Source organism: Polynucleobacter sp. (assembly GCF_044342855.1).
Taxonomy (GTDB): Bacteria; Pseudomonadota; Gammaproteobacteria; order Burkholderiales; family Burkholderiaceae; genus Polynucleobacter.
In genome coordinates this window covers 1-57,258 of record NZ_JBIIPA010000012.1, presented here as the reverse complement: position 1 = coordinate 57,258, position 57,258 = coordinate 1, and the positions used below count along the sequence as shown (strand labels likewise).

The following is a 57,258-nucleotide window of genomic DNA, read 5'->3' as shown; positions in this document are numbered from 1 at the left end:
GAGTAGTGCGAGGGGCAGCCTCTAATGAGAATGCTGTCACACCTTGTGCAGCCATAGCAGCAATGTTGTCGTTATCAAATGGATCAAGCATGCCAATGAGCACGCTGCCAGATTGAATTTGCTTGAGCTCTGTAGCTTCAGGTGCGCGCACTTTGAGAACGATCTCCGCCCCAAAGGCATCAGCTGCGCTTCCAATGGTTGCGCCAACTGCTTCATACGCAGAATCTGGCTGGCTGGCTTTAACACCCGCATCCTTTTGAACAACGACTGTGTGGCCTTGGCCAATCAGTTTCTTAACGGTTTCTGGTGTGGCGGCAACGCGAGTTTCCCCGGGTCTGATTTCCAGCGGTACGCCTATGCGCATGGCATATCTCCAAATGCAAATTTTTCGAAAAATCTATTTTAGTTAAATAGGTTAAAAACTGCCTATTTATTTACCCTGATCACCTTCTGTTTGGCATTCCTTCAAATCTTGGTAAGTTTGAAGGAAGACTTCTACAATGGGGTTTTCAGCTTATATTGAATTCTCGCATTTTTTGATGATCCCGCTCAATTCTTCCGCAATTCCAGCCTCAAAACCATCCAAAGTCGTCGTTGGCATGTCTGGAGGGGTGGATTCGTCTGTTGCAGCCTGGATGCTCAAGCAGCAAGGCTATGAAGTAATTGGTCTTTTCATGAAAAACTGGGAAGACGATGATAGTGATGAATACTGCTCAGCACGTCAGGATTGGTTGGATGTGGTGTCTGTGGCGGACTTGATTGGTATTGATGTCGAGGCTGTTAATTTTGCTGCTGAGTATCGAGAGCGCGTATTTGCCGAGTTTTTACGTGAATACGCTGCAGGGCGAACCCCTAACCCCGACGTGCTCTGTAATGCAGAAATTAAGTTCAAGGCGTTTTTAGATCACGCCATGAGTTTGGGTGCGGATGCTATCGCAACAGGTCACTATGCCCGGGTTCGACATGAGGGTGGCCGAGTGCAGCTGTTGAAGGCATTGGACGCTAGTAAAGATCAAAGTTACTTCTTGCACCGCTTAACCCAAGGCCAATTGGCGAATGCTCTTTTCCCCCTGGGAGAGATTCCGAAAACGGAAGTACGAAAAATTGCTGAGCAAATTGGTTTACACAATGCACGCAAAAAAGATTCCACCGGCATTTGCTTTATTGGTGAGCGCCCTTTCCGAGAATTCTTGAACCGCTACCTGCCGCGTACTCCAGGCCCCATCAAAACCCCTGAAGGTAAAACGGTTGGAGAGCATATGGGGCTTGCCTTCTTTACCCTGGGGCAGCGTAAAGGCATTGGCCTAGGCGGTAGTCAAGATGGCAATGGCGATGCTTGGTATGTTGCGCGTAAGGATGTCGTTAATAACACTTTATATGTTGCTCAAGGTCACGAGCACCCATGGTTACTAGCTAATCAGCTATCAGCAATTGATGCCAGTTGGGTTGCGGGCGAAGCTCCTACGCCAGGGCAGTATTCAGCAAAAACCCGTTATCGCCAAGCAGACTCTGCATGCTCACTTGCTGCAGGAGCTGAAGGACCTCTCAGTTTTGAATTGGTCTTTCCGGAAGCTCAGTGGGCAGTCACCCCCGGCCAGTCTGCGGTTTTGTACGACGGTGACATTTGCTTAGGCGGCGGAATTATTTCCGCCTAAGGATTTAGGCTGCTGGAGGCGCTGTTTGGGCAAAGGAAGGCCTTTGCATTAACTTTTGATACAAGGCATCCAGGTTGGGGTATTGCGCTTGCCAAGCAACATTGGGGAAGCGGAACAGCATGTAACCCAGCGCACAACCCACGGCAATATCAGCTAAAGTCAGTTGGTTGCCATGGCACCAGGCGTTTTCGCCTAATTCACGGGACATTTGGGCTAAAGCGAAGTCAATTTTGCCCATTTGGCGCGTAAGCCAGTCTGGGCTTTGTTGCTCTGGAGGGCGTAAGGTTACTTCTAAGCGGGCCAAAATACCTGCATCTTCCACACCATCAGCTAGGGCTTCCCAGGTTTTAACCGTAGCGCGTTCGCGACTACCTGTTGGAATCAGCTTGCTGACAGGACTGAGGGTGTCTGCATAATCAGCAATCACCCGAGAGTCATAAATAGCCTCGCCATCCTCCAAAATCAAGCAAGGAATCTTGCCTAAAGGATTGTTATGGGCAATTTTGGTGTCTGCGGCCCAGACATTTTCGAGTTCTAGGTCTACATCAACCTTTTTTTCCAAGAAAACAACGCGTACCTTGCGTACGTAGGGGCTAGTGAGGGATCCGATAAGTTTCATATGGCTCAGTATAGTCATCCCAGCCAAATTGGGTCGCCCTCAAGAACGATTAAAATCAGGGTTTATTGACACATTCAATGTAAAGGCAATATTCGTGAGTCAGCCGATTTCTACCCTCAATGCACTTTCCCCTTTAGATGGCCGTTATGCCGGAAAACTAGATGCCTTGCGCCCTTGGTTATCCGAGGCTGCATTTATGCGTCAGCGGGTGTTTGTGGAGATCCATTGGCTCTTAGCTTTGGCCTCTGCAGGTTTGCCAGATGTTCCAAAAATTAGTGCGGCCGATGAAGCGTTTTTATTGTCCCTGCCAGAAAACTTCTCAGATGCGGATGCTCAACGTATTAAGGACATCGAGGCAGTTACTAACCATGATGTCAAAGCGGTCGAATATTTCTTAAAAGAAAAAGTAGCCGGTCGCCCAGACCTATTGAAGGCCAGTGAATTTATTCACTTCGCCTGTACCTCTGAAGATATCAACAATACCTCGCATGGCTTGATGTTGCGTGGGGCGCGTGACGAAGTGTTGTTACCGCAACTCAGAAAAGTACTTTCTGTATTAACGGATTTGGCGATTGAGAATGCTAAGGTGCCTTTGTTATCACGCACTCATGGTCAGCCGGCCTCCCCAAGTACATTGGGCAAAGAGTTGGCAAACATTGCTAAACGTTTAGAGCGTGCGATTGCAACGATTGCTGCAGTCCCACTCTTAGGAAAAATGAATGGTGCAGTTGGTAACTACAACGCCCATTTATCTGCTTACCCGAATTTTGATTGGGAAAACTTTTCTAAAAATGTAGTTGAGAAGCGCTTGAGCCTTACATTCAATCCCTATACGATTCAGATTGAGCCGCACGATGGTATGGCCGAGTTGTTCGATGCGATTGCTCGTGCCAACACAATCTTGTTAGATATGGACCGTGATTTCTGGGCCTATATTTCGATTGGTTACTTTAAGCAGCGTACGAAAGCTGGTGAGATTGGTTCTTCAACCATGCCGCATAAAGTGAACCCAATCGACTTTGAAAATTCTGAAGGTAACTTGGGCGTAGCCAATGCCTTGTTACGTCACTTAGCTGAGAAGCTGCCGATTTCTCGCTGGCAGCGTGACCTTACTGATTCAACTGTTTTGCGTAACCTCGGCCCAGCTTTTGGCCACAGCGTTTTAGCTTATGACAGCGCCTTGCGTGGTTTGGGTAAGTTAGAGGTGAACCATGCAGCGATCGCTGCTGACTTGGATGAGTGCTGGGAAGTATTGGCAGAGCCAGTACAAACCGTCATGCGCCGTTATGGCATCGAGAACCCGTATGAGCAGCTTAAAGAGTTAACTCGTGGCAAAGGTATCAACCAGGCTGATTTACAAGCCTTTATTCGTGGATTGAAGATCCCCGACGATGCAAAAGCCTTATTGCTTGAGATGACTCCATCTTCTTATTTAGGTAAGGCGGTCGAATTGACCGAGCGTCTAAAAAAGTGAGTTTGACTCCAAACCTTGGGCGCGCACCGCAGGATTCGCAATACGGTGCCCGACCCAAGTTCTGGTTTGCTGTTTATCAATTGCTTTGGCATCTACTCTTGCCATTCGCATTTATTCGTCTAGCTTGGCGTACACGCCACTCATCTGAATATTTAAGTCATTTTTCTGAGCGTCTAGGCTTTGCTTATGGCAAATCTATCACCCAAGGTTCGGTGTGGATTCATGCAGTATCTGTTGGTGAGACTAGAGCTGCTCAGCCCCTAGTAGAGGCTTATCTGAAGCGTGGTGAAACAGTTCTGCTGACCCATATGACACTCAATGGCCGTCGCACTGGCGCTGTTTTATTTGCACAAGCGATTGCTGCAGGTCAGCTACGCCAAGTCTATTTGCCTTATGACCTTTGTTGGTCTGTAGCCAATTTCATTCGTGCATTCAAACCCAAATTCGGTTTGTTTATGGAGACTGAAGCTTGGCCAACCGTAGTGTTCTATTGCGCAGAAATAGGTCTACCCTTATTTCTCGTGAATGCACGCCTATCTGAACGAAGTGCTCGTCGAGTGAATCAATTTGGTAAAGCCGGTAGATCTTTATTTCAGGCTTTTTCAGGCATCTTGGCTCAAACGCAATTCGATGCTGACCGCTATCGCAGTCTCGATGTCAAAAAAGTGGAGATCGTTGGCAACCTCAAGTTTGATGTGCCGCTTGATCCAGGCCTTGTTCAACAAGGCAAATCTTGGAAGCAAGAGTTGCATACTGAACAACGCTTAATGGTCTGCGCTGCCAGCACTCGCGATGGTGAAGAGGCAATCATTCTGAAGGCGTGGAAGGATTTACTCCTGAGTAGCGCTTTTGCTATTGCCCCATTGCTCTGCTTGGTCCCCCGTCACCCTGAGCGTTTCTCAGAAGTGGCCAACCAAATCCATGATGCTGGCTTGAAGTTTCGACGCCGCACAGAATGGATGGAGACGCCTAAGAGTGAGGTGGAGATAGATGTAATTCTTGGTGACTCGATGGGTGAGATGCCCATGTATTACAGCGCCGCTGATTTAGTAGTGATGGGTGGTAGCCTACTTCCCTTTGGCGGTCAGAATCTGATTGAAGCTTGTGCTGCTGGCTGCCCCGTATTGCTCGGTGAACATACTTATAACTTCCAGCAGGCTGCATTAGATGCAATAGAGATGGGTGCTGCAAAGCGTATCAAGGGAGAACTGGTATTGAGCGAGCCAATTGCCCTTATGGAAACTTTAAAAGAATTGCTATTGAATGCTGCCGAGCTGGCAAAGATGTCGAGTGCTGCAATGGCCTACTCGATTGAGCATCAAGGTGCGACTAAGAAAATATTAGCCGCCCTTGAGCATCAGAATTTCACACTAAACTAGTAATCAGTTAAAACTTAAACCTGCGCCCCAAAGTTTGGGTCATCATTGCGGGTTGTATCTTCAGGCTTACGTTCGCCTTTAACTAAATCCTCACGAGTCACTCCAAGCCACATCGCTAGAGCTGCTGCTACGAACACTGAAGAGTAGATGCCGAACAAGATACCGATGGTAAGTGCCAGGGCAAAGTAGAAGAGGGTAGGGCCACCAAAAATCAACATAGCCAAAACCATCATCTCAGTACTACCGTGAGTAATCACGGTACGGCTAATTGTGCTGGTAATTGCATTGTCAATAATCTCGCGGGTATTCATCTTGCGGTATTTGCGGAAGTTCTCGCGAATACGGTCAAAGATCACCACGGACTCGTTTACTGAGTAGCCTAATACCGCCAGCACGGCCGCTAATACGGAGAGTGAGAACTCCCACTGGAAGAAGGCGAAGAAGCCAAGAATGATCACAATGTCATGCAAGTTCGCAATGATGCCGGCGACAGCAAATTTCCACTCAAAGCGGAAGGAAAGGTAAACCACGATACCGATGATTACGAATAGCAGCGCCATTAATCCATCGATTGCCAGCTCACGCCCAACCTGTGGGCCAACGAACTCGACACGTTGTAGTTTGACGCCGGAAGTTGCTGGTTCCAGCGCCTTCATCACTGCTGCACTTTGATCTGCAGAGGAAATCATTTTTCCTTCAGCATCTTTTTGTAGTGGCAGGCGAATCATCACATCACGTGAGCTGCCAAAGTTCTGAATTTGGGTATCGGAGTAACCCAACTTTTCTACATTCGTTCTAATGGAGTCTAAGGGGGCAGTTTGGGGATAGGCAACCTCCATCACCGTACCGCCTGTGAACTCAATCGACAGATGAAGTCCGTTATGCCAAAGGAAGAAAACAGCAGCTAAGAAGGTGATTAGAGAAACTGCATTGAGCGCCAATGCATGGCGCATAAAGGGAATATCTTTTTTGATCCGGAAAAATTCCATGGCTTATTTCTCCTGTGGACGCCAAACTTGGCCGATAGCGAGTTTCTGAACTTTTTTACCTCTGCCGTACCAGAGGTTAACCAGGCCACGTGAGAAAAAGACTGCTGAAAACATTGAAGTCAAAATACCAAGGCAATGCACTACCGCAAAGCCTTTGATTGGACCTGAGCCAAACGCTAGCAATGCCAAACCGGCAATTAAGGTGGTGACGTTTGAATCCAAGATGGTTGCCCAAGCTTTATCAAAGCCAACGGCGATCGCCATTTGCGGAGCGGCGCCATTGCGCAGCTCCTCACGAATACGTTCGTTAATCAAGACGTTGGAGTCAATTGCCATACCCAGTGCCAAGGCCATCGCAGCGATACCTGGCAGAGTTAAGGTGGCTTGCAACATCGACAATACAGAAATCAAGAGTAGCAAGTTCACTGCTAGAGCTACCACTGAGAAGGTTCCAAATAAGAGGTAGTAGGTAACCATGAAGACGGAGATTGCTACAAAACCAATAATGAGGGATTTAAAGCCTTTCTCAATATTTTCTGCGCCAAGGCTTGGTCCAATTGTGCGCTCTTCAATGATTTCCATTGGGGCTGCAAGTGAGCCTGCGCGTAACAAGAGGGCTAAGTCATTTGCACTCTCGGTAGTTGGCTGACCAGTGATCTGAAACTTGGAGCCAAACTCGCCTTGAATGGTAGCAATCGTGAGAACCTCACCTTTGCCTTTTTCAAACAAGATCATGCCCATCGGTTTGCCAATGTTTTCACGGGTAACTTCTTGCATCACGCGGCCACCAGCAGCATCTAAAGAGATATTGACAGCGGGGCGTTGGTTTTGATCGAAGCCAGCGCTCGCATCGGTAATGCGATCACCACTGAAGATGACTGATTTTTTGAATACACCTTGGCGAGTTTCGCCAAAGCGGAAAACATCCATGCCTGGAGGTGGGGTCTCACCAATGGCAATCGTAGAAACAATTGGGTCGGCTAGTCTGGATTCAAGAGTTGCAGTGCGACCGATAATGTCTTTTGCTCGAGCTGTATCTTGCACGCCTGGTAACTGAACAACAATACGTTCCGCACCCTGTTGCTGAATCACTGGCTCTTTAACAGCCAATTCATTTACGCGCTTATTCAGCGTCACAATATTTTGTTTTACTGCATTGTCTTGAATTTCTTTCAAGGCAGTAGGCTTGAATTCACCAGCCAACTTAGGAGACAGGCCAGTTGGCTTAATTTGCCAAATGAGTTCAGGCTGGCTAGTCATTAATACAGCGCGCGCCTTTTCAGCATCTTCAGTACTTCCGAAAGTCAAAGTGATGGAGTCTGGGCCGCGCTCGATACCTTGCTGGCGAATCGATTTGTCGCGCAACTGGCTGCGAATATCGGCTGCTAAAGAAGTCACCTTCTTTTGAACTGCACCCTTCATATCCACTTGCAGTAAGAAGTAAACGCCGCCACGTAAGTCAAGACCAAGTGGCATTGGTAAAGCGTTAAGTGCATTCAACCAGCTCGGAGTATTGGAGAGCAGATTTAATGCAACAGTGAAATTAGGTTCGTTTTGATCGATATTCAACTTCTGTTGCAGCAAGTCGCGGGCACGCAATTGAATGTCAGTATTGTTAAAACGAATTTTGATTGAACCAACATTGCCTGCGGATTCAAAGAAGATGCCGGTATTGCTAATGCTGTCATCAGTCAGGATCTTTTCGACTCGAGACTGTGTCGCCAAATCAACCTTGATGGTTGGCTTGGCGGACGAGACTTGAACCGCTGGAGCCTCTCCGTAGAAATTGGGTAATGAATATAGCCCTCCGATTAATAAAGCAAATAGGATGACTATGTATTTCCAGAAAGGGTAGCGATTCATATTGAGATACTTTTAAACAAACGTATTAAGCGGACTTCAGTGAGCCTTTTGGCAATACTGTTGTGATGGCGCCTTTTTGCATCTGCACTTCAGTGCCAGCAGAAATTTCAACCGTAACAACCTGATCTTTCAATGCAGTTACTTTGCCGATGATGCCGCCAACAGTCACCACTTCATCGCCAACCGCCAAAGAACTCAGCATTGCTTTAGTTTCTTTTTGACGCTTCATTTGTGGGCGAATCATGATGAAGTACAGAACTGCAAACATCAAAATAAGGGGAAGGAAGCTCATCAAGCCGCCAGAATCTACACCCGCGGCTGGAGCCTGGGCAAAAGCGTTACTAATCCACATACAAAACCTCCATTAATTACCAATTGGAAACTGCTTCAGTTTTAGGCTTTTAAAGCTAAGCCGTAAACCCGCAATTCTAAACTGTATGGGGCTTTGAGGGCTGATTTACTGCCCTGGGGCTATTAATCCTGCCCGGGCTCTACGCCGCGTTGACGATTCCGATGAAATTCCTCGCGATAGGCGCTAAAACGGTCTTTAGCCAGGGAGTCTCGGACCTCCTCCATTAACTGGAGATAGTAGGAAAGATTGTGGATAGTATTGAGCTGCGATCCAAGGATTTCATTCGCCTTTTGGAGGTGATTTAAGTAGGATCTAGTGAAGTTTTTGCAGGTGTAGCAGGCACAGGTAGGGTCAACAGGGCGATCATCGTCCTTGTAACCTGAATTACGCAGCTTAAGGTCGCCAAAGCGGGTAAAGAGCCAGCCATTGCGGGCGTTGCGAGTCGGCATCACGCAGTCAAACATATCAATACCCAGGCTGACGCCTAGCATCAGATCTTCAGGTGTCCCAACCCCCATCAAGTAGTGGGGCATGTGCTCTGGCAGCTTGGGGGCTGTGAAATTCAGAATACGCTCAAACTCGGGTTTGGGTTCTCCAACAGAAAGGCCGCCGATGGCAATGCCATCAAAGCCCTGTTGACTGACGGCGTCCAAGGAGAATTCTCGCAAATTTTCAAACATGCCGCCTTGTACAATGCCAAAAAGGCCGTTACCTGTCTCGAGCTCACGAAAGCGTTTTAAGGAGCGATCACCCCAGCGCAGCGACATTTCTAGTGAAGCGCGTGCAGTTTTTTCTGAAGTTGCCTGTCCTTTGACTTCGTAAGGCGTGCACTCATCAAACTGCATAGCAATGTCGCTATTGAGTACCGCTTGAATTTCCATTGATACTTCTGGTGACATAAATAATTTATCGCCATTGATCGGGGATGCAAAGGTCACGCCTTCTTCGGAAATCTTTCTTAGAGCTCCTAGGCTAAAGACTTGAAAGCCGCCTGAGTCAGTAAGAATGGGCTTATCCCAGCCCATAAAACGGTGCAAGCCACCATGCTTCTTAATGACATCCAAACCAGGTCGTAGCCACAGATGAAACGTATTACCCAAAATAATTTGGGCTTTGGCCTCATTTAAATCCCGCGGGGTCATTGCCTTCACAGTGCCATAAGTTCCCACTGGCATAAAGATAGGTGTTTGAACACTGCCGTGAGGAAGGTCAAGTTGGCCAAGGCGTGCAGGGCTCGCAGAGTCACGCGCCAAGATATTGAAGTGAACGGGTTTAGTCATGAGTTTGTCTAGTTAAGAACATCGCATCGCCGTAGCTAAAAAAGCGATATTCATTTTGAATGGCATGTTGATAGGCATTGCGGATATTGTCCACGCCGGCAAAGGCGCTCACCAACATTAATAAGGTTGATTTTGGCAGATGAAAGTTTGTGAGTAAGCAATCTACGGTTTTGAATGTGTAGCCAGGTGTAATAAATAAATTGGTTTCGCCGCTGACTTGTTGACTTTGAGCTTGACTCTCTAGGGCGCGCAGGCTGGTTGTCCCGACAGCAATGACTCTGCCACCTGCTTTGTGAGTAGTTTCAATTGCTTCAATAGTTTCTGCGGGAACCGAAAACCATTCGTAATGCATTTTGTGTTTGCTGAGGTCTTCTTCCCGAACTGGCGTAAAAGTGCCTGCGCCGACATGAAGGGTAACGGTAGCCTGCTGAACTCCGAGTTCATTTAGCTTCTTGAGAATAGCTTCATCAAAGTGCAATCCTGCCGTAGGGGCTGCGACAGCACCAGGGTTCTTGGCAACGACGGTTTGATACCGATTGGCATCTTCTTGATCTGGCTGGTGCTCAATGTACGGCGGTAGTGGCAATTCGCCAAAGCGCTCAAGTAAATCAAATACATTTTCTGGGAAGCGCACTTCATAGAATCGGCCGTCATAGCCAATCATTTCCACGGGGAAGGTTTCACCTGCTTTGTTATGTACATGAACAATGCTGCCAGTCTTGGGAACCTTGGAGGCTCTAATTTGTACCCAAGCTTGCTTATCGCCGCTAATACGTTCGATCAGGAGCTCAACATTGCCCCCAGTCTCTTTTTTGCCATGTAGACGAGCAGGAATGACTTTAGTGTCATTAAAGACAAGTAAATCCCCAGGCTGAATAAGGTTAAGAATATCGGGGAACTGCCGATCGATCAATTGGGCGACATTACCCCCCTCTATATTCAGCTCTAAGAGGCGACTATCCGTTCTATTGGCCAGGGGATGCTGGGCAATTAGTTCGGGCGGGAGGTCGTAATTGAAGTCGGAAAGTTGCATAGCATTACCATCAGGTATTGGATTTTAACGATGACGACTAAGCGACCGCCAACTACACTCGAAAAGATGGGTTTAAACAGCCCTATGGCACTCGCTTTGCACTTGCCCTCTCGTTACGAGGATGAGACTGAGCTGTTTACTATTGAGGAAGTATTGGGTCTTGGAAGATTTCATTCCATCCAGACCCAGGGGGTCGTGATTCGCAATCAGGTCATGTTTCGGCCTAGAAGGCAGCTCTTAGTCACGATTGAGGATGACACTGCTTCGCTGCAACTCCGATTCCTCAATTTCTACCCGAGCCAGCAAAAGCAAATGGCCGTTGGTGCCCATGTGCGGGTGCGAGGAGAGGTCCGGGATGGCTATCAGGGTCCTGAGATGGTGCATCCTACTGTCCGCGCTGTTGTGCCAGAGGCACCATTGTCAGCTAGCTTAACGCCGGTGTATCCAGCCAGCGCCGGTCTCTCACAAACCATTATTCGTAAGGCAGTGTTAAAGGCTCTGCAGGACGCTAGTCTGCAAGAAAGTTTGGTAGAATTTTTGCCGACCAAACTCATGGCGGAAATTTTGCCAACCAATGATTGGCCACCGCTGCAAGATGCAATCACCTATTTGCACCGGCCACCTGCTGATGCTAATACCCAATCTCTTCTAGAGCGCACTCATCCTGCCTGGCGCCGTGTGCAGTTTGAAGAATTGCTCGCACAGCAGATTTCTTTAAGGCGAGCCCATGCTATTCGGAGAGAACGACGTGCTCCCAGCTTTGAGAAGACAGCCAAAAAAACCACCAGAATTGAAGACGGCTTACTGAAAGTCCTGCCGTTCGAACTAACTGGTGCGCAAGCTCGTGTTTGGTCTGAGATTGGGCTTGATCTATCCAATAACTTCCCAATGAATCGCTTATTGCAAGGTGATGTGGGTAGCGGGAAAACAGTGATTGCGGCATTGGCTGCTGCGCGTGCAATGGATCATGGCTATCAAGCTGCCATCATGGCCCCCACAGAAATCCTGGCCGAGCAGCACTATCTCAAAATGCAGGAGTGGTTTGAGCCCCTAGGTGTGAAGATTGCGTGGCTCTCCGGCAGCTTGAAGGCTAAAGAAAAAAGACTGGCACAAGAAATGATTGAGAGTGGTGAAGCTCAACTCATTATTGGTACACATGCCCTTATTCAGGATAAGGTGAGTTTTGCCAAATTAGGTTTAGCAGTGATTGATGAGCAACATCGTTTTGGAGTCAGACAGCGTTTAGAAATTCAGCAGCGGGTTGGTTCGGAATTGTTTTATTGCCACCAATTGATGATGTCAGCCACCCCTATTCCGCGTACCTTGGCGATGACCTACTATGCTGACCTAGACGTTTCTGTCATTGATGAATTGCCACCAGGGCGAAAACCTATTGCCACTAAGGTGGTGAAGGCTGCACGAAGAGATGAGGTAATTAGTGGTCTTCATGATTGGTTTGCCAAGGGATTGCAAGCCTATTGGGTTTGCCCTTTGATTGAAGAGTCTGAAGTATTGCAATTACAAACGGCTGTTGAAAGTTTTGAGCAGCTCACGCAAGCATTGCCTAATTTCAAAGTGGGTTTAGTACATGGCCGCTTAAAGAGTGAAGAGAAGGCTGCGGTGATGGCAGCTTTCAAAGCCAATGAAATCCAGCTATTAGTTGCAACAACTGTGATTGAGGTCGGGGTTGATGTGCCCAATGCAGCGCTGATGGTGATTGAGCATGCAGAACGTTTTGGTTATGCACAGATTCATCAGTTACGTGGACGCGTAGGGCGCGGTTCGGCAGATTCAGTCTGTATCTTGATGTATGCAGAGCCCTTATCTTTGGCGGCCAAAGAGCGCTTACAAACTTTACGAGAAACTTCAGATGGATTTGTAATTGCGGAGCGCGACTTGTCTCTGCGGGGTCCCGGCGAGTTACTGGGGGCGAAGCAATCAGGCGATGCTATGTTGAGGTTTGTCGATCTTCAGCGCGATGCCTGGTTGATTGAGTTGGCGCAAATTGCAGCAGAGCGTTTGCTGGCTGAACATGGTGATTTAGTGGAAAGACATCTGGAGCGTTGGCTTGGCTCCCGTACAGAGTTTCTAAAAGCTTGATAATTACGCCATGAGTATGATTATCAATAAAAAAAGATCAATTATCTGATGCGTGATCGTATTGTTGCTTATGCCCACTTGATCCGTTTGGATAAACCGATCGGTACGCTACTGTTATTGTGGCCGACTTTGTGGGCGCTTTGGCTAGCAAGTGGCGGCTTTCCCGAATGGCATCTCCTAATTATTTTTACCTTGGGAACTTTTTTAATGCGTAGCGCGGGCTGCGCTATCAATGATTATGCGGATCAAGATTTTGATCGCCATGTCTTGAGAACTAAAGATCGCCCCATTACCAGCGGCAAGATTTCTGGAAAAGAGGCGTTGATGGTGGCTGGAACTCTTGCTCTGATAGCCTTCCTACTGATTCAACCTTTGAATGCACTCACCAAGGAACTTTCTTTCTTTGCGTTGGCAGTTGCGATTTTCTATCCCTTCACCAAGCGTTTCTTTGTGATTCCACAAGCAGTCCTTGGCATTGCGTTTGGCTTTGGGATTCCGATGGCCTATGCGGCGGTATTGGACTTTATTCCGCTAGAGGCATGGATTTTGTTTGTCGGCAACATCTTCTGGGCTATTGCCTACGATACGGCTTATGCCATGGTCGATCGTGATGATGATTTACGTTTAGGTCTGAGAACCTCTGCGATTACATTTGGCCGCCTTGATGTGCTCGCAATTGCCCTGAGTTACGGTGTGCTATTTCTGAGCCAGGTGTGGGTTGCCCAGTTGGCAAATCTCAATAATTACTTTTGGCTGGGTTGGTGCTTGGCTCTAGCTTGCGCCGTATATCACCTCAAATTGGTTTCTACTCGCAAGCGCGAAGAATGCTTTAAAGCATTTCGCCACAATAACTGGTTGGGTGGATTCCTATTTCTAGAAATCCTATTGGGCCTAGCTCGCTTTTAGTTCTTGCCTAGTTCATTACCCATGGCTTTGCCACGTTGACTTGCAGCATCAATTGCTTTTTCCAGTGCACCATGCCAATCGAGTTGCTTGAGCATATCTAGTGCGGCAGCAGTAGTACCGCCCTTGGAGGTGACTCGCTCGCGTAATACTCCTGCATGCTCGTCGGAGTTATGGGCAAGCTGTGTGGCGCCTTCCAAGGTAGCGTAGGCTAGTTTGCGAGCAGTAGCCGCATCAAGCCCAAGCTTCTCGCCGCTCGATTGCATGGCTTCTAAGAAAGCAAAAACATAGGCAGGACCACTTCCAGAAACGGCGGTAACGGCATCCATGAGCTTTTCTTCGTTGACCCAGACTGCCTGCCCAACTACTTTGCAAATGGTTTCTGCTAGGGCGCGATCGGATGCATTGACGCCAGCATCTGCAAACAAACCGGTGATACCTTTGCCAATGAGGGCGGGGGTATTTGGCATAGCGCGAACGCAACGCTGGTGGTCAAGCCAGCGACTCATGTCCTTGAGGCGGATACCAGCAGCAATGCTGAGGATCAATGGACCTGGTGCTGTTGCATGCTTGAGTTTGGCGCTCAAGGATTTAGCAACTACATTGAAATCCTGAGGCTTGATGGCCATGACGACGACATTGTTTTTGGAAAAATCAAAAGCGATTTGATCTAAGGCGCCAATGATCTGCACGCCAAAATCTTGATGTAATTGCAAGCCAGTACTGGCATTGGCCTCGACCACAGAGAGTTGGTTGGCTTCAAAACCATTGGCGAGTAATCCGCTAATTAATGCGCGACCCATATTGCCGCCACCAATAAAGGAGATGTGGGCGTTTTGATTTGTTTGTTGTGTGCTCATGCTTTTATCTTATCGCGCTTCCCAAAAATGGCGCTTCCTATACGTACCATGGTGCTGCCTTCTACAATTGCAGCCTCCATATCATCCGACATTCCCATGGAGAGGGTGTCAAAGAAATCATACCCAAGATCATTGCTGTGCTTTGCTTTAATACCAGTAAAGCACTCCCTGACTGACGCAAAGGCTTGGCGCTGTTGTACCGCATCTTCGCTGGGCGCAGGGATAGCCATGAGTCCGCGAAGAACAAGATTGGGCAGTTTGGCGACTGCATCGCATAGTGCCTCTGCTTCATCAAGAGCGAGACCGCTTTTGGATTCTTCTGCACTTACGTTGATTTGAACGCACACTTGCAAGTCACCCAAGTCTGGAAACTCTCCGCGCTGACTAGATAGGCGTTCGGCGATTTTGAGTCTATCGATACTGTGAACCCAGTCAAAGTGTTCTGCTACATCGCGCGTCTTATTGCTTTGCAGCGGGCCAATGAAGTGCCACTCGAGCCAAGGGCGTAATTTAGCGAGTTGCTGGATTTTCTCAACACCTTCTTGAACATAGTTTTCGCCAAAAGCAGTTTGCCCGGCATGCATCGCTTCCTCAACTGCCATAGCGGGAAAGGTTTTACTTACCGCAAGCAGCTGAATATCTTCGGGTTCGCGCTTGGCTGCCAGCGCTGCCAACTCAAGACGCTGCTTTACCAGCATTAGGTTAGCGGTAACTTGACTCATTATTTATTTCGGCCTGCTTGGTGAATGAGTTGATCAACAATCTCAATCCAATGCAACACTGGAGTGTCATCTTGTTGAAGATGGGTAATGCAACCAATATTTCCAGAAACAATCACCTTGGCACTCGATTCTTTACAAGCAGCATTTAGGTGCGTAAGTTTATTTTTGCGCAATTGCTCTGATAGCTCTGGTTGAGTAACTGAATAGGTTCCCGCTGAGCCGCAGCACAGATGGCTATCAGCACAGAGTCGAACGCCAATCCCGATACCAGTCAAAAGACCTTCAACCTTGCCTCGAATTTGTTGACCATGTTGCAGTGTGCAGGGTGGGTGATACACCACGCCAGGCTTAGGTTCTGATCCCACTAGAGCGATGAGTTCTTCTTGAAGTGCTGGCAAGATTTCTGAAATATCTTTAGTGAGATCAGAAATTTTCTTGGCTTTAGCAGCGTATTTCTGATCATTCGCAAATAAATGCCCATAGTCTTTCACCATCACGCCACAACCAGAGGCGGTCATCACAATTGCCTCGACGCCTTGCTCAACTTGAGGCCACCAGGCATCGATATTCTGTTTAGCGTTATCTAGGCCGCCAGCTTGATCGTTGAGGTGGTAGCGCAATGCGCCGCAGCAAGTGGCATTAGGTGCGCTAATCAATTCAATCTTGAGTGCATCTAAAACACGTGCGGTTGCTGAGTTGATGTTTGGCAACATGCCTGGCTGTACGCAACCCTCGAGCAAGAGCATCTTCCGAGAGTGACTTGCTTGTGATCTAGCGTAAGGATCGATATTGCTTGATAGAGCTTTATTTTTTGCTTCCGGAATCTTGCGCTGGATACCGGCTGGCATGAGTGGGCGAACCAAGCGACCAATTGCCATTGCTGAATTAAATAACTTGGGGCTGGTTAAGCCTTCTTTGAGAGCCCAGCGTGTAAGTCGCTGACCAATGGGGCGTTCAGGCGTATTTTCTTCTGCCCACTTGCGTCCGATATCGACTAAGTTGCCGTATTGCACCCCGCTTGGGCAAGTGCTTTCGCAATTGCGGCAAGTCAGGCAGCGATCTAAATGCATGCGTGTTTTTTCAGTCGGGACTTGGCCTTCTGCAATCTGTTTAATTAGGTAGATGCGACCACGTGGCCCATCGAGTTCATCACCCAGAATTTGATAGGTAGGGCAAGTAGCAGTGCAGAAGCCACAGTGCACGCATTTTCCAAGAATTCTGGCGGCCTCTATACCTTCGGGGGTATTGGCGAATTGGGGGGCGAGTTGAGTTTGCATATAAAGAATTAAGGAAGGCGTGAAGTAGCAAATACGCCTGCTGGATCAAAGGCGGCTCTTAGGCGTGCTTGTACTGCCTCTAAAGCAGTTGAGTGTGCTTGCTCACTCAGGAGGGTAAAGCGTTGCTTACTTGGGTCAACACCACTTCCTTGCTTAAAGCGTGTTGCATGCCCACCGTTAGCATTGGTTAAGGCTTTTATAGATGCAAAAGTAGCATCATCACCAGGCGCTGTTAACCAACGCTGCTGTCCATGCCATTCCAAAGCAATATCGCCACTCGTATTTTCAAGAGCAAGCGGTCCGCAGGCAGCAGGAAGCGCCAGGCGATACAAAGTTTCATCACTGCCGAGTTTTGAGAAAACCGGGAGTTGCTGTTCACGCAAAGCAGTCCAAAATTCTGTAGCAACTTGAGGATCCAATTCTGTTGCATTGACTGCTGCGCCCATCAAAGGTATCGCGGCTTTAACTGCGGCAGCTGCACCGGCCAAGCGAATAGTAAGTTCACCATCACCGCCCTTGGGATTTCCAGTCCAGCAACTAGCTGATAGCGGCAGTGGTTGCCCCGCCCATTCATTCAAAAGTTGCAGTGCGCGTACTTGAGTAATGTTGCAGCGAAGAGATGTTGTGGCAGCTGGTCGTGGCAGCACCTTTACGGAGGCCTCTAGCAATAGTGACAATGTACCCATCGATCCAGGCAGCAAGCGTGAAACGTCATATCCAGCTACGTTTTTCATAACCTTGCCACCAAAAGATAAATCTTGGCCTTTGCCATCCAGGATGTGCGCACCAAGAACAAAGTCACGTAAGTTGCCAACGCTAATTCGGCCAGGCCCTGCTAAGCCTGCGGCAATAGCGCCGCCAAAAGTTGCGGTATCACCAAAATGGGGTGGCTCAAAAGCCAACACTTGATTCTTCTCAGCTAGAGCTGCTTCAATTTCCTTTAATGGCGTACCAGCGCAAGCCGTAATCACCAACTCTTCAGGCTGGTACTCCAGGATGCCAGAGTAAGGGCGGGTATCTAATTTGGCATAGGAATTGGCATTGCCATACCAAGACTTCGTACCACCACCTTCAATTGATAAGGGCGTTTTGTTTTTGGCTGCTGCCAAAATTTGCTCACGAAATAAATCAATATTCATATTATTGGACTGAGACATTAGAAGCGCTCCAAGTCGGGATGCGGTAAGTTGCCGCCACTAATGCGCATGCGACCATATTCAGCGCAGCGATTTAAAGTCGGAATAGCTTTATCGGGATTAAGGAGTTTTTCTGGGTCAAAGGCAGCTTTAACACCCCAGAAAGATTCGCGTTCACCTTCACCGAATTGAACGCACATGGAATTGATCTTTTCAACGCCAACACCATGTTCACCAGTAATCGTGCCATTGAGCTCAACACAGGCTTCTAAAATTTCAGTGCCAAACTCTTCGGCACGGTGCCACTCTTCTTGGTCAGCACCATTAAATAAAATGAGTGGGTGCATATTGCCATCGCCCGCATGGAATACGTTCAAACAGGCGAGACCATATTTCTTTTCCATCCCCTGAATGCGTCTTAGTAGAGTGCCAATATTTCGGCGTGGGATTGTCCCATCCATGCAGTAGTAATCCGGTGCCAAGCGTCCTGCTGCGGGGAATGCGTTCTTTCGCCCGCTCCAAAACTTGAGGCGTTCAGCTTCATTTTGAGAAATCTGAATACCACTAGCACCTGCTTGTTCGAGAACTTTAGTCATTCGCTCAATTTCTTCAGCAACTTCTTCGGGCGTGCCATCTGACTCGCACAGGAGAATGGTCTCGGCTTCGAGGTCATATCCTGCATGAACAAATTCTTCTACAGCACGAGTGGTGGCTTTATCCATCATCTCTAAGCCTGCTGGAATAATGCCAGCAGCAATGATGGCAGCAACTGCATCTGCACCTTTTTCAATGTCGTCAAAGCTCGCCATGATGACGCGAGCCAATTTTGGCTTAGCAATGAGCTTCACCGTAACTTCGGTAACAACCACAAGCATGCCTTCGCTACCCATCACGATCGCCAATAAATCAAGTCCTGGGGAGTCTGGAGCAAGACTGCCAAATTCCACAATCTCGCCGTTCATCAAAATGCCGCGAACTTTTAATACGTTGTGAAGCGTGAGTCCATATTTAAGGCAGTGCACACCACCAGAGTTTTCATTCACATTGCCGCCAATAGAGCAGGCAATCTGTGATGATGGATCTGGCGCGTAATAGAGGCCAAGATGGGCAACTGCTTCGGAGATAGCTAAATTCCGTACGCCTGGTTGCACCACCGCAGTTCTGGTGAAAGGATCAACGCTGACGATTTTTTTGAGTTTGGCTAGTGAGAGCACTAAACCCTGGGAAATAGGCATGGCACCACCAGATAGGCCTGTGCCAGATCCGCGCGGGACGATGGGTACTTGCATATCAAAGCAAATCTTCAGAATCTGAGCAACCTGCTCCTCAGTCTCTGGAAGAGCAACTGCCAGTGGCATGCGTCGATAGGCCGCCAATCCGTCACATTCGTAGGGAATCGTGTCCTCAGGCTCCCACAGCAAAGCATGCTCCGGGAGGATGGGGCGCAGGGCCGATACCAATTTAGATTGAAGGGCGGTAATAGCCGCGAGCTCAGGGGGTGGGGTCGCCATATTCATAGGAATCATTTTAGCCATTTACCTATAATTAGTTTTATGGGAAATCGACTTTCAAAAATAGCCACCAGAACTGGTGATGCCGGCATGACCGGGCTTGGCGACGGTAGCCGGGTGGAAAAGGATCATTTGCGGATCTGCGCCATGGGAGACGTAGATGAGCTGAACTCTGAAATCGGTGTTTTGATGACCGAATCGATCCCGGAGAGTTTGGCTGAAGAGTTAAAGGCTTTATTTTTGCAAGTGCAGCATGATTTATTTGATTTGGGTGGCGAGCTTTGTATTCCCAATTACACCCTGCTCAAACCAGGGCATGTGGCTCAGTTAGACATTTGGCTTGAAAAATACAATGCCACTTTGCCTCCTTTAACTGAATTTATTCTTCCGGGTGGAACGCGTGCTGCTGCTCAAGCTCACGTATGCCGAACAGTTTGCCGGCGTGCCGAACGTTCGATCGTGCGTTTAGGTTGGGAAGAGCCTCTGTACGACTCACTCCGTCAATACGTCAATCGCTTGTCCGATCTCTTGTTTGTATTGGCACGCGTATTGAATCGTGCAGCTGGTGGTCAAGACGTTCTCTGGAGGTACGAAAAAAAAGAGACTAAATAAATTAGTCTCTTTTTAATTCAATAAAGCAGCCTCGCTTTATTTTACAATTTATTATTTCTTTGCTTTTCTGCGGTTCTTTACAGCCAAAGCTAAGCGTTGCAATACATTAACTGAGTCTTCCCAGTTAATGCAGGCATCAGTAATACTTTTACCGTACTCCAATTTGCTCGGATCATCTTTTCCAGGTGAGAACTTCTGAGCGCCATTATTCAAGTGACTCTCGATCATCAAACCAAAAATTTGATTTGAGCCAGATTCAATTTGCTCGGCAATATTTTCTGCCACCACAATTTGACGCTCATGTTTTTTGCTGGAGTTTGCATGTGACAAGTCAACCATCAAGCTGGCTGGAAGCTTTGCTGCTTCTAGCTCAGAGCAGGCAGCTTGAACATACTGTGCTTCATAGTTAGGCTCTTTACCACCGCGCAAAATAACGTGACAGTCTTTATTGCCTTTCGTTTCCACAATAGAAACTTGACCATTTTTATGCACTGACAAGAAATGGTGTGGGCGGCTAGCCGCTTGAATTGCATCGGTAGCAATCTTAATGTTGCCGTCAGTACCATTCTTAAATCCGATCGGCGCAGACAGGCCTGAAGCAAGTTCACGGTGAACTTGGCTTTCGGTTGTGCGTGCTCCAATAGCGCCCCAAGAAATCAGGTCAGCAATATATTGCGGAGAAATAACATCCAAGAATTCGCTGCCAGCAGGCATGCCAAGGCGATTAATTTCCATCAATACTTGACGAGCAATTCTCAAGCCTTCTTCAATGCGATAGCTTTCATCTAAGTACGGGTCGTTAATCAAACCCTTCCAACCAACAGTAGTCCGTGGTTTTTCAAAATAGACGCGCATGACAATTTCAAGCTCACCAGCAAAACGATCACGCTCAGCAAGCAGTCGTTGGCAATACTCTAGTGCTGCACGGGGATCATGAATCGAGCAAGGCCCAATGATGACGAGAAGACGATCATCTTTTCCATGAATGATGTCGCGAATCTTTTTACGCGTCTTGCTAATGAGTGCTTCAGTGGGCGTTCCCGAGATTGGGAAGAAGCGAATTAAATGCTCTGGTGGTGGCAGAACAGTAATGTTATGAATGCGTTGGTCATCCGTGTCTGACGTTTTATCGACTGCGGAGTACCAGTTTGCGGGATTAGTATTTTGTTGGCTCATACGGCTATTTTAAGCCGTATTAAGCGGTTCCTCCAACAGTCAGGCTGTCGATACGTAAAGTTGGCTGCCCAACGCCCACGGGGACACTCTGACCTTCCTTGCCACAAACCCCAATACCGCCGTCTAATTTCAGGTCATTTCCGATCATGGAGACCTGTTTTAGGGACTCTGGACCGCTACCAATAATGGTGGCACCTTTAACTGGGTATTGAATTTTGCCGTTTTCTACCCAATAGGCTTCTGAGGCTGAAAACACGAATTTACCGCTTGTAATGTCCACTTGACCGCCTCCAAAGTTCACTGCATAAAGGCCGCGTTTGATGCTGGCCACGATTTCTTGAGGATCATCTTTGCCGGCCAACATGTAAGTATTGGTCATGCGGGGCATTGGTAGGGAGGCAAAGCTTTCGCGTCGTCCATTGCCCGTCAGAGGCATATTCATAAGACGAGCATTCAGACTGTCTTGGATATAACCTTTCAAAATGCCGTCTTCAATCAGTGTGGTGCATTGAGTAGGCGTGCCTTCATCATCGATATTCAGTGAGCCGCGACGACCAGAAAGGGTTCCATCATCTACAACGGTCACGCCCTTAGCGGCAACGCGCTGCCCAATACAGCCAGCAAAAGCAGATGAACCCTTGCGATTAAAGTCACCTTCAAGGCCGTGACCTACCGCTTCATGTAATAACACTCCAGGCCATCCTGGACCCATGACTACGGTCATTGGTCCGGCGGGAGCGGGGCGAGAGTCCAAGTTAATCAGTGCGCCATCCACAGCTTCATTAACATATTGATTAATGAGTTCTGTATTGAAGTAGCGGTAGTCATGACGAGCACCACCACCCGAGGATCCAGATTCGCGACGGCCATTTTGTTCCGCGATCACATGTACTGAGACTCGCACTAGAGGGCGAACGTCGGCAGCCAATAAGCCATCCGCTCGAACCACGAGCACCACATCAAATTCACCAGCTAGGCTGGCCATCACCTGAATGATGCGCGGGTCACGTGCTTTTGCGCGACGTTCAATACCTTCAAGTAAGGCAATCTTTTCTTGTGGTGCCAGTGAATCTAAGGGATTTAAATCTGAGTAGAGTTCGTTGGATACGGGTGTAAATATTTTGCTCGCAACGGCACGTGTACCACCTTGGGGTCCAATCACGCGAGTAGATTTAGCTGCCTTATTGAGAGCTTCTAAGTTAATTTCATCAGAGTATGCAAAGGCGGTTTTATCGCCATAAATCGCACGTACACCAACGCCTTGGTCGATATTGAAGCTACCGGATTTCACAATACCTTCCTCTAGGCTCCAGCTCTCACTCCGGGTATGTTGGAAGTAAAGGTCGGCATCGTCAAGCTGGTGGGTAAACATATTGCCGAAGGTGTGATGCAAATCTTGCTCAGAAAGGCCGGTTGGTTCAAGCAGAATAGATTTAGCTAGCTTAATAAGGTCAGCCTGCTTCTTGGGTTTAGTCCAATCGTTTGGAAATAATGCTTCTGGTGCTCTCATCTTGATTTAGCTGAACTTTCTGTATTAAAGCTTGCGGTGTTTTAGTGCGGGTAGCTTAGAGCGTACCTCTTTTAATTTACCTTTGCTGAGCGTGCCTTGAATAAAACCCCCGCCTTCAGGGAGCTTACTCAATATCTCCCCCCAAGGGTCAATGAGCATGCTCTCACCCCAGGTGCGGCGCTGATTAAGGTGAATGCCACCTTGAGCCGAGGCTAGGACGTAGCATTGGTTTTCAATAGCGCGGGCGCGTAGCAGAATTTCCCAATGGTCTTTGCCGGTAGTGTAAGTAAACGCGGCTGGAATGATGTGGCAATCAACTTGCCCAAGGGAGCGATACAGCTCTGGAAAACGTAGGTCATAACAAATGCTTAAGCCAAAACGCCAGTCAACTTCATTGAGCTTGATTGCAAATTGACCTGGTTGACTGCCTGCAGCAATAGTTTCCGATTCCTCGTAGCGCTCCGTTTCAGTCTGAAAGCCAAACAAATGAATTTTGTCGTAGCGAGCAATTTGCTTGCCCTGAGGATCAAACACCAGGGAGGTGTTGAGAACTTTGTTCGATTCTTTAGCCTCTAAAGGTATTGTGCCCGCAACCAGAAAGATATTATTTTCCTGTGCCATCGCTGCCAAGCGTTCTTGAATTAGGCCTGAGCCTGCAGCTTCTCTCACATTTACCTTATCAGTATCTTTTAAACCCATCAAACAAAAATATTCTGGGAGAGCAGCAAGTTGAGCCCCGCTATCCGCAGCTGCTTTAATTAAGCGTGCCGCAACTTCGAGATTCTCATTGAGATTGGGGGTTGATACCATTTGTATCGAGGCTATGCTGAGTTCAGAAGAATTTTTTGGCATGTGCTTAGCCTGGCATTTGGGAGGAAAGACTTTGGTTTGCGGGCGGACTTGCAGGTGCAGAATTAGGTGAGCTGGGTTTTGTTTGCTCTTTCAAAAGATTTTTAGTGCGAATCGTCTCTAGCGTTTTCGCATCAAGCGGTTGACCCTTTTGATCGAGTGGAATCACTTCTGGATTTTCCCAAGAGCCTTGAATCAAATAATCCGTTTGCATAGTGCGATTAATTTGATTGGTAATGAGGTACTGACTCACTACCGCTCCTAGACCGATGATGGGATTGATCACGAATGCTGCTAGTGAGCCAGCAGTGGCATCAATTGTTGGGAAGATGGTAACGCGAAGATCTTGTGTTTGTTCTGGAATGTTAATTTGACCAGTCATGGCTACACGTGCCTGATCTAGAATCATTGCAAATTGCTTGGTTTGTGCAACTCCCTTCGTGATCTCAAAGTTGCTATTGATCGAGTTAAAAGGTGTGCCTTTGGTGGCTAAGTTACCTAGACTGCCTTTTAAATCCAGAGTGGCAAATCTGAATAAACTTTGTAGACTTAGAACGTCTAGTAACTTTGCTCCATCCGTATTGACTTCAAGTAGCCGACCTTTTGTCAGGTTGATGCTGACATCGCCGGCCAATGAATCATAAGCTGGCGCAAAGAGTGGTCCAGACCATGAGACCGAGGCGTTGAGTGTTCCTTCCCCGCCTTCCACTGGCTTTTCACTACTCCAGTGGGTAATGATTTGGCCTGCATCTTTGATGTTCATATCGACGGTGATAGAGCTCTGCTCGGCAGTGTTTTGAGTGCGCGCACTCCATTGACCCTTAATTGTCGAGTTACCTTGTGGATTATTAATCTGAATAGACTCGACCTTCATGAGGTCCTGACTAGTTTTCGATTTGATTATTACTGCGCCTAGTTTTGCTTTAGTCCAACTTAAATCATCGATCGTTAAATCCAGGCTGGGAATAGTATTTGGGCTGAGAGGGGTCTTTAGGTTCACTGATTTTTGCGGGACATTTTCTTTGGGTAGCGAGTCTGCGGGCCTGTGTTGATCTGGCAACTTCAGGCGCGCAAGCCTCCCGGAAATCAATCCGCTGGGGTGATCACCGCTGCTTGGATGCCATAGCGCTTGGCCAGCAATTTGAGGTGAATTGAGACGCAGCTGCCAGACCGCATTTTTTTTCTGTGACTGAAGGTTAACGTCAACCCAATCACGATCCAGAGCAATTAATTTTTTAACTTGGACAGAGATTTGAATATCTTCTTCTGGAGCATTTGTTTTTTTTGCTTCACTCTGATGCTTTCCTGTATCTAAAAACTCTATCCATTGATCGAGGTTCAGTTCATTGCTTGCTAAGTGAAGTGAAGTGCCTTGTTGTGGCAATGGCGCTAAAGATCCAATACCTAAGGCATTTTTTACATCGTTGGCGAAATTCAGAGTGCCTTGAATGAAATACTGATCCCCTAATTTTCCAGACCAATCTGCGCGTACTGGATTGTTTTTGCTTGCCGGATAAGTTTTTAAATTGAACTCTCCTAACATGGGGGTTCCTGCTAATTTCTTTGCAGGAGCAGGGGCAGCACTCGCCCAATTACGCAAATCAAATTTCAGATTAGTTTGGCTTCCTGCTTTATTAAAGTTGATCAAGCCCTCATATTTTGCTGATCCACTCATTGCAGACAGCAGCGCTGGATGGGCGCGAGACTTTAGATTTCCTGAAACATAATCTTTAATAAAGCTAGCATTGATATCGCCGCCGATGCTGAAGCTTGAATTCCCTGCTGTAGAGGGCGCATTTGAAATCTTAAAGGCACCCCCCAAAAAATTTGCAGTGACATTGTCAAATTCAGGATTGACTTCAGTGACCCTTATCTTGCCCTTCAAATTTTCTAGCGGGGGAACTTCTCCCCATTGCGCTTGATTTCCTGGGAGGGTAATTTTTGCATCGAAATTGACATCATCGCTTCCGGATAAAGGAATCTTTAAATCAAGACCTAGGCTAACTGGACCCTTTAATGTGAGGTTCTTGGTCAGATTGGCTTGCTGTACACCTACCGGGGATGTAAATAGATACTCCAGTATTTCGGAGCCATCGCCCTCAACCGAGCCATTGATTAATGCAGTTAGTTTTTTGGCGCTGAGATTAGGAATTTGTGATTTGACATTCGTAAGGGTCACTTTTTTATAGTTGGCTTTATCAATTCCAATACTCAGGCTTGCTTGCTTCATGTCGATATTGCCACTGACATTGTTAAATGCTTGCCAAACTCCCTGGCTTTTTGGTAGCAAGGGCGCTGGTTTATAGATTGCTTGTGAAATGGGGAGATGAAGGGTAAGTTCACCGGCCGTCCCTGGGGGGAAAGGGATCTGATCGGGATCTCCCTTAATGTGGAGGGAGCCATTCTGAATATCTCCCGCCTCAAATGCTTTGCTAAGAAACTGCCTAGTTTCTTTATCAATATTGACTGGAAGATAACGATGGGCTGTCGCGATTTTGGCTTTAACAAACTCCATGTCCAGCGTCATTTGATCGGGTTGCTTAGGTGCGCCAATCAGGTAGCTCAGATCAAAATTAGTGGTGATTTCAGAATTGCTGAGCTGGAATTTCTTGGCGTTGATGAGCCAGCCACCTTTTTGTTTGGACCAGCTAATGTCACCCTTCGCTCGATCAAGTTGAATTTCAGAAGTGGATAAAAAATCATCCATCTCCAACTCAAGATTGCTGGAGTCAAGTGTAAAGTTACCTTGCTTCTGATTGCTGGCTAAGTTGCCAGATAAATGCGAAGCTGAGGGCATTGATTGATTTACCCCTGTAAAGCTAATGTCATTGAGCTTTGCGCTGATTGTGAAATCAAGCCTATTAGAAGAAAACCAATTCCCTGGGACTGGTAAAGCTGCAAGGGCGGATTGGTTTTCAGACCAATTCATATCCAAATCCTGTAGCTCGCCATCTGCCTGGGAAATTTTGATCCAATGATGAATCTTTTTCGGCAGCGGAAGATTGAGTGCGAAGAGTGCAATATCTTCCACTTGTATTTTGGGTGATGAGAAGCCGAACTCTTTGATCTCCCCACCATCTTTTGGTGGGCGCCAGCGGAAAGTAATCGGGCTTAATTTATCCAGAGGAGCAGTGGCGAGGCTATCGATATTGCGCCATGCCAAAGTTTTTGTTGTGATCGAGTTAAGGCCGCCATCCGTATCTTGGATAAGATCGGTTTCTAGTCTGCCAAACTCAAGGGGATCCTCGCCTTTGTTTAGCTGCACTCGAAGCTGATCAGCTGTTAAGGACATTTGCCCGCCATTGGCCTTCCCGCCATCAAGCTTCAGACTGCCTTTGGAGTTGAGTTTGCCAGTCAATTCATATAGCGGAAGGCTGAGGTCTTTGGAAATCTGACTGAGGTTGAGTTCGGCAAGATCCCATGAAAAACTTCCGACCCAGTCCTGCCAATCGCCTGCCTGACCGGCAAGGTGATGCACAAAGTCAGCTTCGAGTTTGATTGGGTTTGGGCTCCAAGGTGTTTGTGCAACTAACTGACCTTCATGGCTGCGAATGCCATTACTGAGATGGACATTTTGAATGTCAATGGAGGTTTTTAGTTTTCGACTTTGTTGGTCGTCCCAAAAAATTTTCGCATTATTTATTTGAATGTCATTTTGTGCAAACAACCAGTTCCCGGCTGCAAAATTATCGGCACTCTTAAGAATTGGAATTCCGGCAATAGAGACTACGCCTTTGACATCTCTTTGAGCGTACAACTCAACCTGATCAAATGTGATCTCGTGAAAGTAGGGGGCTAGGTGATAAAAAGATAGCCAACTCAGTTGCCCGTTGATATTTTGAATAAGTAAGGGCGGGACAGAGGTAGTCCCGTTGTTAAAGCGCAATCCTTGAATCGCAAATTTCGGACGAATTCCAGTCCAGGAAACTTGCACTGCATCCATCGTGACCTGGGTGCCTAAGCGAGCGCTCATTAAGCGCTCCAAGGTAGGTTTTGATTTTTCGATCTGTGGCCATAAAACAAAGCGCACCCCAAAATGGCCGACAACAAAAAAGGCTACTGTGATACCAGCAAGGATGAGGGCGCGCTTGCGCCAATGACCGCCAGAACCTGGAGGACGTTTTTGAAGCACGCTCTGCAGGCGAGTCCGGATAATATTTTGAAGCATGGGGTCTATTATCCGTCAGCCCTTGGGCGATCCCCAAGCTTCTGTAGTTTGACTCCGGAGTCGGATTAAGATGGAGGAATGACCGATTTTGCCGCCCAAATTGATTTTTTAAAGCAGCACTCCAGCTATGCTCAGCGCTGGCTTAATTCTCGTCCTGAATGGGTGGATTGGCTCCAGTCTCAGCCCCCCCTCAAAGTCGATGTTCCAGGTATTCGGGGTTTATTGAGGCCTTGTCAGGATGCTTTAGCCGTTCCGGAGCAGGATGAGGCTCAATTTATGGCAGATCTGAGGCTGGCGAGGCAGCGCCTCATGCTTTGGATTGCCTTCCGAGATCTCAATGGCATGGCCGATCTGAGTGAGGTGACTCATGCATTGAGTCATTTTGCTGAGGAGGCGCTGGCGCTCTCTATTGCCTATATTCGGGAGGATCTGCAGCGTCGTTTTGGTATTCCTTGGAGCTCAGTCACAGACTCGGAGATGCCCTTGATGGTGGTGGGTATGGGTAAGTTGGGCGGCCTAGAGCTCAACCTCTCCTCTGATATTGACCTCATCTTTTTGTACGAGCATGAAGGCGACACTCAGGGCGGACCCAAAAGCTTGTCTTATCACGAGTGGTTTACTCGAATGGGTAAACGTTTAATTAAGCTCATGGCAGAGCATGACGCAAATGGCTTTGTATTTCGGGTGGATATGCGTCTGAGGCCAAATGGAGATTCGGGCCCTTTGGTTTGTAGTCTCGACATGCTTGAAGAATACTTATTGGTGCAAGGGAGAGAGTGGGAGCGCTACGCTTGGATTAAGGGTAGGTTGATTTCACCATTGCCTGACTCACCCGCCTTTGCTTATTGTGAACGCGAGCTCGATCAACTGATTCGTCCCTTCGTCTATCGCCGTCATTTGGATTACGGCGTGATTGCGTCCATCCGTGAATTGCATGCGCAGATTCAGCATGAAGCTGAGAAGCGCTCATCTAATCATCATGGCCGATCCAGGGATATTAAGTTAGGCCGTGGCGGTATCCGTGAAATCGAGTTCTTAGCGCAAATGTTTCAGTTAATGCGTGGGGGTACAGATCCTCGCTTTCGCATTCGACCCACTCTAGAAGTATTGGACCTGGTAAAGCAGCAAGGAATTTTGCCGGCTAATGAAGTGGATGATCTGAAGTCGGCTTATGTGTACTTGCGTTGCTTAGAGCATCGGATTCAGGTCTGGGAAGATCAGCAGACGCACTATTTACCTGAGGATGAGAGCGCTCGTACTCGCTTGGCGGCGAGTATGGTTGGTCCCGATCAAACTCAAGAGCGGTCCTCTTTCTTATCTGCACTCGACAAACACCAGGCTGCAGTAGCCCAGTACTTTGAAAAAGCATTTGTGCTTGATGATGCTGCGCGTCTGGACAATACAAGCTTGCCGGCTGGATGGGAGCCTGACGGCACGATATTCTCGGAGTCTGCAACGCGTTGGTCGGCATGGGCTGATAGCTCTAAGCAGAGACAGTTGCCAGAGAAAAGCAGAATCATTTTTAACAACCTGATTCGTAAAGCTGCGGATAGTTTGCAAGCAGATCGGCCTGTTGGAATTAGTGCGGATCAGACTTTACTTCGCTTTTTTGACTTATTGGAGGCAGTTGCTCGGCGCAGTGCTTATTTGTCGATTCTTTCAGAGTATCCACAGGCGCTATCCAATGTATTAGCTTTGCTCAAGGCTTCTCAATGGGGTGCGGCGTATTTAACCAGGCACCCCCATCTCCTGGATTACTTGCTCAACTCGCGAACTGAGAAGGCGCTGATTGAGCATCCAGAGCAATATTGGCAAGAAGTAAAAGCGACATTAGATATGCGTCTGGATGACGTAATGGCAGAGGGTGATGGCTCGGAGCAGGCCATGGATATTTTGCGTATTACCCACCACACCGAAACCTTCATTACCTTGTTGGCAGATTTGGGAATTGGTGTTGATCATGAGCTTTCTGTGGAAAAGGTCAGCGATCATTTATCCGCTTTGGCCGACTTAATATTGCAGACTACTTTTGAGCGTGTGTGGCCAAGCGTTGCTCAGAAGTTTGAATTACCGATCGATGCAACCGTGCCATTTTCGCTGATCTCCTATGGAAAGTTGGGTGGTAAGGAGTTGGGATACGCCTCCGACTTAGACTTGGTTTTTTTATATCAAGCCGAGGAAACGGATTTTGCGGCTCAAGAAATTTATGCCTTACTTGCTAAGCGGATGATCAACTGGTTAACCGCCTATACATCGGCTGGCAGCCTGTTTGAAATCGATACACGTCTGCGCCCCAATGGCTCTGCGGGATTCTTGGTGACGAATGCCGATGCGTTTAAGAAATACCAGTTACGCGAGGGCGATAACGCTGCTTGGGTTTGGGAGCATCAAGCTCTAACGCGTGCCAGATTCTCTGCAGGTAGTAAGGTAGTTGGAGCATTCTTTGATGATGTGCGTTTTGAAGTTTTAAGTCAGAAGCGTGATGTTGATCAGCTGCGCCATGAGATTTTAGAAATGCGTCGCAAGGTTCATGCCGGACATCCAAACCCTATTCCCGATTTTGATTTAAAGCATGACGCCGGTGGCATGGTAGATATTGAATTTATCGTGCAATTTTTAGTCTTGGCATTTTCAAACACCCACCCACAGCTTATTGCTAACTTGGGCAATATTGCCTTGTTACGAATTGCGGGAGAGGTGGGTTTGATTCAAGTTTCTATGGCTCAAGAGGTTGGCGATGCTTATCGCCTGCTTCGAGCGCGTCAACACCGCTTGCGCTTAGATGGTGCAGAAAAGACGCGGGTGGATTTGGGGCTTGAGCCTGAGTTAGTTCAAGCAAGAGAAGTGGTGCTGACCTTATGGCAGGAGATATTTCTTGCTCCCTCGGACGCTTGAAAAACTTAGTGTTGTTCTAGTAGTTCTCGAGCGTGTCGACGCGTAGTATCGGTAATCGTTGCTCCGCCCAGCATACGAGCAACTTCTTCCACTCGCTCAGCTCTTCCAAGTGGCATGACTTGGGACAGGGTTTTATCACCCGCCTGAGATTTGCTTACCTTCAAATGATGATTGCCTTGCGCGGCTACTTGTGGCAAGTGGGTCACGCAGAGAATTTGATGTGATTCGCCAAGTTGACGCAATAATTTTCCAACCGTCTCTGCAACAGCTCCGCCAATCCCGGCATCGACTTCATCGAATATTAGGGTTGGCGTAAATGAAGCTTTGCTAGTGATCACGCTAATCGCCAAGCTAATACGGGCCAATTCACCGCCGGAAGCTACTTTTGCTAATGAGCGTGGGGTGCTGCCAGCATGGCCTGCAACCAGGAATTCAATTTGCTCAAGACCTTGGGCGCCACCTTCAGATAGGGGTGGCAAAGCAATTTCTAATTGTCCGCCTGCCATCGATAGGTCCTGCATTGCGGTCGTAACTTGCTTGCCCAAGTCGAGTGCAGCTTTGTTCCGTTTTTGGGAGAGTTGCTTTGCTTGCTTAAGATAGGTCAACTCTTCTTGTTTCACTTTCTCACGTAACGCTTCTATATTTTGAGAGGCTGTTAATGCCTCCAAACGTTCGCTGGTATCTAGAAGTAGTTTTGGCAGCTCATCTGCTTCGGTACGATATTTTCTAGCTGCGCCATGGAGGGCTTGCATACGATCTTCTACTTCACTGAGACGTGCAGGATCTAAATCGAGTTTTTGTAAATAGCGATTGAGACTGTGCACCGCCTCATCTATCTGAATTTGTGCTGACTCTAGGGCTTGACTGATATCGTTGAGTGCGGAGTCATGCTCTACTAATGCACTCATATTGCTGCTGACTTTAGAGAGGGTTGACTCTACCGAGTTATCTGCATCACTCAGAAAATCAATTGCCTCCTGGCAACCGCTAATAATTTTTGCACCATTGGCCAGCCGAGCATGCTCGCTTTGAATGGTGGCCCACTCTCCCTCTTGCGGAGAGAGTTCGGTGAGCTCCTCTAATTGCCACTCCAAGCGCTCACGCTCACGCTCAATATCTTGGCCAGCATTTTCAGCTTGCTCCAGTCTGCGACGGGATTCATTTAAGGTTTTAAATAATTGGGAAACCTCGGCAACCAAATCCATGTGATTTGCATGGCGATCGAGCAATTCGCGTTGCGCACCACCTTTAAGTAATAGTTGATGAGCATGTTGCCCATGGATATCTACCAACTGATCGCCCGCTTCACGCAGCTGTGCCAAGGTTGCTACGCTGCCGTTAATGAAGGCTCGGCTACGACCATTTGCTTCTACAGTTCTTTTGAGAAGTAGGCTTTGCCCTTCATCTTCAAGTGGAAAGCCTTGTCCATCAAGCCATTGATTGAAGTGGTCAATTTGCTGTGGATCAATCCGAAAGAGGGCGCTAATTTCCGCACGGTTACAGCCCTCACGAATTTGGCTGCTATCAGCACGCTCACCCAATACGAGACTGAGTGCATCTAAAAGAATAGATTTGCCGGCACCCGTTTCACCGGTGAGGACCGTGAAGCCTGAGGAAAGATCTAACTCTAACTGGTCAACAATGACAAAGTCGCGAAGCGATAGTGTTTGAAGCATGCCTTAGCGTACCAAAAAATTCGACATCAAAATGTCGAGGGATACTCATTCCAATGTAACTTTTCTCGCAAGGTTTTGTAGTCACTGTGGCTGCGAGGGTGGAGTAGGGTAATTGTTTTTTTAGATTGGCGTACCTCAATCACATCACCGCTTTTCAATTCAGTTTGGGATTGCATGTCAAAGTTCACAATCACTTCTCTGCCATCAACCACCTCGATGCTCACCACAATATCTTGCGGTAATACGATGGGGCGATTGGATAAAGAGTGTGGGGCAATTGGGGCTAATAGAATTCCTGCTACCCGCGGATGCAAGATGGGGCCGCCAGCTGAAAGGGCATAAGCAGTTGAGCCGGTAGGTGTCGACACGATCAAACCATCGGAGCGTTGGTTATACATAAATGAGCCGTTAACGCGCACTGCAAGCTCGACCATTCCGGAAATTCCAGAGCGATTGACTACAACGTCGTTGAGAGCAAGAGCTTGATTCATCTCTTTGCCATTGCGCATCACCACCGCATCAAGCAGGGTTCTAGTGTCGGCTTCGTACTCGCCAGCAATAATTTGTGGCAAGACAGTTTGAACGTTCTGAATAGGGATATCAGTCATGTAACCCAGACGGCCCATATTGATGCCCACCAGAGGTACGTTGCTGCCAGCCAGCTGGCGTCCAATACCAAGCATCGTGCCATCACCACCCAAAACGACCGCTAGATCAATGGCGCCTGAAAACTCCTCAACTTTTTTGATCGGGTAGGCGGTCAGCCCCAAATGGCTTGCAGTAGCGCTCTCGACATAGACTTCACAGCCTTGCTCGGCTAGAAGGGTGGCTAGGTCCTTAAGGCGCTCTTGCATGCCGTCAGCCTGATATTTGCCGACGAGCGCAACCCGGCTAAATGCCTTTTTGCTGGAATTTGGGGATGGGCTTAACATATAACGATTAAACCATACGCATAAAATCCCTTCCACTATGGATGATCGTTCCCGCGCCTTACTGAAAACTCTTATCGAGCGCTATATCGAAGAGGGGCAGCCTATTGGCTCGCGCACCCTATCTCGGTTCTCAGGACTGGATCTTTCTGCGGCCACGATTCGTAATGTCATGGCGGATTTAGAGGGGATGGGTTTGGTCACTAGCCCTCATACTTCTGCTGGTCGCATCCCAACGCCAAGGGGCTACCGCCTCTTTGTGGATACGATGGTGACAGTCCGCCCCCTAGAAGAAATTGCTACCCGTGAGATGGAAATAGGCCTTTTGCCGGATTCCCCACAAAGGGTAATGAACTCCGCTGCGCAAATTCTGTCTAATTTGACCCACTTTGCTGGGGTGGTGATGACGCCTAAGCGGGCGCAAGTGTTCAAACACATCGAGTTCTTGCGGCTTGGCGAAGGCAAGATACTGCTCATCATGGTGACCCCTGAGGGTGATGTTCAAAACCGCATCCTCCCCACAACGCAAGATTACACGCCAAGCCAGTTAGTGGAGGCTGGCAATTACATCAATATGCAGTTTGCTGGCAAGAGCTTTGCTGAAGTGCGGGCACATCTAGCTTCAGATCTCGATAACTTACGCAGCGATATTTCTGGCTTGATGGCCTTGGCACTCCACAGCGGTGTCAGCGATTACGGCATGGGGCAAGGGGATATGCTGCTATCAGGCGAGCGTCGTTTGCTCAATGTCGGCGACCTCAGCACCAATTTAGATAAGTTACGCAAGATGTTCGACATGCTGGAGCAAAAGTCGGTACTCATGCAGTTATTGGATGTATCTAGTCATGCGGATGGCATTCAGATCTTTATTGGTGGCGAAAGTGATTTGCTGCCTTATGAAGATCTCGCTGTCATCAGCGCACCTTATAGCGTGGATGGTCAGATCGTTGGCACCCTCGGCGTGATTGGCCCTACTCGCATGGCATATGATCGGGTGATTCCGATTGTCGACATTACTTCTAAATTGTTATCAGGCGCATTGAGTTCCCCAGCGGGGTCTTGATAGCAATCCCATTTCTAACTCTCTTTAATTAAGACGGATCTTCCTTGAATCAAAATCCCCATCTACGCCCCTCTAAGACCGCAGTGTTATTGCTGAACTTGGGCACTCCTTCTGCACCAACTGCTAAAGCAGTGAGAGCTTATCTCAAAGAATTTCTATCGGATCCACGCGTTGTAGAAATCCCGCACATTATTTGGTGGTGCATTTTGAATGGCATTATTTTGCCGATTCGTAGTGGTGCTTCTGCAAAGAAATACGCTTCTATTTGGTTGCCAAAACTCGGTTCGCCATTAATGCATTACTCACGCCTACAAGCGAAAGAGTTGGGTGAGAAATTTTCCAAACATAGTGAGGTGGTGTTGGTCGATTTAGCCATGCGCTATGGTGAGCCTTCGACTCAGCAAGCTCTGGAGGCCTTGCAGGCACAGGGTATGGAGCGTCTGTTGTTGTTGCCACTATATCCACAGTATTCGGCGACAACTACCGCTTCTAGCTTTGATGAAGTGTTTCGTGTTCTCGGAACATGGCGCAATCAACCAGAACTTCGCTTGGTAAAACACTATCACGATAATCCTGCTTACATCACTGCGTTACGTGATCAAGTGCTCGGCGCATGGGATAAAGATGGCCGCCCAGATTTTGCTGCTGGTGACCGTCTTGTGATGTCTTTTCATGGCCTGCCTAAGCGCAATTTAACGAAGGGTGACCCCTATCATTGCGAGTGTTTAAAAACTGGTCGCCTGCTTGGTGAGTCTTTGGGTCTAGAGCCTGGGCAATATTTAGTTACCTTCCAATCTCGCTTTGGTAAAGCGGAGTGGCTCAAACCCTACACAGCCCCAACGATTGAAAAGTTGGGCAAAGAAGGTTGCAAGCGAGTAGATATTTTTTGCCCAGGCTTTCCGGCAGATTGTCTGGAGACTCTAGAAGAAATTGCCATGGAAGCGCGCGAGATCTTCTTGGAGCATGGCGGTAAAGATTACCGCTATATCCCTTGTCTCAATAGCAATTCAAAATGGATCGATGCGATGTACGACATTGCCCAGCAACATATGTCGGGCTGGAGCTTGGGTGTGGAGTCCGATGCGGTATTACAGGAACGTGATCGTCTGGCTGAGTTAGCTAAAGCCAAAATTACTTAACTCAGTTGCACTTGAAATTGCTTTAATCGGCCCCATATTGTTGAGAAGTAGTCATTCTGATAGAAAAGTGAATTTGCACCTATGACCCAAGAAAATCAAAATCCATCCCCTGAGCAGGAAAATATTGCCACCGATCCTCATGCTGAGGGTGGTGCCGATGTAGCTCCTGCAGAGGCTGAAGCGAAGACGCCAGAGCAAGAGATTGCTGAGTTAAATCAAAAGCTAACAGAGATGCAAGATAACTATCTCCGCGCAAAAGCTGAAGGTGAGAATATTCGTCGCCGTGCTGCCGAGGATATTTCTAAAGCGCATAAGTTCGCGATTGAGAGTTTTGCCGAGCATCTCGTGCCAGTAACGGATAGCTTATATGCAGCCCTGAATGCCGAGGCAGTTGATGCCAAAGCCTTTAAGGAGGGTCTGGAAATCACTTTAAAACAGTTGCTCTCAGCCTTTGAAAAAGGCCGTATGACGGAGATTAATCCTGCTGTGGGTGACAAGTTTGACCCTCACCACCACCAAGCAATCGCCTCCGTACCCTCGGACCAAGAGGCTAATACCGTAGTCTCAGTGCTCCAGAGAGGCTATTCCATCGCCGATCGCATTCTGCGCCCAGCCCTGGTAACTGTGAGCGCACCCAAATAAGCCATGGAACCCCTAAATTAGGGGTTTTTTACCAAAAAGCGGGATAAAAAGGCAGCAATCTGCCTTTTTTGCATTTTTAGCCCTTGAATTCCCTCTTTTTGACCCCATTTATTGAATATCGATTTATTCGCAGTTTTACGAAATTACACATAACTTAATTTTTTGGAGCCATTATGGGAAAGATTATCGGAATTGACTTAGGAACCACAAACTCGTGCGTTTCAGTTGTTGAAAACAATGCACCTAAAGTTGTCGAGAACGCAGAAGGTGGCCGCACAACTCCTTCCATCATTGCTTACGTTGAGGATGGCGAAGTATTGGTTGGCGCGCCTGCAAAACGCCAATCAGTTACCAACCCTAAAAACACCATCTACGCAGTAAAGCGTTTGATGGGTCGCAAATTTACTGATACTGAAGTGCAAAAAGACATCGGCTTGATGCCTTACAAAATTGTTCAAGCAGACAACGGCGATGCTTGGGTTGAAGCGCGTGACAAAAAAATGGCACCACAACAAGTGTCAGCAGAAATTCTGCGAAAAATGAAAAAGACAGCCGAAGACTATCTCGGCGAAGAAGTAACTGAGGCGGTGATTACTGTTCCTGCTTACTTTAACGATAGTCAGCGTCAAGCAACTAAAGATGCAGGCCGTATTGCTGGTTTGGATGTAAAGCGCATCATCAACGAGCCTACTGCTGCTGCATTGGCATTTGGCTTAGACAAGCAAGACAAAGTGGATCGTAAGATCGCTGTGTATGACTTGGGCGGCGGCACATTCGACGTGTCCATCATTGAAATTGCTAACGTAGATGGCGAGAAGCAGTTCGAAGTGCTCTCCACTAACGGCGACACCTTCTTGGGTGGCGAAGACTTTGACCAACGCATCATTGATTGGATCATTGCTGAGTTCAAGAAAGAGCAAGGCGTAGATTTGAGCAAAGACGTATTGGCATTGCAACGTTTAAAAGACGCTGCTGAAAAAGCCAAGATTGAACTGTCATCTGCACAACAAACTGAAATCAACTTGCCATACGTAACTGCTGATGCAGGCGGTCCTAAGCATTTGAACTTGAAGTTAACTCGCGCTAAGTTGGAGTCTTTGGTAGAAGAGTTGGTCAATCGTACGGCTGGTCCTTGCTTAACTGCAATTAAAGATGCTGGCGTGAATGTGGCTGACATCGATGACGTCATTTTAGTTGGCGGTCAAACCCGTATGCCTGCAGTTCAGGACAAGGTAAAAGAGATTTTTGGCAAAGAGCCACGTAAGGACGTGAACCCAGACGAAGCGGTTGCTGTTGGTGCCGCGATTCAGGGCTCTGTATTGTCTGGCGATCGTAAAGACGTGTTGCTCTTGGACGTAACCCCATTGTCATTGGGTATCGAAACCCTAGGCGGCGTGATGACCAAGATGATTCCGAAGAACACGACCATTCCTACTAAGCATTCACAGGTTTACTCCACAGCGGAAGATAACCAACCTGCTGTAACCATTAAGTGTTTCCAGGGTGAGCGTGAGATGGCCGCCGCCAACAAATTGCTCGGTGAGTTTAATTTGGAAGGGATTGCTCCAGCACAACGCGGTATGCCACAAATTGAAGTGACTTTTGATATTGATGCCAACGGTATTTTGCATGTAACTGCAAAAGACAAAACGACTGGCAAAGAAAACAAGATCACCATTAAGGCAAACTCTGGTTTGACTGAAGAAGAAATTTTGCGCATGGTGAAAGATGCTGAAGCAAATGCCGATGAAGATAAAAAAGCATTGGAATTAGTAACAGCGCGTAACACTGCTGATGCTTTGGCCCACTCAACCAAGAAAGCCTTGGAAGAGCATAGCTCCGCTTTAGAAGCTTCTGAGAAAGAAGCAATCGAAGCTGCCTTGAAAGAATTGGATGAGGCAATCAAGGGTAGCGATAAAGCTGCTATTGAAGCTAAGACTGAAGCTTTGGGTAAAGCTAGTCAGAAGTTGGGCGAAAAAGCCATGGCTGCTGAACAAGCTAAAGCTGGTGGTGCTGCTCCTGGCGCAGCTCCTGGTGGCGCGCAAGCTGCCGCTCCGGATGCTGACGTAGTGGATGCGGATTTCAAAGAAGTGGATGACAAAAAGTAATCCCGGAGAGTGAAAGCCATTTAATGTAGTTTAGAAGTACTTAAATAACAAGTCGGCCTCGTGCCGACTTGTGTCATTCAGGTTGTTGAGAGGAATTTTGTGCCTAAAAGTAAACCCGATTATTACGAAGTGCTTGGTGTTGCGAAAGGTGCCAGTGATGAGGAGCTAAAAAAAGCTTATCGGAAAATGGCGATGAAGCATCACCCTGATCGCAATCCCGATAGCAAAACAGCGGAAGCGCAATTCAAACAAGTTAAAGAAGCTTACGAAACCCTCACGGATCCCAATAAGCGTGCTGCTTATGATCAATATGGTCATGCAGGTTTGGATCAATCGAGTGGTTTTGGCGGCGGCGGCTTCGGCGGCGGCGGTTTTGCGGATGCCTTCGGCGATATATTCGGCGATATCTTCAGCCAAGGCGGTGGACGTCAGTCGGGGCCCCAGGTTTATAAAGGTGCTGACTTACGTTACAACATGGAGATCACTCTCGAGCAAGCTGCCGAGGGCTACACCACGCAAATTCGGGTGCCAAGCTGGAGTGACTGCAAGCCATGTCACGGTACTGGCGCAGAGCCTGGCAGCAAAGCTGAGAGATGCACTACTTGCGATGGTCATGGCCAAGTTCGTGTCCAGCAGGGCTTCTTCTCCATGCAGCAAACTTGCCCCAAGTGCCGCGGTACTGGTGAGTATATCCCGAAGCCATGCAAGACTTGCCATGGTAGTGGTAAGAATAAAGAACAAAAAACACTCGAAATCAAAATCCCTGCGGGTATTGATGATGGCATGCGAGTGCGCTCCGTTGGTAACGGCGAGCCAGGTGTCAATGGTGGACCATCCGGAGATCTTTATGTAGAAGTCAGAGTTAAACCCCATAAGGTGTTTGAGCGCGATGGCAGTGACCTGCATGTACAAATGCCGATCTCTTTTGCAACTGCAACGATTGGTGGCGATATTGAGGTGCCAACGCTTTCAGGGCGCGTCGAGTTCCCGATACCTGAGGGCACGCAGACTGGAAAAACCTTCCGTTTGCGTAATAAGGGTATTAAAGGTCTGCGCTCTACGATGGTTGGCGACCTCTTCGTTCACATTGCTGTGGAGACCCCAGTGAAGTTGACTGATGAGCAAAAGAAAATGCTCAAGAAGTTTGATGACAGCTTGAAGTCTGGCGGTGACAAACATAACCCCCATCAAAAGGGTTGGTTTGATGGTGTGAAGAGTTTTTTTAGTTAACTAGTAGCTAAATTTATCCAGCAAAGCCGTGTTCGGGTCCGGGGAACTTTCCGGATTTCACTTCTCGAACATAGGCTTTGACTGCTGCTTCAATCGAGGCGTGACCATCTAAAAAGTTTTTAACAAACTTCGGTGGCTTTCCAGGGCTGATACCCAACATATCTTGCAGGACCAATACTTGACCGGAGCAATCTGCTCCTGCACCGATTCCAATAGTAGGAATAGAGAGAGACTCGGTAATAAGCTTGCCTAATGAAGACGGAATTGCTTCGAGCACAATCATTTGCGCACCAGCTTGCTCACAAGCAATCGCTTGTTCGAGCATCAAGCTTGCAGCATCTTTAGATTTACCTTGAACCTTATAGCCGCCCTGAATATGAACAGACTGCGGCAATAAACCCAGGTGCGCACAAACGGGCACACTGCGTTCCACTAAATACTGAATGATGTCGATTTGCCAATCACCACCCTCAAGTTTGACCATATCGGCGCCAGCACGCATGAGTTCTGCTGCTGAATCTAAGGCTTGAACAGGATCGCCATAACTAGCAAAAGGAAGATCCGCAATGATGAAGGCATGAGAGTTGGCGCGGGTCACACACTCGGTGTGATACGCCACTTGCTCGACGGTTACCGGGGTAGTGCTCGAGTGACCTTGAATCACATTACCTAGAGAATCCCCAATCAGGATAGTTTCTACCCCGCAGCGATTTAATAAAGCTGACATCGTTGAATCGTATGCCGTCAGCATGGCAATTTTTTCACCCTCAGCGCGCATGGCGAGGAGTTTAGAAATCGTAATTGGCTTTTCGCCCTGTAAGTAACCCATGGCGTGAGTTTAATGAATTAATATGCTGATTGGCTATAAACGTCTTTTTCACCGCAATTACAGTTGCGGCAAGGGAGTTTTTCAATGCGCTGATCAGCTACGTTGGGTAAATAAGCCTTGAGTTCGCCCCAGTTGGGTAAAAAGAAATCCGGGGCAATTTCCAGCAAAGGCAGGAGGACAAAAGAGCGCTCAATGATTCTGGGGTGAGGAATGGTGAGTTCGGTATCTGTTTGCGATACGCCCTCAAATGCCAGAATATCCAGATCAATCGTGCGGGGCGCATTGGTGTAGGGGCGCTCACGGCCAAATTCTTGTTCAACCGCTTGGCAGACGTGTAATAAGCCATAAGGGCTTAATTGCGTTTCAATTTCAATTACTACATTGATATAGTCGCCGCCAGTGGCCTGGAAAGGCGCGCTTTGGTAGAAGCAGCTTTTGGCCAGGATTTGGAGTTCGCAGCGCTGCGCAAGGCACACAATCGCGTCAGTAATAAGCTGACGCGTGTCACCGATGTTGCCACCAAATCCAATAAAAGCTCGAGACATGCCCATTCCAAACGAGAGAAAGCTACAGGAAACTACCGAATCTACTTTACTGAATTTTTCTCAAGTCTGCTTAGACTGCTGCACCTTCAGTGGGTGTGGCTAATTTGGCTTTTCTACGACGACGTCGTTTTGCAGGGGAGGCGCTATTACCAGTCTCATTTTTGACGCTAGCCATCAAGGCTTCTTGGCCTGCTGGATCAGTAGCGATGAAGTCAGTCCACCATTGACCGAGAGAAGGGTTTTTCTCGCCGGTGGTACAGCGCAACAACATAAAGTCATAGCCTGCTCTAAAGCGTGGGGATTCAATCAGGCGATAAGGGTAGCGTCCAACACGCTTTTCAAAGCGGGGCTGCATAGACCAGATTTCTCGCATGTCACTTTCGAAACGACGTTGAATCACCATGCCATTACTTTGGCTTGCAATAGTTTCGTCCATCGCATCATGCAGTGCTGGAATATTAGAAATTCCTTTGGCAATATTCTTTTTCCAATTACTCAGCAGGTCTGGCCACAGTAAAGTAGCAAACAAGAATCCTGCAGAAACGCTCTTGCCAGATTGAATGCGTTGGTCGGTATTTGCAAGAGCAATGCGAACAAAATCATTTGCTTCTTTTGAATCCGCGCTTTTATCTAGGATGTGATCCAGCAAGGGCAGTAGGCCGTGATGTAGTCCTGCATCTTTTAGGCCTTGAATCGCAGTCCATGAGTAACCTGACATGAGTAGCTTAAGGATTTCATCGAAGAGGCGGGCAGATGGAACATCATGAATCAGCTTGCCTAATTTAGCGATGGGCGCGCGTGTTGCTGCATCTAAAGTAAAGCCGGTCTTCGCAGCAAAACGAACAGCCCGCAACATGCGAATTGGATCTTCACGATAGCGCTTAGCGGGGTCACCAATCATGCGCAAGGTTTTCTTTTGCATATCAGCCATGCCGCCGTGATAGTCGAGTACGGTCTCAGTAGCGGGATCGTAGTACATCGCATTAATACTGAAATCTCTGCGGGCGGCATCTTCATGTTGGCTGCCCCAGACGTTATCTCGTAGGATGCGGCCATTTTCAGCTACGTGCTCACCAGCGTTTTCCAGTAAGGCTCTGAAGGTGGAGACCTCGATTATTTCAGGCTGGCCTTTGCCAAAGAAAGTCACGTGCACAATCTGAAAACGACGGCCAATTAGGCGTGCCTTACGGAACAACTTTTGTACTTGCTCGGGAGTGGCATTAGTTGCCACATCGAAATCCTTTGGGCCAATTCCTAAAGCCAAATCTCGTACTGCACCGCCGACAATAAAAGCGTCATAGCCAGCCTGCTGCAAAGTTTGGGTCACCTTCACGGCATTTTTAGACAGTAAATGCGGATCAATCCGGTGAGATTTTTTAGGGACTCGTTTCGGTGCGCCAGGGGTATGGGCTGCAGTATGTCGGACCATCGGGTCACGACGCAAAATACGTTTAATAAATTTGGTAATCATGCAAACAGTTCAAGTATAGGCCAGTGACGTTTTGAGGCTTCATCACGTAGGCGAGCATCTGGATTGGTAGCAACCGGGTTGCTGACTTTTTCCAGGAGAGGTAAATCATTCATAGAGTCTGAATAAAAATAACTTTGTGGGAATTGGTCTAATGCGATATTTTGTGTAGCAAGCCAATCATGCACTCGTTGAATCTTGCCTTCTCGAAAACTCGGGATACCTTTAACTTCGCCAGTGAAATCGGCGAGCGGGTTATCTCCCACGGTCGCAGGCTCGGTGGCCACGAGATGTTCGATGCCAAAACTTTCTACGATAGGGCGAGTAACAAAGCTGTTGGTTGCGGTCACTACACAGCAAAGATCACCGGCATCTTGGTGACGTTTTACTAAATCAAGTGCTTGTTGACGTAGCTGACCAAGAATTACTTCTTGCATAAACGCATCATGCCATTCTTTGAGCTGCGCGCGAGAATGCTCCGAAAGTGGCTTCAAAGTAAAGCGCAAGAACTCTTGAATATTGAGCTTGCCATCTTTGTAATCTTGATAGAAGCGTTCATTTTGCTGTGCATAGTATTTGCTATCTACTACGCCAATTCGTGCCAAGAACTGGCCCCATTCGTAATCGCTATCGCAGGGGAGAAGAGTGTGATCTAAGTCGAACAGTGCTAATTGAGTCATTAATATTTATTTGGGCTGCAAGAGCTCTCTAACCAGAGGCAAGGTGACAGCACGTTTTGTTTCTAGTGAATAAGCATCCAAAGCATCAATCAAGGCCATCAGGTTTGGCATATCGCGATAAAAGCGATTTATCAACCAAGGCAATACCTCTGGGGATAAAACCAAGCCGCGCGCTTGCGCTGCTTGCTGTAAGGCTTCTATTTTCTCATCATCGCCTAAAAGATGAGTTTGAAAGATCAAACCCCATCCTAGACGGGTGCGAAGGTCTTCTCTAAGGCTTAAAGCGCCGGGGGCGGCATTGCCTGCCATGAAGATGTGAATGGCTTTGCTGCCATGAATAGCATTCAGAATACGAAATAAAGAGGCCACCAAGCGCTCATCCAGTCGATCCACGTCATCCACAGTAATTACAGAGGGTTTATCGCTTGCACAGAGGTTGGGCAGGCTTTCTTCTAGGCGTACCCAGGAAATCGGTTCATTGGGGGTGAGGGGGAAGTACTCCAAACCCAACGCCTGGGCGGCATCGCCAATAGCGCTTAGCAGATGGGTGCGACCAGAGCCTTCTGGTCCCCACCAATAGATCCAGCGTTGGTTCAGCGGATTTTCACTAGACTCTCTTGGGGCGTTTATTTCCCAAGCTTTGACCAAGGCCAACAAGGCCGAGTGCAGCGCCAAGTTTTCTCCAGCTAGAAAATTATTTAAGCTGGGTTTAGGTGTGTGACCAATATCAAGCGCAAACTGTTTTGGTAGTGAGGAGCTATTCATTGCTGCGGAAACTTATTTTTGATACCAAGAGCTTTGGGTATAGCGTGACCAACCATACTGCAGTAGCACCAAGCTGACTGCGCTTGTTGGTAACGCCAGCAACACACCAAAGAAGCCAAATAATTTCCCGAATAGCAGTAAAGCAAAAAGCACTGCGACGGGATGCAAACCAATTCGCTCGCCTACTAGTCGTGGCGTGAGGAGGAAGCCTTCAATAAATTGCCCTAGTCCGTAGAGCACTAGGACCCCGATGATTGCGCCGCCAGGCCCAAACTGCAAAAGGGCCGCAAGGATGGCCAAGGTAAATCCTAAGGTAATGCCGATGTAGGGGATCACAATCATGAGCGCAGTGAATACGCCTAATGCCACAGCGCCTTTGATTCCAATAATGCTTAATCCAGCACTGTAAAAAACGGACATGATGGAAATGACGATAAGCATGCCCCTGAGATATTGAGACAACAAACCATCGGCATGCATTGCGAGGTGGTGAATAGTTTCTTGTGCGCGTACTGGAACAATCGATTTGACGAGTTTGAAAAAATGCCCCCAGTCGATCAAGAGATAAAACATCACAAATAGCGTCAGAACCACATTAACGAATCCTGTAATTACTGAGCTACCTGACATTAATACCGTATCCAAAGTGGAGGACATTAGTGCATCGGAATTGTCGTTGAGGTGTGTAGTAATTTTTTGGGTGGCGCTCGACTTGAGGGTGCCCCAATCCACATCAATATGAAAATCATTCAATTTGGGCTGAAGCCAAGCTTGGGTGTTTTGGATCCAAGTTGGAAATTGAGCCTTGATGAGGGGAATTTCAGTTTTGAGGAGGGTAATAAGCAGGCTCAAAATCAAAAAACACACGCCCAGGCCAAAAATCATGGCAATCCCAGCAGCCGCTGCGCGGGGTAGGCGATACCTCTCAAGCCACAGGCAAACTGGGCGTAGGGCGTAAGCCAGAATAAATGCAGTCAGAAAAGGGGTAAAAATTTCAGCCATCGTGCTCGAATCCTCTAGAATTCAATGATTCTACCGACCAAGTAGTGTTTTTTACTAATCTTCTATATCTGCCATGAACTCATCTACTAATTCTTCCTCAAAAGGCCTTTCCTACCGTGACGCTGGTGTCGACATCGACGCTGGGGATGACTTGGTGGATCGCATCAAGCCTTTGGCCAAGAAAACCATGCGCGAAGGAGTATTAGCTGGCATTGGCGGCTTTGGCGCCCTGTTTGAGGTGCCAAAACGCTATAAAGAGCCAGTATTGGTATCTGGCACTGATGGCGTTGGTACTAAATTGAGATTAGCTTTTGAGTGGAATCGCCACGATACGATCGGCCAGGATTTGGTGGCGATGAGTGTGAACGACATTTTGGTTCAGGGCGCCGAACCCCTCTTTTTCTTGGATTACTTTGCCTGCGGCAAGCTCACTGTAGATACTGCCGCCACTGTAGTTGGCGGAATTGCTAAGGGTTGTGAGTTGTCAGGTTGTGCATTGATTGGTGGAGAAACGGCCGAGATGCCTGGCATGTACCCTCCAGGAGAATATGACTTAGCCGGCTTTGCTGTTGGCGCAGTTGAAAAATCCAAAATTATTACTGGCGCAACCATTACTCCTGGCGATGTCGTTTTGGCAATTGCTTCGAGCGGCGCACATTCAAATGGCTATTCATTGGTTCGCAAAATTATTGAGCGTGCTGGTGCCAAGCCAACCGATGATTTGGGTGGTCGCTCCTTGGGTGATGTGGTGATGGCCCCCACGCAAATTTATGTGAAGCAGTTGCTGAAGTTGATCGGAGAGGTCAATGTGAAAGGCATGGCGCATATCACTGGTGGCGGCTTAGTGGACAACGTACCACGCGTGCTTCCAGAAAATACGCAAGCTGTATTGCATCGCGACAGTTGGCAGATGCCAGAACTCTTCCGTTGGTTGCAGATGAAGGGTGGCGTAGCGGATGCAGAAATGGTTCGCGTATTTAACTGCGGTATTGGTATGGTGGTGATCGTCACTGCCGATCAAGCGGATGCTGCAATCCAATCCCTCAAAGCTCAAGGTTTGCATGCTTGGACTGTTGGCGAGGTTGTAGAGCGTCCAGCTGGTGCACCGCAAACTATCGTTATTTAATACTGAGCAAAGCCTATTTGCTTAGGCTTTGTTTGCAGTACTCTATTGCTGAACTCAACTCGCTTGGGTTGAAGGGGTCAAATGTTTTTCTCCCGGCAATCGCGCGCAACCAAGTTAACTGTCGTTTGCCAAGCTGTCTAGTCGCAGCCAGTGCTTTGTAGCGCATTTCAGCTTGATCTACTTCACCAGATAAGTATTCCCAGACTTGTCGATAGCCAACAGAGCGAATGGCAGGGAGATCGCCATGCAGGTCTGGATTCTTTCTGAGCAACTTAACCTCTTCTAGTAGCCCACCGACCAGCATTTCATCAAATCTTTTTTCTAAGTTCTGATGCAGGCGCAAGCGATCACTCGGCTCTAGTGAGATGAGATCAATCCACTCTGGGATGGATGAACCTTCTCGGCCATCTTCGCTTGGTGAATCTGCCAACAGCTCCGACATGGGTTTTCCAGTAATTTCATAAACCTCTAGAGCACGTTGTACGCGTTGAGAGTCATTGGGCTGTAAACGTGCGGCGGTAACAGGGTCTACTTTAGCTAACTCGGAATGCATCGCAGGCCAGCCAATCACTTTCCCTTGCTCATCGAGACGGGCGCGGATCTCTGGATCTGCTGGCGGGAGCGAGGATAGGCCATACGCCCATGCCCGCCAATACAGCATCGTGCCACCCACCACAACCGGAATATTTCCCCGCTCTCGAATTTCCTGACATAGTCGTTTGGCATCGTTTGCGAAGCGTGCTGCTGAATAGGACTCGGTGGGATCCAAGATATCAATCAAGTGGTGCTGAACCGCAGCTTGTTCTGCTTTAGTTGGTTTGGCGCTGCCAATATCCAATCCGCGATATACCAAGGCGGAGTCCATGCTGATTAATTCAACGGTTTGACCAATGGATTTGGCATGCTCTGCTAATGCCATTGTGAGATGGGTTTTGCCTGCGCCTGTTGGGCCAACAATACACAGTATGGGTGGCTGATCAGATAGATGCGTAGGCTGAATGTGAAGTTCAGTTTGCATACCGCATTATAGGAATGAAATGCCGCAATCGGTATTGCTAGCCTGTTAATATCCTTGCAACTAATACATGGAGCACGATTTGATCGATACCTTATTGCAGTTAGGTGATTTGCTGTTGCACATTGATCGTCATTTAGACATAGTGATTCAGCAATACGGCTATTGGGCTTACGGCCTACTCTTCGCTATTGTTTTTGCCGAGACTGGTTTAGTAGTTGCTCCATTTTTGCCGGGCGATTCATTATTGTTTATTGCCGGAGCCTATTGCGCTACCGAGCATTTCAATCTGTGGACTCTTTGTATTGGCTTATTAATCGCAGCCATTGCTGGCAATACCGTGAACTACTTTATTGGTCGGTGGATTGGCGAAAGAATTTTTAGTAGCCAGTCACGTTGGATTGATCAGGCAGCTTTACGTAAGACACATTCTTTTTATGAGAAGCATGGCGGCAAGACAATTATTGTGGCCCGCTTTTTACCGATCATTCGTACCTTCGCACCTTTTGTTGCTGGCGTTTCAGCAATGAACTTCTCTCGCTTCCAGTTGTTCAATGTGACTGGTGCGCTCTTGTGGGTTTTTGGTTTGGTTGTTGCTGGTTATTTTTTTGGCAACATCCCCATCATTCGCCAAAACCTTAATGTGATCGTATTGATTGGTATTGGTGCGGCAGCTATTCCAATCGTGCTGGCCGCGCTATATAAAATATTTCAACGTAAAAAGAAATAAGATCGCTGAATCGGGTTGCTTAGTGCAGCTTAGTCTGGCTTTCAAGCGTGGCAATGTGCTCACGAATATCTGCCACGTCTTCTGCGCCAGGCATTTCGCTTAAGTAGTGATGCAGATCCGCTATCGCAGGACGAACGTACTCTAGTTGAGCGAAGATCAAGCCGCGATCACGAACCTCCTCGGCTGAATCTGGCAACAGAATCACGAGACGTTCTTGAATGCCCAATAGCCTCTCCCAGCGCTCATCCTCTGAATAAATCATTTTGAGGTTTCTCATAAAGCGCGAGAGGATTTCTCGCGAGCTAGAGGCTCTCAAGAAAATATTAAGTGGCAGACTGAGTTCACCGCGATAGCCTTTGGCATCAAGGTACGGGTCCAGCATCTCTTGCAATTGATTTTTTGAAAGGGATTCGCCATTCAATGGATCCATGATGATTTCACCTTGTTGTAAGGAGATGCGCATCATGAAGTGATTCGGGAAAGACACTCCGCGAATATTCAAGCCAATTTGCTGGCCTAGCTCCATCATCAAGATGGCTAGAGAAATTGGAATACCACGGCGATTCTCAATGATCTGATGTAGATAAGAATTCTCGGGTGCGTAGAAGTCATTCGGGTTGGGGCCAAAGCCCAACTCGTTATAAAAGAAATGCTTGAGCAACTGCAGGCGCTGAATTGGTGGCGTATCTGAAGTAATGCGTTGCTTGAGTTTGTTGCCCCACTGATCAATCTGATCCAGCACTCCTTGAACATCAAGGTCAGGGTAGGCATGTTGTGCAACTGCTACTGTCGCCTCGGTTAAAGGGAAGTGCTCGTCCTCAGCAACGAGGGATGTGAAATAGTCGAGTTGTTGTGTTGGCATACAAGCTATTTTGCATGACGTAGGAATTTTTGCCAGCGGATGCCAACGAGGCCTAAGGCTGCAAAATAAATAACTGCAGCGGCAGCTAGCCAGGCAGTCACTAACCCTACTCGAGTCCAGGGGGTAGATTGAAGTGCGATCCAATCATGCGCGGTGGCTGCGTAATACAGCAGGAACGCAAAAGGAATTAAGGCCAGCAATAACTGCCCTAGATATTTAAGCCACGCAGCACTGGGTAGGGCGCCACCTCGATGTAAGCCCACCCAAAGGAGTGTTGCGTTCAGGCAGGCGCCAGTACCAACGGAGAGTGCAAGACCGGCATGCCCAAACCAAGGAACAAAAACTAAATTGGCTAATTGGGTTGCTACCAAGACCAGTAGGCCAATCTTTACTGGTGTGCGGATATTTTGCCGTGAGTAAAAGCCGGGAGCTAAGATCTTCACCAAAATGAGGCCAATAAGTCCAACACCATAGGCTGCCAATGCTCGCTGCGTCATTAAGACGTCTAAGGCGTTGAACTTGCCGTAGTGATACAGCACCGCTGCCAGTGGTTCACCAAAAATAAAGAGCGCAATTGCGCAAGGGGCGGCTAGCAAAAAGGTCAGTTGCAGTCCCCAAATGAGAAGTTCACCAGCATGTACTAAATCATTTTTTGCGTTTGCCTTACTCAGGCTTGGCAGCAAAACTGTTCCTAGAGCCACGCCTAAAAGGGCCGTCGGAAATTCCATTAGGCGATCTGCATAGGAGAGCCAGGATACGCTACCCGCTTGTAGGCGAGAGGCAATGTTGGTATTGATGATGAGGGAAATCTGAGCAACAGAAACGGCAAACACCGCAGGACCCATTAATTTCATGACACGACGGGCATCCGGATTTTTAACTGCCGCTTTAATTGCTCCGGGTAGGAGGCCCACTCTTGGAAGTAGGCCTAAATGAGCAAGGGCTGGAACCTGAATGGCTAACTGCAACACGCCGCCCAACAGTACGCCAATACTCAGGGCGTAAATTGGTTGATCCAGATGGGGTGCCAAAAAGATGGCGCTGCCAATGAGGGCTAAATTGAGTAAAACCGGGGTAAACGCCGGAACAGCAAAGCGACCAAAGGTGTTGAGGATTCCCGCAGAAAGGGAAACCATGGAAATGAGGCCAATATAGGGGAACATGATTCGGGTCATGACTACGCTTGCCTCGTAGGCTGGACCTCCCTCAAAGCCTGTAGCAATCGCCAGAATCAACAGGGGCGCGCCAATAATCCCCAGGAGTACCGTAAGCAGCAAAGCCCAAAATAAGAGCGTAGCAACGACATTTACGAGGATCTGGGACTGTTTTACATCCCCTTGGCTCGAGATTTCCCCCAAAATAGGCACAAATGCCTGGGAAAAGGCTCCCTCGGCAAAGAGTCGGCGTAGCAAATTGGGCAGTCTGAAGGCTACATTAAAGGCATCCGTCCACTCTGAGGTCCCAAAACTACGGGCAATCAAGGTCTCCCGGAGGAGTCCGGTGATCCTGGAGAGCATCGTGAGGGAGCTGACCTTGGCGGCAGTGGAAAGCAGATTCATGGGCTAATTTTCCCCTATTTATTAAGCGACTGGGCTTTTTTAGTCCTTTAATGTAAAATCTTGGGTTTTGGTGAGTCAGCTTACAAATTTGGCGAACCCACGCAGATTTTCAGTTAATCGTATTTTGTAATTTTTATATAGCAAGGTTTAAAGATGGCCAATACCGCACAAGCGCGTAAACGCGCACGGCAGGCAGTAAAACAGAATGAACACAACTCCAGTTTGCGTTCAAAGCTTCGCACTTCCATCAAGGCAGTTCGCAAAGCAATTGAAACTGGCGACAAAGCTGCTGCAGCTAAAGTGTTCGCAGCAACTCAATCAACAATCGACAAGATTGCTGACAAAAAGATTGCTCACAAAAATACTGCATCACGTCAGAAGTCACGTTTGTCTGCAGCTATCAAGGCAATGGCAGCGTAAGACTTTTATAGTTTTAGGCAGACTCTAGAGTAATCTGAGTCTAAGCCCGCTCCTTATCAGAGCGGGTTTTTGTTTTTAGGACTGGGATTGTGAATTCGGTTCGAATTCACAGGCCTCTTCGATTGGTAGGCTGTTGTCTTTGGCAAAGTTCATGACAAAGTCGAGCGCTCTCGGATCAAGGTCTCTTAGTCTGGTATCAATAACAACGCATTTCACTTTTGCAATAACCACTGGCCTGACATATGGTGAGTAAGTGAAGCGGGGGTCGCCAGCATCGCCTGGCGGGCGAAAAGTGGCCATCACCCCGCAAAGACGTTCGGCCCAGTCGCTGGGACGAAAAGGTTTGCCAGAAGTTGTAATGCCTTGAATGAAAAGCTTTTTGTGGTTCAAGTTGGCGTAGAAATCGTTGTAAGGAATCAGTGTTGCTCAGCCCTCTAGCTTAACAGTCTGCGAAGGCCTTAAGATGACTTTAGGAACTATTTTCGTGCAGTTCGATGCCCCAAACAAAAAATGCAAGCTAAAACTCTAGTAGAAAGCTCAACAATGACATCTTTGGCAAAGCCTCAAGTGCCCGGCCAGGTTAAGCATTACTTGCAGTTTGCTGACCTGACGTGCGAAGAGTATGACTATCTCCTTAAGCGCTCTGCTTGGCTTAAGACCAAGTTCAAGAGTTACGAGACTTGGCATCCTTTGCACGATCGCACGCTAGCAATGATTTTTGAGAAGCACTCCACGCGCACCCGCCTTTCCTTCGAGGCGGGCATCCACCAGCTTGGTGGTCATGCTGTCTACCTAAATACCCGCGACACTCAGTTGGGTCGTGGCGAGCCTGTAGAGGACGCTGCTCAGGTAATTTCCAGGATGACTGACATCATCATGATCCGTACTTTTGGCCAAGAGATTATTGAGCGCTTTGCAGCCAATTCTCGTGTGCCTGTGATCAATGGCTTAACCAACGAATACCATCCTTGCCAAGTATTGGCCGATATCTTTACCTTTGTAGAGGCGCGCGGCCCGATTCAGGGTAAAACAGTTGCTTGGGTGGGTGATGCCAACAATATGGCTTATACCTGGATTCAGGCGGCAGAGTGTTTGGACTTTCAAATTCGTTTCTCTGCTCCTGGTGGTTATCAACTGGATGATTCCAGGTTGACTGCGAAAGCTTTGGAGCACCTGACAATTTGCTCTGATCCAAAAGACGCCTGCAAAGGTGCTGACTTGGTTACTACTGATGTATGGACTAGCATGGGCTATGAGGATGAAAATACTTCTCGTATGGCAGCTTTTAAGGACTGGATGGTGGGTGAAGAGTTGATGTCTTTAGCCAAGCCAGATGCCTTGTTCATGCATTGCTTGCCGGCACATCGTGGTGAAGAGGTTTCTGCTGAAGTGATTGATGGCCCTCAAAGTATTGTTTGGGAAGAGGCTGAAAATCGTTTGCATGTTCAGAAGGCTTTAATGGAGTATTTACTCTGTGGTCGCTTGGATTAATTTAAGTAATTTGTCTTTGTTGGTTATTCGTTAATTTTTGATTGAATAGAAATCATGTCTGATATTAAAAAAGTTGTTCTAGCGTATTCCGGTGGTCTTGACACTAGCGTGATCTTGAAGTGGCTTCAAGATACGTATCAATGTGAGATCGTTACTTTTACCGCCGATTTGGGTCAGGGTGAAGAGCTTGAGCCAGCGCGTGCTAAGGCACTGCAGTTTGGTATCAAGCCAGAAAATATTTTTATCGATGACCTGCGTGAAGAGTTTGTGCGCGACTTTGTATTCCCCATGTTTCGCGCTAATACGATTTATGAAGGTGAGTATCTTTTAGGTACCTCCATTGCGCGTCCATTGATCGCCAAACGTCAAATTGAGATTGCTCGTCAGACTGGCGCGGACGCTGTTTCACATGGTGCTACTGGTAAAGGTAATGACCAGGTGCGTTTTGAGTTGGGCTACTATGCACTCGAGCCAGGAATCAAAGTTATTGCTCCATGGCGTGAATGGGATTTACTCTCTCGTGAAAAATTGATGGCTTATGCAGAAAAGCATGGCATCCCAGTTGAGATGAAGCATAAGCAAGGCGGCTCACCATACTCCATGGACGCCAACTTGTTGCACATCAGTTACGAAGGTCGTCATCTCGAGAATCCAAATGCTGAAGCCGAAGAATCCATGTGGCGTTGGACGGTCTCTCCCGAGAAAGCTCCAGACACCCCAGAAATAATTGAAATTGAATTCCGCGCAGGTGATCCAGTAGCGATTAATGGCACAGCCTATAAGCCTCATGAGTTGTTGGCAGAGCTCAATCGTATCGGTGGTATGCATGGTATTGGCCGCCTCGACTTGGTTGAGAACCGCTTCGTAGGTATGAAGAGCCGTGGTTGCTATGAAACTCCTGGTGGCACAATTTTGTTGAAGGCGCACCGCGGTATTGAGAGTATTACTCTAGATCGTGAAGTAGCTCACCTCAAAGATGACTTGATGCCACGTTACGCTAGCTTGATCTATAACGGTTTATGGTGGGCGCCAGAGCGTCTGGCCTTACAAACCTTGATCGATCACACTCAACAGATGGTCAATGGTGTTGTACGCCTGAAGCTCTATAAGGGATCTGTCTCTGTAATCTCACGTGATTCAGCAAACACTTTATTTGATCAAACAATTGCTACCTTTGATGATGATGGCGGCGCTTACAACCAAGTAGATGCCGGTGGATTCATCAAGCTCAATGCTTTGCGCATGCGCATTGCTGAAACTGCAAGACGTAAGCGTGCTAAATAATTCAGATAAATAACTAACTAGTAATTCAGATTAGAAAGAATAAAGATGGAATTTGATCAAGTTTCTGTAGGCAAAAAAGCCAATGTATTTTTCGATGGTAAGTGCGTATCCCATACTGTGACTCTGCCAAACGGTGTTCGTAAGTCAGTTGGCGTTGTATTGCCAAGCACTTTACGTTTTGACCTGAGCGCTAAAGAGATCATGGAAGTGGTTGATGGAAATGCCTTCGTTAGCATCAACGGCGCTCCAGAGGTCGAGTTCAAGGCTGGTCAAAGCTGGGAAGTGGAAAAGGGTGGTTATTTCATCATTCGTGCCGAGTCCCCGGTTCACTATGTTTGCCACTTTGAATAAGTGAGTTGATAAGCAAGGCGATTGTTTCTTGTGCCCTCAAATAAAACGCAGACCTCGGTCTGCGTTTTTGTTTGTGTAGGCGTCAATAAACTTTTATTTCTTAGGCAGTCCTTGAATGACCGTGCCGGGGACGATGACTCTCTCAGAGAACCACTGTTTGTTCATCTCTAGCGCGTAGCGTACTGCCGCCTTCGGACAGTGGTTATTGGTAGTCTCCGCTTGCATCTCTTCGATGTTCACAATCTTTCCATCATCAGCAATGAAGGCGATGGACAGTGGGATCTTGGTGTTGCTCATCCAGAAACAGTGACCTGCTTTTTGTTCGAAGATAAAAAGCATGCCGGAGTTGGTGGGCATGCTGGTCCGATTCATGAGTCCAACTTCACGGGCCTTGGGTGTATCCGCTAACTCTACCTGAATACGATAGATTCCAGTCTTGAGTTCAATTGTCGGCAGGCCAACATTTTGCTGTGCAAATGTAGCGCTTGAAAAGCTGCTGATAATCGCCGCCAATGAAAATATGAATTGTTTGATATTGGGTAAACGCATGGTGTTTTTAAGTGATTGGTGTGAGTGGGGGGTAATTCTAAGGTAGTGCTGGCAAGACAAGAAAATATAGGCGAAAAAAAACCCAGGAACAAGTCCTGGGTTTTTAGTAATGATCTAAAGCAGATTAAGCTGCTTGGATATTAGTAGCTTGTTTGCCTTTAGGGCCTTGGGTAATATCAAACGTTACCTTTTGGTTTTCCTTGAGGGTTTTGAACCCAGGCATTGTGATTGCGCTGAAATGCGCGAACAACTCTTCTTCACCATCATCAGGTTTGATAAAGCCAAAACCTTTTGCATCATTGAACCACTTAACAATTCCGGTCGCCATGCGAACTCCATTACATAAACTTAAAACAACCGTGATGAGGGTGAATACTTTTTAATCAGTCTCGCTCTACAACACGCCTAAATAGGACTTCAAATAAAGCCTACCCCCTGATTGTTTGCCCTTTATGGTGGGGTGTCAAGGGGTAGGGCAAAGATAGTTACTCATAAAGCCCCCTTTTTTTATCGAAAAATGCCCCAATATGGGGTTAAGAGCCCTTTCTTGATGGTTTTTTGCAACAAAGCCCTCAAATCCAATTTTTTATATCTGTGTTTAGAATGTTTCTCATGAGTCGTACAACGAAAAATCCCACGGTTGGCAATCCAAACAGCCCTCACATCGAAGACATCCTTCTTCTCGAAAAGCAGGCTGAGAAACTAAAAGCGCCTTCGATGTATAAAGTTTTACTATTGAATGACGATTACACGCCAATGGAATTTGTGGTGATGGTTATTCAGGAGTATTTTAATAAAGATCATGAAACAGCTACACGGATCATGTTGCAGGTTCATTTAGTTGGCAAAGGCATTTGCGGTGTATTTACACGTGATGTTGCGGCAACAAAAGTGCATCAAGTTATCGAGCTCTCCCGCGAAGCGGGTCACCCACTACAGTGCACTATGGAGGAAGCATGATTGCCCAGGAACTAGAAGTCAGTTTGCACATGGCGTTTGTTGACGCACGAGCTTCAAGACATGAATTTATTACGGTAGAGCATTTACTTGCCGCCCTATTAGATAACGCAACCGCAGTCGAGGTTTTAAAAGCCTGCGCTGTCAATATTGCTGAGCTGCGTGCGCAACTCAAGAACTTTATTAATGACAACACACCCGTTGTCCCCGGTAATGATGAAGTGGATACGCAGCCAACCTTAGGTTTTCAGCGCGTCATTCAACGTGCCATCATGCATGTGCAATCCACCTCAAATGGTAAGAAAGAAGTTACTGGCGCCAATGTACTCGTAGCCATCTTTGGTGAAAAAGATTCGCATGCGGTGTACTTCTTGCAGCAACAAGGTGTGACTCGCCTCGACGTAGTGAACTTTATTAGTCACGGTGTACGCAAAGATCAAGCTGAGAGTGTTAAGCCTGCTGAGGCGGCCCAAGAGACGGAAGATGCATCGTCCGGTGGTAAAGAGAGCCCTTTAGAGCAATACACCCAGAACCTCAATGTTCTGGCTAAGCAAGGCAAGATTGATCCACTAATTGGGCGTGATAGCGAAGTTGAGCGTGTGATTCAGGTGCTTTGCCGTCGCCGTAAAAATAATCCGCTATTGGTGGGTGAGGCTGGCGTGGGTAAGACCGCGATTGCTGAAGGTCTAGCCTGGAGAATTGTAAAAGGGGATGTCCCTGAGATTTTGGCTGATGCCACAGTCTATTCCTTGGACATGGGTGCGCTATTAGCGGGCACTAAGTACCGTGGAGATTTTGAGCAGCGCTTAAAGAGTGTTCTCAAGTCTTTAAAAGACAGCGCACATGGCGTTTTATTTATTGACGAGATCCACACCTTGATCGGTGCAGGTGCCGCATCGGGCGGAACCTTGGATGCGAGTAATTTACTAAAACCTGCGCTATCGAATGGTCAGCTCAAATGTATCGGCGCAACCACCTTTACTGAGTATCGTGGCATTTTCGAAAAAGATGCAGCCTTGTCACGTCGATTCCAGAAGGTGGATGTAGTTGAGCCAACCGTAGATCAGACAGTGCAAATCTTGCGTGGTTTGAAGTCACGCTTCGAAGAGCATCACGGTGTTAAATACGCTTCCACCGCTTTGGTGGCTGCGGCTGAGCTGTCTTCACGCTACATCAATGATCGCCATTTGCCTGATAAGGCGATTGATGTGATTGATGAGGCTGGTGCTGCGCAACGTATTCTGCCGAAGTCCAAGCAGAAGAAAACCATTGGCCGTCCAGAGATTGAAGAGATCGTTGCCAAGATTGCTCGCATACCGCCACAGTCTGTAACTGTGGATGATCGTAGCAAGCTGCAAACATTAGATCGCGATATTAAGAGTGTGGTGTTTGGTCAAGATCCTGCAATTGAGGCATTGGCGAGCGCTATTAAGATGACTCGTGCTGGTCTTGGCAAGATCGATAGACCAATTGGATCATTCTTGTTCTCTGGCCCAACTGGTGTTGGCAAGACTGAGGTTGCTAAGCAGCTTGCTTACATCTTGGGTATTGAGCTTCTACGCTTTGATATGTCTGAGTATATGGAACGTCATGCAGTTAGCCGTTTAATTGGCGCGCCTCCAGGATATGTAGGCTTTGACCAAGGGGGCTTGCTGACTGAGGCTGTTAACAAGAAACCGCATTGCGTTCTCTTGCTCGATGAAATTGAAAAGGCTCATCCAGATATTTTCAATATTCTCTTGCAGGTAATGGATCACGGCACTCTTACGGATAACAATGGCCGCAAGACTGACTTCCGTAATGTCATCATCATTATGACTACGAATGCTGGCGCTGAAGCTATGCAGAAGTCCACGATCGGCTTTACCAATGCGCGTGAGTCCGGCGATGAAATGGCCGATATTAAGAAGTTCTTTACGCCAGAGTTCCGCAACCGTTTAGATGCGATTGTTTCCTTCAAGGCGCTTGATGAAACCATCATCATGCGTGTAGTGGATAAGTTCTTAATGCAACTAGAAGAGCAACTCCATGAGAAGAAGGTGGATGCCACATTTAGCTCAGCATTGCGTGCGCATTTGGCTAAACATGGCTTTGACCCGCTCATGGGCGCAAGACCAATGCAACGCATCATTCAAGATGCGGTGCGTAAGGCTCTGGCAGATGAGCTACTTTTCGGAAAATTAGCGCAGGGTGGTCATGTTGACGTTGACATTGATGCTGATGGCAAAGTTCAGCTTCAGTTTGATGCTCCGGGGATTCCGGGTAAACGGCCTAAGGCAGATGTAGCTCCAGTTGAGGAGATTTAACTTCCTTTGCCCTTAATGCTGGGTCACTAAACAGCCACCCAAATGAACTAACCCCCAGTAGTTGGACAGTTTAGTTAGGTTAGCACGAGGGATTGAGTTCGGTAATTTACCGGGCTCAATCTCTTTAGTTTTTGTTTGATTCGATCATGGTTGTAGTAATGGATATATT

At 47.7% G+C, this 57,258-nt stretch carries 51 protein-coding genes (1 of these 51 only partly in view); 20 read left to right on the top strand and 31 right to left on the bottom strand.

The window, feature by feature from the left end; all coding sequences use genetic code 11:
• Positions 1 to 364: the 5' portion of a Re/Si-specific NAD(P)(+) transhydrogenase subunit alpha gene (locus ACIQZ3_RS05705; protein ID WP_397391174.1), read on the bottom strand. 767 nt of this gene lie to the left of the window's left edge; the window shows 364 of its 1,131 coding nt (coding positions 1–364); it begins with the start codon at positions 362 to 364; its stop codon lies off the left edge, out of view.
• 175 nt (positions 365 to 539) lie between these two features.
• Here ACIQZ3_RS05705 and mnmA point away from each other — a divergent pair, with 175 nt between their 5' ends.
• The gene (gene mnmA, locus ACIQZ3_RS05700) at positions 540 to 1,655 is read left to right on the top strand and encodes a tRNA 2-thiouridine(34) synthase MnmA (RefSeq protein WP_397391184.1); all 1,116 of its coding nucleotides are present in this window, start codon (positions 540 to 542) and stop codon (positions 1,653 to 1,655) included.
• 4 nt (positions 1,656 to 1,659) lie between these two features.
• Here the strand turns inward: mnmA and ACIQZ3_RS05695 are convergent, their stop codons facing one another.
• Positions 1,660 to 2,274 carry a glutathione S-transferase N-terminal domain-containing protein gene (locus tag ACIQZ3_RS05695; RefSeq protein ID WP_397391172.1) on the bottom strand — a complete coding sequence of 205 codons (615 nt, stop codon included), beginning with the start codon at positions 2,272 to 2,274 and terminating at the stop codon, positions 1,660 to 1,662.
• A gap of 94 nt (positions 2,275 to 2,368) precedes the next feature.
• On the opposite strand from ACIQZ3_RS05695, the gene purB reads away from it, so the two are divergent.
• Entirely contained in the window at positions 2,369 to 3,748 is a 1,380-nt protein-coding gene (purB, locus tag ACIQZ3_RS05690; protein ID WP_397391170.1) for an adenylosuccinate lyase, read from the top strand.
• The gene (locus ACIQZ3_RS05685; protein WP_397391168.1) at positions 3,745 to 5,127 is read left to right on the top strand and encodes a 3-deoxy-D-manno-octulosonic acid transferase; all 1,383 of its coding nucleotides are present in this window, start codon (positions 3,745 to 3,747) and stop codon (positions 5,125 to 5,127) included. The genes purB and ACIQZ3_RS05685 overlap by 4 nt, the downstream gene beginning before the upstream one ends.
• A gap of 14 nt (positions 5,128 to 5,141) precedes the next feature.
• On the opposite strand, the gene secF is transcribed toward ACIQZ3_RS05685, so the two are convergent.
• The 5 genes from secF to queA form a co-directional block, all read right to left on the bottom strand.
• On the bottom strand, positions 5,142 to 6,116 hold the full coding sequence (secF, locus tag ACIQZ3_RS05680) for a protein translocase subunit SecF (RefSeq protein ID WP_397391166.1): 975 nt from the start codon (positions 6,114 to 6,116) through the stop codon (positions 5,142 to 5,144).
• A gap of 3 nt (positions 6,117 to 6,119) precedes the next feature.
• Positions 6,120 to 7,979 carry a protein translocase subunit SecD gene (secD, locus tag ACIQZ3_RS05675; protein ID WP_397391164.1) on the bottom strand — a complete coding sequence of 620 codons (1,860 nt, stop codon included), beginning with the start codon at positions 7,977 to 7,979 and terminating at the stop codon, positions 6,120 to 6,122.
• Between the two features lie 25 nt (positions 7,980 to 8,004).
• The gene (yajC, locus tag ACIQZ3_RS05670) at positions 8,005 to 8,331 is read right to left on the bottom strand and encodes a preprotein translocase subunit YajC (RefSeq protein ID WP_397391162.1); all 327 of its coding nucleotides are present in this window, start codon (positions 8,329 to 8,331) and stop codon (positions 8,005 to 8,007) included.
• Between the two features lie 122 nt (positions 8,332 to 8,453).
• Positions 8,454 to 9,611 (bottom strand): tRNA guanosine(34) transglycosylase Tgt, encoded by a 1,158-nt coding sequence (gene tgt / locus ACIQZ3_RS05665; protein WP_215386674.1) that lies wholly within the window; start codon positions 9,609 to 9,611, stop codon positions 8,454 to 8,456.
• Positions 9,604 to 10,644, bottom strand: coding sequence for a tRNA preQ1(34) S-adenosylmethionine ribosyltransferase-isomerase QueA (queA, locus tag ACIQZ3_RS05660; RefSeq protein ID WP_397391160.1), 1,041 nt, complete (start codon positions 10,642 to 10,644; stop codon positions 9,604 to 9,606). The genes tgt and queA overlap by 8 nt, the downstream gene beginning before the upstream one ends.
• 30 nt (positions 10,645 to 10,674) lie before the next feature.
• Here queA and recG point away from each other — a divergent pair, with 30 nt between their 5' ends.
• Complete coding sequence (gene recG / locus ACIQZ3_RS05655) at positions 10,675 to 12,744, top strand: ATP-dependent DNA helicase RecG (RefSeq protein ID WP_397391158.1); 2,070 nt, start codon at positions 10,675 to 10,677, stop codon at positions 12,742 to 12,744.
• A 48-nt stretch (positions 12,745 to 12,792) separates the two neighbouring features.
• Positions 12,793 to 13,650, top strand: coding sequence for a 4-hydroxybenzoate octaprenyltransferase (gene ubiA, locus ACIQZ3_RS05650; RefSeq protein ID WP_397391156.1), 858 nt, complete (start codon positions 12,793 to 12,795; stop codon positions 13,648 to 13,650).
• Here the strand turns inward: ubiA and proC are convergent.
• From proC to ACIQZ3_RS05625, 5 genes are read right to left on the bottom strand one after another with little or no spacing between them, the layout of a single operon-like run.
• Complete coding sequence (proC, locus tag ACIQZ3_RS05645; RefSeq protein ID WP_397391154.1) at positions 13,647 to 14,507, bottom strand: pyrroline-5-carboxylate reductase; 861 nt, start codon at positions 14,505 to 14,507, stop codon at positions 13,647 to 13,649. The genes ubiA and proC overlap by 4 nt on opposite strands.
• A complete protein-coding gene (locus ACIQZ3_RS05640; protein ID WP_397391152.1) occupies positions 14,504 to 15,229 on the bottom strand; it encodes a YggS family pyridoxal phosphate-dependent enzyme in 726 nt (241 codons plus the stop codon). Before ACIQZ3_RS05640 ends, proC begins: the two co-directional genes overlap by 4 nt.
• Positions 15,229 to 16,506 (bottom strand): glycolate oxidase subunit GlcF, encoded by a 1,278-nt coding sequence (gene glcF, locus ACIQZ3_RS05635; RefSeq protein WP_397391150.1) that lies wholly within the window; start codon positions 16,504 to 16,506, stop codon positions 15,229 to 15,231. The genes ACIQZ3_RS05640 and glcF overlap by 1 nt, the downstream gene beginning before the upstream one ends.
• A gap of 8 nt (positions 16,507 to 16,514) precedes the next feature.
• Complete coding sequence (glcE, locus tag ACIQZ3_RS05630) at positions 16,515 to 17,663, bottom strand: glycolate oxidase subunit GlcE (protein ID WP_397391148.1); 1,149 nt, start codon at positions 17,661 to 17,663, stop codon at positions 16,515 to 16,517.
• Positions 17,663 to 19,153, bottom strand: a complete 1,491-nt coding sequence (locus ACIQZ3_RS05625) for an FAD-linked oxidase C-terminal domain-containing protein (RefSeq protein WP_397391146.1) — start codon at positions 19,151 to 19,153, stop codon at positions 17,663 to 17,665. Before ACIQZ3_RS05625 ends, glcE begins: the two co-directional genes overlap by 1 nt.
• A gap of 42 nt (positions 19,154 to 19,195) precedes the next feature.
• Here ACIQZ3_RS05625 and ACIQZ3_RS05620 point away from each other — a divergent pair, with 42 nt between their 5' ends.
• Positions 19,196 to 19,765 carry a cob(I)yrinic acid a,c-diamide adenosyltransferase gene (locus ACIQZ3_RS05620; RefSeq protein WP_397391144.1) on the top strand — a complete coding sequence of 190 codons (570 nt, stop codon included), beginning with the start codon at positions 19,196 to 19,198 and terminating at the stop codon, positions 19,763 to 19,765.
• Positions 19,766 to 19,816: 51 nt separating this feature from the next.
• On the opposite strand, the gene ACIQZ3_RS05615 is transcribed toward ACIQZ3_RS05620, so the two are convergent.
• The 4 genes from ACIQZ3_RS05615 to ACIQZ3_RS05600 are packed head-to-tail and all read right to left on the bottom strand — an operon-like array spanning position 19,817 to position 27,468.
• Positions 19,817 to 20,941 (bottom strand): 3-deoxy-7-phosphoheptulonate synthase, encoded by a 1,125-nt coding sequence (locus tag ACIQZ3_RS05615; RefSeq protein WP_397391142.1) that lies wholly within the window; start codon positions 20,939 to 20,941, stop codon positions 19,817 to 19,819.
• A 19-nt stretch (positions 20,942 to 20,960) separates the two neighbouring features.
• Entirely contained in the window at positions 20,961 to 22,451 is a 1,491-nt protein-coding gene (tldD, locus tag ACIQZ3_RS05610; protein ID WP_397391140.1) for a metalloprotease TldD, read from the bottom strand.
• A 24-nt stretch (positions 22,452 to 22,475) separates the two neighbouring features.
• The gene (locus ACIQZ3_RS05605; protein WP_397391138.1) at positions 22,476 to 23,303 is read right to left on the bottom strand and encodes a carbon-nitrogen hydrolase family protein; all 828 of its coding nucleotides are present in this window, start codon (positions 23,301 to 23,303) and stop codon (positions 22,476 to 22,478) included.
• 4 nt (positions 23,304 to 23,307) lie between these two features.
• Entirely contained in the window at positions 23,308 to 27,468 is a 4,161-nt protein-coding gene (locus ACIQZ3_RS05600; protein ID WP_397391136.1) for a YhdP family protein, read from the bottom strand.
• A gap of 78 nt (positions 27,469 to 27,546) precedes the next feature.
• Between ACIQZ3_RS05600 and glnE the strand changes: the two genes are divergently transcribed.
• The gene (glnE, locus tag ACIQZ3_RS05595) at positions 27,547 to 30,363 is read left to right on the top strand and encodes a bifunctional [glutamate--ammonia ligase]-adenylyl-L-tyrosine phosphorylase/[glutamate--ammonia-ligase] adenylyltransferase (RefSeq protein ID WP_397391134.1); all 2,817 of its coding nucleotides are present in this window, start codon (positions 27,547 to 27,549) and stop codon (positions 30,361 to 30,363) included.
• 5 nt (positions 30,364 to 30,368) lie between these two features.
• Here the strand turns inward: glnE and recN are convergent, their stop codons facing one another.
• Both recN and ACIQZ3_RS05585 read right to left on the bottom strand, forming a co-directional pair.
• Entirely contained in the window at positions 30,369 to 32,039 is a 1,671-nt protein-coding gene (recN, locus tag ACIQZ3_RS05590; protein WP_397391132.1) for a DNA repair protein RecN, read from the bottom strand.
• 26 nt (positions 32,040 to 32,065) lie between these two features.
• A complete protein-coding gene (locus tag ACIQZ3_RS05585) occupies positions 32,066 to 32,971 on the bottom strand; it encodes an NAD kinase (RefSeq protein WP_397391130.1) in 906 nt (301 codons plus the stop codon).
• 37 nt (positions 32,972 to 33,008) lie between these two features.
• Between ACIQZ3_RS05585 and hrcA the strand changes: the two genes are divergently transcribed.
• The 5 genes from hrcA (at position 33,009) to dnaJ (ending at position 39,150) form a co-directional block, all read left to right on the top strand.
• Positions 33,009 to 34,031 (top strand): heat-inducible transcriptional repressor HrcA, encoded by a 1,023-nt coding sequence (hrcA, locus tag ACIQZ3_RS05580; protein ID WP_397391128.1) that lies wholly within the window; start codon positions 33,009 to 33,011, stop codon positions 34,029 to 34,031.
• A gap of 44 nt (positions 34,032 to 34,075) precedes the next feature.
• On the top strand, positions 34,076 to 35,170 hold the full coding sequence (gene hemH, locus ACIQZ3_RS05575) for a ferrochelatase (protein ID WP_397391126.1): 1,095 nt from the start codon (positions 34,076 to 34,078) through the stop codon (positions 35,168 to 35,170).
• A gap of 81 nt (positions 35,171 to 35,251) precedes the next feature.
• Positions 35,252 to 35,812 carry a nucleotide exchange factor GrpE gene (gene grpE, locus ACIQZ3_RS05570; protein WP_397391124.1) on the top strand — a complete coding sequence of 187 codons (561 nt, stop codon included), beginning with the start codon at positions 35,252 to 35,254 and terminating at the stop codon, positions 35,810 to 35,812.
• Between the two features lie 173 nt (positions 35,813 to 35,985).
• The gene (gene dnaK / locus ACIQZ3_RS05565; RefSeq protein ID WP_397391122.1) at positions 35,986 to 37,920 is read left to right on the top strand and encodes a molecular chaperone DnaK; all 1,935 of its coding nucleotides are present in this window, start codon (positions 35,986 to 35,988) and stop codon (positions 37,918 to 37,920) included.
• A 99-nt stretch (positions 37,921 to 38,019) separates the two neighbouring features.
• Positions 38,020 to 39,150: a molecular chaperone DnaJ gene (dnaJ, locus tag ACIQZ3_RS05560; protein ID WP_397391120.1), complete on the top strand. Its 1,131-nt coding sequence runs from the start codon at positions 38,020 to 38,022 to the stop codon at positions 39,148 to 39,150.
• Between the two features lie 13 nt (positions 39,151 to 39,163).
• Here the strand turns inward: dnaJ and panB are convergent, their stop codons facing one another.
• From panB to ACIQZ3_RS05530, 6 genes are all read right to left on the bottom strand, one after another.
• Positions 39,164 to 39,979: a 3-methyl-2-oxobutanoate hydroxymethyltransferase gene (gene panB / locus ACIQZ3_RS05555; protein ID WP_397391118.1), complete on the bottom strand. Its 816-nt coding sequence runs from the start codon at positions 39,977 to 39,979 to the stop codon at positions 39,164 to 39,166.
• 17 nt (positions 39,980 to 39,996) lie between these two features.
• Entirely contained in the window at positions 39,997 to 40,524 is a 528-nt protein-coding gene (gene folK / locus ACIQZ3_RS05550; protein WP_397391116.1) for a 2-amino-4-hydroxy-6-hydroxymethyldihydropteridine diphosphokinase, read from the bottom strand.
• A 70-nt stretch (positions 40,525 to 40,594) separates the two neighbouring features.
• Positions 40,595 to 41,995: a polynucleotide adenylyltransferase PcnB gene (pcnB, locus tag ACIQZ3_RS05545; protein ID WP_397391114.1), complete on the bottom strand. Its 1,401-nt coding sequence runs from the start codon at positions 41,993 to 41,995 to the stop codon at positions 40,595 to 40,597.
• A complete protein-coding gene (locus ACIQZ3_RS05540; RefSeq protein WP_397391112.1) occupies positions 41,992 to 42,672 on the bottom strand; it encodes an HAD family hydrolase in 681 nt (226 codons plus the stop codon). Before ACIQZ3_RS05540 ends, pcnB begins: the two co-directional genes overlap by 4 nt.
• A gap of 6 nt (positions 42,673 to 42,678) precedes the next feature.
• Complete coding sequence (hda, locus tag ACIQZ3_RS05535) at positions 42,679 to 43,437, bottom strand: DnaA regulatory inactivator Hda (RefSeq protein ID WP_397391110.1); 759 nt, start codon at positions 43,435 to 43,437, stop codon at positions 42,679 to 42,681.
• A 12-nt stretch (positions 43,438 to 43,449) separates the two neighbouring features.
• Complete coding sequence (locus ACIQZ3_RS05530; protein ID WP_397391108.1) at positions 43,450 to 44,439, bottom strand: AI-2E family transporter; 990 nt, start codon at positions 44,437 to 44,439, stop codon at positions 43,450 to 43,452.
• Between the two features lie 73 nt (positions 44,440 to 44,512).
• Here ACIQZ3_RS05530 and purM point away from each other — a divergent pair, with 73 nt between their 5' ends.
• Positions 44,513 to 45,565 carry a phosphoribosylformylglycinamidine cyclo-ligase gene (gene purM, locus ACIQZ3_RS05525; protein ID WP_397391106.1) on the top strand — a complete coding sequence of 351 codons (1,053 nt, stop codon included), beginning with the start codon at positions 44,513 to 44,515 and terminating at the stop codon, positions 45,563 to 45,565.
• A gap of 13 nt (positions 45,566 to 45,578) precedes the next feature.
• Here purM and miaA read toward each other — a convergent pair whose 3' ends face one another.
• The gene (gene miaA / locus ACIQZ3_RS05520) at positions 45,579 to 46,583 is read right to left on the bottom strand and encodes a tRNA (adenosine(37)-N6)-dimethylallyltransferase MiaA (RefSeq protein ID WP_397391104.1); all 1,005 of its coding nucleotides are present in this window, start codon (positions 46,581 to 46,583) and stop codon (positions 45,579 to 45,581) included.
• 67 nt (positions 46,584 to 46,650) lie between these two features.
• Here miaA and ACIQZ3_RS05515 point away from each other — a divergent pair, with 67 nt between their 5' ends.
• Positions 46,651 to 47,310, top strand: coding sequence for a DedA family protein (locus ACIQZ3_RS05515; RefSeq protein WP_397391103.1), 660 nt, complete (start codon positions 46,651 to 46,653; stop codon positions 47,308 to 47,310).
• Positions 47,311 to 47,329: 19 nt separating this feature from the next.
• Here ACIQZ3_RS05515 and ACIQZ3_RS05510 read toward each other — a convergent pair whose 3' ends face one another.
• Both ACIQZ3_RS05510 and murJ read right to left on the bottom strand, forming a co-directional pair.
• The gene (locus ACIQZ3_RS05510; RefSeq protein ID WP_397391101.1) at positions 47,330 to 48,172 is read right to left on the bottom strand and encodes a SirB1 family protein; all 843 of its coding nucleotides are present in this window, start codon (positions 48,170 to 48,172) and stop codon (positions 47,330 to 47,332) included.
• Between the two features lie 5 nt (positions 48,173 to 48,177).
• Positions 48,178 to 49,731, bottom strand: coding sequence for a murein biosynthesis integral membrane protein MurJ (gene murJ / locus ACIQZ3_RS05505; protein WP_397391099.1), 1,554 nt, complete (start codon positions 49,729 to 49,731; stop codon positions 48,178 to 48,180).
• A 153-nt stretch (positions 49,732 to 49,884) separates the two neighbouring features.
• Between murJ and rpsT the strand changes: the two genes are divergently transcribed.
• Entirely contained in the window at positions 49,885 to 50,151 is a 267-nt protein-coding gene (gene rpsT, locus ACIQZ3_RS05500) for a 30S ribosomal protein S20 (protein WP_015421893.1), read from the top strand.
• Between the two features lie 75 nt (positions 50,152 to 50,226).
• On the opposite strand, the gene ACIQZ3_RS05495 is transcribed toward rpsT, so the two are convergent.
• On the bottom strand, positions 50,227 to 50,541 hold the full coding sequence (locus ACIQZ3_RS05495; RefSeq protein ID WP_114691861.1) for a DUF3579 domain-containing protein: 315 nt from the start codon (positions 50,539 to 50,541) through the stop codon (positions 50,227 to 50,229).
• Between the two features lie 153 nt (positions 50,542 to 50,694).
• On the opposite strand from ACIQZ3_RS05495, the gene argF reads away from it, so the two are divergent.
• Genes argF through ACIQZ3_RS05480 form a run of 3 tightly spaced genes read left to right on the top strand, consistent with a single transcriptional unit; the run spans position 50,695 to position 53,277 of the window.
• Positions 50,695 to 51,642 carry an ornithine carbamoyltransferase gene (gene argF / locus ACIQZ3_RS05490; protein WP_397391097.1) on the top strand — a complete coding sequence of 316 codons (948 nt, stop codon included), beginning with the start codon at positions 50,695 to 50,697 and terminating at the stop codon, positions 51,640 to 51,642.
• Positions 51,643 to 51,696: 54 nt separating this feature from the next.
• Positions 51,697 to 52,926 carry an argininosuccinate synthase gene (locus ACIQZ3_RS05485; RefSeq protein WP_397391095.1) on the top strand — a complete coding sequence of 410 codons (1,230 nt, stop codon included), beginning with the start codon at positions 51,697 to 51,699 and terminating at the stop codon, positions 52,924 to 52,926.
• Between the two features lie 45 nt (positions 52,927 to 52,971).
• The gene (locus tag ACIQZ3_RS05480) at positions 52,972 to 53,277 is read left to right on the top strand and encodes a pyrimidine/purine nucleoside phosphorylase (RefSeq protein ID WP_397391093.1); all 306 of its coding nucleotides are present in this window, start codon (positions 52,972 to 52,974) and stop codon (positions 53,275 to 53,277) included.
• A 93-nt stretch (positions 53,278 to 53,370) separates the two neighbouring features.
• On the opposite strand, the gene ACIQZ3_RS05475 is transcribed toward ACIQZ3_RS05480, so the two are convergent.
• Positions 53,371 to 53,826 carry a DUF192 domain-containing protein gene (locus ACIQZ3_RS05475; protein WP_397391091.1) on the bottom strand — a complete coding sequence of 152 codons (456 nt, stop codon included), beginning with the start codon at positions 53,824 to 53,826 and terminating at the stop codon, positions 53,371 to 53,373.
• Between the two features lie 124 nt (positions 53,827 to 53,950).
• Complete coding sequence (locus ACIQZ3_RS05470) at positions 53,951 to 54,154, bottom strand: cold-shock protein (RefSeq protein WP_011903586.1); 204 nt, start codon at positions 54,152 to 54,154, stop codon at positions 53,951 to 53,953.
• Positions 54,155 to 54,429: 275 nt separating this feature from the next.
• Between ACIQZ3_RS05470 and clpS the strand changes: the two genes are divergently transcribed.
• Positions 54,430 to 54,786, top strand: a complete 357-nt coding sequence (clpS, locus tag ACIQZ3_RS05465) for an ATP-dependent Clp protease adapter ClpS (RefSeq protein WP_397391182.1) — start codon at positions 54,430 to 54,432, stop codon at positions 54,784 to 54,786.
• Complete coding sequence (clpA, locus tag ACIQZ3_RS05460) at positions 54,783 to 57,089, top strand: ATP-dependent Clp protease ATP-binding subunit ClpA (protein ID WP_397391089.1); 2,307 nt, start codon at positions 54,783 to 54,785, stop codon at positions 57,087 to 57,089. The genes clpS and clpA overlap by 4 nt, the downstream gene beginning before the upstream one ends.
• A gap of 74 nt (positions 57,090 to 57,163) precedes the next feature.
• Here clpA and ACIQZ3_RS05455 read toward each other — a convergent pair.
• Positions 57,164 to 57,258, bottom strand: a 95-nt coding sequence (locus ACIQZ3_RS05455) for an IS3 family transposase (protein ID WP_397390723.1), incomplete at its 5' end; no start/stop codon positions are given.

What these genes read in the sequence shown, in the direction of transcription:
- folK (WP_397391116.1), bottom strand. Translation starts at nt 40,524, where the DNA reads ATGTCTCGAGCTTTTATTGGATTTGGTGGCAACATCGGTGACACGCGT.
- ACIQZ3_RS05480 (WP_397391093.1), top strand. Translation starts at nt 52,972, where the DNA reads ATGGAATTTGATCAAGTTTCTGTAGGCAAAAAAGCCAATGTATTTTTC.
- ACIQZ3_RS05620 (WP_397391144.1), top strand. Translation starts at nt 19,196, where the DNA reads ATGGGAAATCGACTTTCAAAAATAGCCACCAGAACTGGTGATGCCGGC.
- queA (WP_397391160.1), bottom strand. Translation starts at nt 10,644, where the DNA reads ATGCAACTTTCCGACTTCAATTACGACCTCCCGCCCGAACTAATTGCC.
- recN (WP_397391132.1), bottom strand. Translation starts at nt 32,039, where the DNA reads ATGCTTCAAACACTATCGCTTCGCGACTTTGTCATTGTTGACCAGTTA.
- yajC (WP_397391162.1), bottom strand. Translation starts at nt 8,331, where the DNA reads ATGTGGATTAGTAACGCTTTTGCCCAGGCTCCAGCCGCGGGTGTAGAT.
- clpS (WP_397391182.1), top strand. Translation starts at nt 54,430, where the DNA reads ATGTTTCTCATGAGTCGTACAACGAAAAATCCCACGGTTGGCAATCCA.
- glnE (WP_397391134.1), top strand. Translation starts at nt 27,547, where the DNA reads ATGACCGATTTTGCCGCCCAAATTGATTTTTTAAAGCAGCACTCCAGC.
- ACIQZ3_RS05530 (WP_397391108.1), bottom strand. Translation starts at nt 44,439, where the DNA reads ATGGCTGAAATTTTTACCCCTTTTCTGACTGCATTTATTCTGGCTTAC.
- ACIQZ3_RS05515 (WP_397391103.1), top strand. Translation starts at nt 46,651, where the DNA reads ATGGAGCACGATTTGATCGATACCTTATTGCAGTTAGGTGATTTGCTG.
- mnmA (WP_397391184.1), top strand. Translation starts at nt 540, where the DNA reads ATGATCCCGCTCAATTCTTCCGCAATTCCAGCCTCAAAACCATCCAAA.
- ACIQZ3_RS05640 (WP_397391152.1), bottom strand. Translation starts at nt 15,229, where the DNA reads ATGAGTCAAGTTACCGCTAACCTAATGCTGGTAAAGCAGCGTCTTGAG.
- miaA (WP_397391104.1), bottom strand. Translation starts at nt 46,583, where the DNA reads ATGCAAACTGAACTTCACATTCAGCCTACGCATCTATCTGATCAGCCA.
- tldD (WP_397391140.1), bottom strand. Translation starts at nt 22,451, where the DNA reads ATGAGAGCACCAGAAGCATTATTTCCAAACGATTGGACTAAACCCAAG.
- pcnB (WP_397391114.1), bottom strand. Translation starts at nt 41,995, where the DNA reads ATGATTACCAAATTTATTAAACGTATTTTGCGTCGTGACCCGATGGTC.
- ubiA (WP_397391156.1), top strand. Translation starts at nt 12,793, where the DNA reads ATGCGTGATCGTATTGTTGCTTATGCCCACTTGATCCGTTTGGATAAA.
- glcE (WP_397391148.1), bottom strand. Translation starts at nt 17,663, where the DNA reads ATGTCTCAGTCCAATAATATGAATATTGATTTATTTCGTGAGCAAATT.
- glcF (WP_397391150.1), bottom strand. Translation starts at nt 16,506, where the DNA reads ATGCAAACTCAACTCGCCCCCCAATTCGCCAATACCCCCGAAGGTATA.
- proC (WP_397391154.1), bottom strand. Translation starts at nt 14,507, where the DNA reads ATGAGCACACAACAAACAAATCAAAACGCCCACATCTCCTTTATTGGT.
- secD (WP_397391164.1), bottom strand. Translation starts at nt 7,979, where the DNA reads ATGAATCGCTACCCTTTCTGGAAATACATAGTCATCCTATTTGCTTTA.
- secF (WP_397391166.1), bottom strand. Translation starts at nt 6,116, where the DNA reads ATGGAATTTTTCCGGATCAAAAAAGATATTCCCTTTATGCGCCATGCA.
- clpA (WP_397391089.1), top strand. Translation starts at nt 54,783, where the DNA reads ATGATTGCCCAGGAACTAGAAGTCAGTTTGCACATGGCGTTTGTTGAC.
- ACIQZ3_RS05600 (WP_397391136.1), bottom strand. Translation starts at nt 27,468, where the DNA reads ATGCTTCAAAATATTATCCGGACTCGCCTGCAGAGCGTGCTTCAAAAA.
- ACIQZ3_RS05585 (WP_397391130.1), bottom strand. Translation starts at nt 32,971, where the DNA reads ATGTTAAGCCCATCCCCAAATTCCAGCAAAAAGGCATTTAGCCGGGTT.
- tgt (WP_215386674.1), bottom strand. Translation starts at nt 9,611, where the DNA reads ATGACTAAACCCGTTCACTTCAATATCTTGGCGCGTGACTCTGCGAGC.
- ACIQZ3_RS05695 (WP_397391172.1), bottom strand. Translation starts at nt 2,274, where the DNA reads ATGAAACTTATCGGATCCCTCACTAGCCCCTACGTACGCAAGGTACGC.
- ACIQZ3_RS05485 (WP_397391095.1), top strand. Translation starts at nt 51,697, where the DNA reads ATGTCTGATATTAAAAAAGTTGTTCTAGCGTATTCCGGTGGTCTTGAC.
- hrcA (WP_397391128.1), top strand. Translation starts at nt 33,009, where the DNA reads ATGGATGATCGTTCCCGCGCCTTACTGAAAACTCTTATCGAGCGCTAT.
- hda (WP_397391110.1), bottom strand. Translation starts at nt 43,437, where the DNA reads ATGAATAGCTCCTCACTACCAAAACAGTTTGCGCTTGATATTGGTCAC.
- rpsT (WP_015421893.1), top strand. Translation starts at nt 49,885, where the DNA reads ATGGCCAATACCGCACAAGCGCGTAAACGCGCACGGCAGGCAGTAAAA.
- ACIQZ3_RS05625 (WP_397391146.1), bottom strand. Translation starts at nt 19,153, where the DNA reads ATGGCGACCCCACCCCCTGAGCTCGCGGCTATTACCGCCCTTCAATCT.
- murJ (WP_397391099.1), bottom strand. Translation starts at nt 49,731, where the DNA reads ATGAATCTGCTTTCCACTGCCGCCAAGGTCAGCTCCCTCACGATGCTC.
- ACIQZ3_RS05540 (WP_397391112.1), bottom strand. Translation starts at nt 42,672, where the DNA reads ATGACTCAATTAGCACTGTTCGACTTAGATCACACTCTTCTCCCCTGC.
- ACIQZ3_RS05605 (WP_397391138.1), bottom strand. Translation starts at nt 23,303, where the DNA reads ATGCCAAAAAATTCTTCTGAACTCAGCATAGCCTCGATACAAATGGTA.
- argF (WP_397391097.1), top strand. Translation starts at nt 50,695, where the DNA reads ATGACATCTTTGGCAAAGCCTCAAGTGCCCGGCCAGGTTAAGCATTAC.
- grpE (WP_397391124.1), top strand. Translation starts at nt 35,252, where the DNA reads ATGACCCAAGAAAATCAAAATCCATCCCCTGAGCAGGAAAATATTGCC.
- ACIQZ3_RS05615 (WP_397391142.1), bottom strand. Translation starts at nt 20,941, where the DNA reads ATGAGCCAACAAAATACTAATCCCGCAAACTGGTACTCCGCAGTCGAT.
- panB (WP_397391118.1), bottom strand. Translation starts at nt 39,979, where the DNA reads ATGGGTTACTTACAGGGCGAAAAGCCAATTACGATTTCTAAACTCCTC.
- ACIQZ3_RS05475 (WP_397391091.1), bottom strand. Translation starts at nt 53,826, where the DNA reads ATGCGTTTACCCAATATCAAACAATTCATATTTTCATTGGCGGCGATT.
- ACIQZ3_RS05470 (WP_011903586.1), bottom strand. Translation starts at nt 54,154, where the DNA reads ATGGCGACCGGAATTGTTAAGTGGTTCAATGATGCAAAAGGTTTTGGC.
- ACIQZ3_RS05510 (WP_397391101.1), bottom strand. Translation starts at nt 48,172, where the DNA reads ATGCCAACACAACAACTCGACTATTTCACATCCCTCGTTGCTGAGGAC.
- dnaK (WP_397391122.1), top strand. Translation starts at nt 35,986, where the DNA reads ATGGGAAAGATTATCGGAATTGACTTAGGAACCACAAACTCGTGCGTT.
- purM (WP_397391106.1), top strand. Translation starts at nt 44,513, where the DNA reads ATGAACTCATCTACTAATTCTTCCTCAAAAGGCCTTTCCTACCGTGAC.
- recG (WP_397391158.1), top strand. Translation starts at nt 10,675, where the DNA reads ATGACGACTAAGCGACCGCCAACTACACTCGAAAAGATGGGTTTAAAC.